At 63.8% G+C, this 57,671-nt stretch carries 27 protein-coding genes, 1 tRNA gene and 1 pseudogene (1 of these 29 cut by a window edge); 24 read left to right on the top strand and 5 right to left on the bottom strand.

Annotated elements, in window-relative coordinates; translation table 11 throughout:
* Position 1: 1 nt before the first annotated feature.
* Complete coding sequence (gene queA / locus H2O77_RS14830; RefSeq protein WP_215824629.1) at positions 2 to 1,033, bottom strand: tRNA preQ1(34) S-adenosylmethionine ribosyltransferase-isomerase QueA; 1,032 nt, start codon at positions 1,031 to 1,033, stop codon at positions 2 to 4.
* 407 nt (positions 1,034 to 1,440) lie between these two features.
* On the opposite strand from queA, the gene H2O77_RS14825 reads away from it, so the two are divergent.
* Positions 1,441 to 1,526, top strand: a tRNA-Leu gene (locus H2O77_RS14825).
* Positions 1,527 to 1,782: 256 nt separating this feature from the next.
* On the opposite strand, the gene H2O77_RS14820 is transcribed toward H2O77_RS14825, so the two are convergent.
* Positions 1,783 to 2,028 (bottom strand): hypothetical protein, encoded by a 246-nt coding sequence (locus H2O77_RS14820; RefSeq protein ID WP_215823440.1) that lies wholly within the window; start codon positions 2,026 to 2,028, stop codon positions 1,783 to 1,785.
* A 944-nt stretch (positions 2,029 to 2,972) separates the two neighbouring features.
* On the opposite strand from H2O77_RS14820, the gene H2O77_RS14815 reads away from it, so the two are divergent.
* Positions 2,973 to 3,584 (top strand): LysE family translocator, encoded by a 612-nt coding sequence (locus tag H2O77_RS14815; protein WP_054556894.1) that lies wholly within the window; start codon positions 2,973 to 2,975, stop codon positions 3,582 to 3,584.
* A 148-nt stretch (positions 3,585 to 3,732) separates the two neighbouring features.
* Here the strand turns inward: H2O77_RS14815 and H2O77_RS14810 are convergent, their stop codons facing one another.
* The gene (locus tag H2O77_RS14810; protein WP_215823439.1) at positions 3,733 to 4,224 is read right to left on the bottom strand and encodes a copper chaperone PCu(A)C; all 492 of its coding nucleotides are present in this window, start codon (positions 4,222 to 4,224) and stop codon (positions 3,733 to 3,735) included.
* Positions 4,225 to 4,595: 371 nt separating this feature from the next.
* On the opposite strand from H2O77_RS14810, the gene H2O77_RS14805 reads away from it, so the two are divergent.
* The 10 genes from H2O77_RS14805 to H2O77_RS14760 all read left to right on the top strand — a co-directional run bounded on the left by H2O77_RS14805 (position 4,596) and on the right by H2O77_RS14760 (position 40,536).
* Positions 4,596 to 5,108: an NUDIX domain-containing protein gene (locus tag H2O77_RS14805; protein ID WP_225347259.1), complete on the top strand. Its 513-nt coding sequence runs from the start codon at positions 4,596 to 4,598 to the stop codon at positions 5,106 to 5,108.
* Between the two features lie 118 nt (positions 5,109 to 5,226).
* A complete protein-coding gene (locus H2O77_RS14800; protein WP_215823438.1) occupies positions 5,227 to 6,156 on the top strand; it encodes a MoxR family ATPase in 930 nt (309 codons plus the stop codon).
* Positions 6,153 to 7,172, top strand: a complete 1,020-nt coding sequence (locus H2O77_RS14795; protein ID WP_215823437.1) for a DUF58 domain-containing protein — start codon at positions 6,153 to 6,155, stop codon at positions 7,170 to 7,172. Before H2O77_RS14800 ends, H2O77_RS14795 begins: the two co-directional genes overlap by 4 nt.
* A complete protein-coding gene (locus H2O77_RS14790) occupies positions 7,169 to 9,325 on the top strand; it encodes a DUF3488 and transglutaminase-like domain-containing protein (protein ID WP_215823436.1) in 2,157 nt (718 codons plus the stop codon). The genes H2O77_RS14795 and H2O77_RS14790 overlap by 4 nt, the downstream gene beginning before the upstream one ends.
* A 296-nt stretch (positions 9,326 to 9,621) precedes the next feature.
* On the top strand, positions 9,622 to 32,841 hold the full coding sequence (locus H2O77_RS14785; RefSeq protein WP_215823435.1) for a VCBS domain-containing protein: 23,220 nt from the start codon (positions 9,622 to 9,624) through the stop codon (positions 32,839 to 32,841).
* Between the two features lie 97 nt (positions 32,842 to 32,938).
* A complete protein-coding gene (locus H2O77_RS14780) occupies positions 32,939 to 35,113 on the top strand; it encodes a type I secretion system permease/ATPase (RefSeq protein ID WP_240548629.1) in 2,175 nt (724 codons plus the stop codon).
* The gene (locus tag H2O77_RS14775; RefSeq protein ID WP_153636505.1) at positions 35,106 to 36,488 is read left to right on the top strand and encodes an HlyD family type I secretion periplasmic adaptor subunit; all 1,383 of its coding nucleotides are present in this window, start codon (positions 35,106 to 35,108) and stop codon (positions 36,486 to 36,488) included. The genes H2O77_RS14780 and H2O77_RS14775 overlap by 8 nt, the downstream gene beginning before the upstream one ends.
* Before the next feature lie 33 nt (positions 36,489 to 36,521).
* On the top strand, positions 36,522 to 37,829 hold the full coding sequence (locus H2O77_RS14770) for a TolC family outer membrane protein (RefSeq protein WP_279836844.1): 1,308 nt from the start codon (positions 36,522 to 36,524) through the stop codon (positions 37,827 to 37,829).
* Between the two features lie 66 nt (positions 37,830 to 37,895).
* On the top strand, positions 37,896 to 39,845 hold the full coding sequence (locus H2O77_RS14765; RefSeq protein ID WP_215823434.1) for an EAL domain-containing protein: 1,950 nt from the start codon (positions 37,896 to 37,898) through the stop codon (positions 39,843 to 39,845).
* Between the two features lie 22 nt (positions 39,846 to 39,867).
* Positions 39,868 to 40,536 (top strand): transglutaminase-like cysteine peptidase, encoded by a 669-nt coding sequence (locus tag H2O77_RS14760; protein ID WP_131432691.1) that lies wholly within the window; start codon positions 39,868 to 39,870, stop codon positions 40,534 to 40,536.
* A gap of 172 nt (positions 40,537 to 40,708) precedes the next feature.
* Here the strand turns inward: H2O77_RS14760 and H2O77_RS14755 are convergent, their stop codons facing one another.
* Complete coding sequence (locus tag H2O77_RS14755; protein ID WP_166020033.1) at positions 40,709 to 41,122, bottom strand: hypothetical protein; 414 nt, start codon at positions 41,120 to 41,122, stop codon at positions 40,709 to 40,711.
* A 350-nt stretch (positions 41,123 to 41,472) separates the two neighbouring features.
* Between H2O77_RS14755 and fabV the strand changes: the two genes are divergently transcribed.
* From fabV to astB, 7 genes are all read left to right on the top strand, one after another.
* On the top strand, positions 41,473 to 42,675 hold the full coding sequence (fabV, locus tag H2O77_RS14750; protein ID WP_215823433.1) for an enoyl-ACP reductase FabV: 1,203 nt from the start codon (positions 41,473 to 41,475) through the stop codon (positions 42,673 to 42,675).
* 238 nt (positions 42,676 to 42,913) lie between these two features.
* On the top strand, positions 42,914 to 43,915 hold the full coding sequence (locus H2O77_RS14745) for a GlxA family transcriptional regulator (RefSeq protein WP_172978721.1): 1,002 nt from the start codon (positions 42,914 to 42,916) through the stop codon (positions 43,913 to 43,915).
* Positions 43,916 to 44,071: 156 nt separating this feature from the next.
* Entirely contained in the window at positions 44,072 to 45,292 is a 1,221-nt protein-coding gene (locus tag H2O77_RS14740; protein WP_043334420.1) for an aspartate aminotransferase family protein, read from the top strand.
* A gap of 23 nt (positions 45,293 to 45,315) precedes the next feature.
* A complete protein-coding gene (locus H2O77_RS14735) occupies positions 45,316 to 46,377 on the top strand; it encodes an arginine N-succinyltransferase (RefSeq protein ID WP_215824627.1) in 1,062 nt (353 codons plus the stop codon).
* The gene (gene astA / locus H2O77_RS14730) at positions 46,377 to 47,408 is read left to right on the top strand and encodes an arginine N-succinyltransferase (RefSeq protein WP_215823432.1); all 1,032 of its coding nucleotides are present in this window, start codon (positions 46,377 to 46,379) and stop codon (positions 47,406 to 47,408) included. The genes H2O77_RS14735 and astA overlap by 1 nt, the downstream gene beginning before the upstream one ends.
* Positions 47,409 to 47,558: 150 nt before the next feature.
* Positions 47,559 to 49,058 (top strand): succinylglutamate-semialdehyde dehydrogenase, encoded by a 1,500-nt coding sequence (astD, locus tag H2O77_RS14725; protein WP_215823431.1) that lies wholly within the window; start codon positions 47,559 to 47,561, stop codon positions 49,056 to 49,058.
* Positions 49,059 to 49,158: 100 nt separating this feature from the next.
* A complete protein-coding gene (gene astB, locus H2O77_RS14720) occupies positions 49,159 to 50,505 on the top strand; it encodes an N-succinylarginine dihydrolase (RefSeq protein WP_215823430.1) in 1,347 nt (448 codons plus the stop codon).
* A 132-nt stretch (positions 50,506 to 50,637) separates the two neighbouring features.
* Here the strand turns inward: astB and H2O77_RS14715 are convergent, their stop codons facing one another.
* Positions 50,638 to 51,831 carry an MFS transporter gene (locus tag H2O77_RS14715; RefSeq protein WP_215823429.1) on the bottom strand — a complete coding sequence of 398 codons (1,194 nt, stop codon included), beginning with the start codon at positions 51,829 to 51,831 and terminating at the stop codon, positions 50,638 to 50,640.
* A 229-nt stretch (positions 51,832 to 52,060) separates the two neighbouring features.
* Between H2O77_RS14715 and H2O77_RS14710 the strand changes: the two genes are divergently transcribed.
* The 5 genes and pseudogenes from H2O77_RS14710 to H2O77_RS14690 all read left to right on the top strand — a co-directional run.
* Positions 52,061 to 52,765, top strand: a complete 705-nt coding sequence (locus tag H2O77_RS14710; RefSeq protein ID WP_215823428.1) for a gamma-glutamyl-gamma-aminobutyrate hydrolase family protein — start codon at positions 52,061 to 52,063, stop codon at positions 52,763 to 52,765.
* Positions 52,766 to 53,226: 461 nt separating this feature from the next.
* Positions 53,227 to 53,694, top strand: a pseudogene (locus H2O77_RS14705) ((2Fe-2S)-binding protein); the annotation flags it as partial.
* A 133-nt stretch (positions 53,695 to 53,827) separates the two neighbouring features.
* On the top strand, positions 53,828 to 56,212 hold the full coding sequence (locus H2O77_RS14700) for a molybdopterin cofactor-binding domain-containing protein (protein WP_215823426.1): 2,385 nt from the start codon (positions 53,828 to 53,830) through the stop codon (positions 56,210 to 56,212).
* A gap of 103 nt (positions 56,213 to 56,315) precedes the next feature.
* Positions 56,316 to 57,341 carry an XdhC family protein gene (locus H2O77_RS14695; protein ID WP_215823425.1) on the top strand — a complete coding sequence of 342 codons (1,026 nt, stop codon included), beginning with the start codon at positions 56,316 to 56,318 and terminating at the stop codon, positions 57,339 to 57,341.
* Between the two features lie 32 nt (positions 57,342 to 57,373).
* Positions 57,374 to 57,671, top strand: the 5' end (the start) of a protein-coding gene (locus H2O77_RS14690; protein WP_215823424.1) for a nucleotidyltransferase family protein. 317 nt of this gene lie beyond the right edge of the window; the window shows 298 of its 615 coding nt (coding positions 1–298); it begins with the start codon at positions 57,374 to 57,376; its stop codon lies off the right edge, out of view.

Raw genomic sequence — 57,671 nt, 5'->3', positions numbered from 1 at the left:
TTCAGGCGCGTTCCAGCAGCATGGCATCGCCATAGCTGAAGAACTGGTAGCGCTCTTCCACCGCCGCCTGATAGGCCGCCATGGTGTGCTCGTAGCCGGCGAAGGCCGAGACCAGCATCAGCAGGGTCGATTCCGGCAGATGGAAGTTGGTGATCAACAGATCCACCACCTGCCACTCGTAGCCCGGGTAGATGAAGATGTCGGTGTCGCCGGAGTAGGGGGCCAGCTCACCAGCGTGGGCCTTGGCGGCGCTCTCGAGGCAGCGCACGCTGGTGGTGCCGACGGCGACCACACGGCGGCCGGCAGCGCGGGCACGGGCGATCTTGTCGCAGGCTTCCTGACCGACCTCGATCCACTCGCTGTGCATGTGGTGCTCGAGAATGCTGTCGACGCGTACCGGCTGGAAGGTGCCGGCACCCACATGCAGGGTGACGAAGGCGGTCTCGATGCCTTTCTCGGCCATGGCGGCCATGATCGGCTCATCGAAGTGCAGGCCCGCCGTCGGGGCGGCCACGGCGCCATCGCGCTTGGCATAGACCGTCTGATAGCGCTCGCGATCCGACAGCTCGTCATCCCGAGTGATATAAGGCGGCAGCGGCATGTGGCCGTGCTGGTTGAGCAGCTCGATCATCGGCGTCTCGCCGTGGAAGCGCAGCTCGAACAGCGCCTCCTGACGGCCTTCGACCACGGCCGTGATGCCACCTTCAAAGATCAGCTCGGTACCCGGCTTGGGCGACTTGCTGGAGCGGATGTGCGCCAGGCCACGATGGGCGTCCAGCGGACGCTCCAGCAGCATCTCGATCTTGCCGCCGGAGGCTTTCTGACCATGCAGGCGCGCTGGGATCACGCGGGTGTCGTTGAACACCACGACATCGCCGGGTTCCAGCTGCTCGAGCAGATCCGGGAAGTGACGGTGCACGATCTCGCCGCTCTTGCCATCCAGATGCAGCAGACGGCAATCGCTGCGCTGCTCTGACGGGTAGCGGGCAATCAGCTCATCCGGCAGGCTGAAATCGTAATCGCTGCGCTGCATCGGGCGCGCGTCGTTAGGTGTGGCAACGCCCGAGGCATCACCGGAATCGATACGTGACATGGCCAACCTGACACTCTGATAGCACGAGGCGCGTGGTGCGCTCCGTGGCATGCGTACATGCACAATGGGGAGATGCCGCCCTGAGACACTGGCGCACTCGTCGCGAGCGCATGACTCCCTTTCTGCGGGTGGGGTAGTCAGGTGCGACACTCTCGAGGCCTTGGCTGTCCGAGCAGACGAAAAAGGTCGCTCATGATACCCAATACCATCGTCCACGCGAAGACCCGTTTGCGGGCGACACGCCTCAGCCCACTGCGGCGTGGGGTGTGAGGAAGCGCTCCATGTGTCTGATCTGACGCCAAAACTCGTTGACCTTGGCGCAATGTCCCGTATAATTTCGCTCCGTTGCCGGTGTGGCGGAATTGGTAGACGCAGCGGATTCAAAATCCGCCGCTTAATAGGCGTGTCGGTTCGAGTCCGACCACCGGCACCAGAATTGAAAAAGTCGCTTTCGAGCGGCTTTTTGCGTTTCTGGCTCCCGCCGATTCATCTCCCTTGTGGTTCTTCGCTCGCTCTCTGTCTCTGCCCCGAATACCAGTCCTTGCTTATTCCTTCACGCTTCGCCTGTCATGGCGCTGGCGATGGCAGCTGCTTGTCTGTGCTCTGTACGTGACGGCAGGGGCCCAGACACAGGAAAGCCCCGAACGAATGTCGGGGCTTTCCTGTGTCTCGTGCATCCAGTCGGCGGCTCACGCCTGTTGTGGAACGCTCTTCACGCGTCGATAGATGCTGTTGCTGGCGAGGGAGGGGTCGAGGAGTGCGATGCGGGTGTTCTGGATCGCGAGTTCCTGGCGCAGGGTAAACCACATGCCGACGTATTCATGGCAATCCTGGCAGTGCACCAGGTGGTCGGCCGATGGGGTGTGGTACTGATACTCCATCTTCAGGCCGGAGCATGCCGGACAACACAGTGCGGCTTGAGCTTTCCCTTCCATGTCTCCTCTCCTTCTCAGCAATTGACTGAATCTGGTGAGGTGCAGCGTAGTGGTCTCTTTCCTTGAGTTCGCAAACCTGCCAGTCATCAAGGCCCATGAATCAATCGCTCAGACTCATGGATCTTGCTGGCCGGGGAGTGAAGCTTCCCATGCTTGCGCGTCATCCTCTGACAGGGCCTGTCCCTGGCTGCACTTCCTGTGCACTTGGCCCGTCACTACGCTGAACCTGCCGCTCTTCCTGAGCAGCGATCGGGCGTTACTGACCCGCAAGAATCTTGTACACCTTTCAGAAACTGACTGAATTCGGTGTCATTCAGCGTAGTGCTCTCTTTCCCTGAGCTCGCAGGCTTGCCAGTCATGAAGATTCGTAAACCTACCCGCTCAGGCTTACGAATCTTCCTGGCTAAGGAGCGAAGTCCCCAAGCCTGCGCGTCATCCTTTGACAGGGCCTGTCCCTGGCTGCACTTCCTGTGCACTTGGCCTATCACTACGCTGAACCTGCCGCTCTTCCTGAGCAGCGGTAGAGACGTTACTGGTTATCATAAACTTGTACAACGTCTAATTTGTTGCACAAGTTTTCAAATGTGTAAATTTCTGTACTTTATTATGTTCTCATATAAATCCATGCACGACGGCCGCCTTCGAGGGCTGACTGTCCAGCCCGTGTGACACCCGTTGTGAGGGGCATGTCCAGGTCGTCCATATGGCCTGCTGCCGCATCAGCATGGCGCTTGATACACTCGACTGCGTCTGCCTGAAGACTTGGTGGGAGTCGTATGTGCCCGATGCTCTCATCTCTTGAGCAACGCAGGATGGGGAGGGCGGGCCCCATCGCGAGCGCCGGGCTACTGTCAGGTGATACCCCCCCAGAGGTGTTTGTCCGAGGCCGGCGCTGTGTCGCTTTCACCAATTGACTGGAACATGGAATGACCTTCATGCATTGGATGCCGCTGAATCTGTGGTTGTCACTGGTTGCGCTATGCGCGATGGGGGCGATGTCGCCCGGACCGAGTCTGGCGATGGTGCTGCGCCATACCCTGGGCGGCGGCAGGAGTGCGGGGGTCGCCGCCGGTATCAGTCATGCGCTGGGAGTCGGGTTGTATGCCGCGCTGACTGCCTGGGGGCTTGGCGCCTTGATTGTTCATTACCCGGGCGTCTTCCAGGCGATCATGCTGCTGGGCGCAGTCTATCTGGCCTGGTTGGGGTTCAAGGCACTGCGGGCGGGTCGCGGTGGAGCGCTGGAGGCGCAGGCCGTCACGACGTCTCGCTCCATGGCGATACGCGATGGTTTCATGGTGGCGCTGGCCAACCCCAAGTTGATCCTGTTCTTCGTGGCGCTGCTCAGTCAGTTGATCACGCCGGAGATGAGCGAGATGGGCAAGTGGCTGGTCGTCGTGACGGCCATGGGCATCGACGGGCTCTGGTATGTGCTGGTGGCACTGGTGCTGTCGCACTCGCGGGTGCTGCCCTGGTTGCAGGCGCGCGCGATGTGGATCAACCGTCTGACGGGCGTGGTGTTGCTGGGGCTGGCGTTGCGGGTGGTCTGGGGGCTTTGAGACAGCCTGTCAGCCCGGTGAGGATCTGGCGCTTCTTGAGAAAACGGCCCTGGCACCTTGTGTCAGGGCCGTTTTGCATGCGCGTTTCGCGGGTTGAGGCGTTTGTCGATAGAGGTGTTTGTCGATAGAGGCGTATGTACCGTTGGCGTTACTCACTGAGCGACATCATCTCGGCGTAGTCCTTGATCGAGACCTCAAGGCTCGTGTCAGGTCTCGCGAGAAAATGCAGTGTCAGTGGCAGCCTGTCGCCCGCAATGAGTGGCTGCGTCAGCCCGATCAGCATCAGATGGGGGCCGCCGCCGGGAGCCATCGTCAGCGGCGCGTCAGAGGAAATCGCCAGTTGCTCGATTCTGTGCATCTGCATGCGCTCTTGCGTGACTTGCATGCTGTGCAATTCGACCGTGGCGGCCATCGGTGTGCTGGCGCCTGTCAGCACGGCATCGCCCTTTGCGATCGAGAGTGTCAGGTAGGCGGCCCCGGTCGTGGCACCCGGCGGCGTCGGCAGCGCGAAGGCTTGCTCGACATGGGGGATGGCGGATGGGGTTTCCTGCGCCGAGGCGTGAACCGTGGCAAGGGAGAGCAGGGCTAGCGTCGCCAGCCATCTGCTGACGGTGGTGGCGATGGTGCGAAGGGCGGTCATGCCAGCCGATATCCGCCCGGCGCGTCGCGGCGCGCCATGTCCCTGATGAGGTTGCCTCATGCCGTGCGCATCTCCTGTGTCGGCGTGTAAAGAGAATGACCCTGGGGTCGGTCCATGATGCCAGTGTGGTGTTTTCTGACGTCGATGGCCTCTAGCGTAGAGGCTAGTGTAGAGAGTTCTGTTTTAGGTGGTTTGCACGAATGCGAGCGTCACCTGTTGCCCGGGTGTGAAGGCAGGTGTCCGGGCCGCAGTTGAAGGCAGCTTCGTCGCATTCTGCTACCGTGGGATGCATTGGTCGATGCCATCCGGCGGTGTTGGTCGTCGCAGGTGGCTATCGAAGTGATTCAAGGACAGGCAAGGAACAGGGAACGGTGATCCAGGACGAAATCATTCAGCTGGTCGATGCGCAGAATCGCCCTTGTGGCACGGCTCCACGTCGCTTGATGCGACGCTACCGCTATTGGCACCGTGCCACCTATGCCTTCGTGCTCAATGGCCGCGGTGAGCTGTGCATCCAGAAGCGTACCCTGAGCAAGGAAGTGTTCCCCGGCTATTTCGACCTCGCCAGTGGGGGGGTTGTCGGGGCCGGTGAGGCCGTGCAGGTGGCTGCTCGTCGCGAGCTGGAGGAAGAGATTGGCGTGCGCGGTGCGCCGCTCAAGCATTGTTTCGATTTCTGCTACACCGACGCGACCAACCATGTCTTCGGCAGTGCATATCTGGTGCATTACGATGGCCCGCTGACGCTGCAGGCTGAAGAAGTGGCGGACGCCTTCTGGGTCACGCCTGCCGATGCGCTTGCGTTGCATCCTTCAACGCCTGATAGCCGTATGGCCCTTGAGCGCTTGATTCGTGAAGGCTTTCTGAGTGAGAGCCTGAGCCGATGATCTTCGCTTTTCCTTGTCGGGCCTGGGCAGCAACGCCGTTGGCCCTGAGTCATCTGGCGTGTGCTGCCCATCGTGATGGCCGCATCTCCTCCTCCCCACTTTGTTCTGGAGTCTTTGCATGAATGCCAAGGTATCGCCACAGCAGCTGGAAGAGGTGGAAGCCGCATTGTCGACCGTGCTGGCGGGCAAGCCGCGCCAGATCCGTCTGGCGCTCTGTTGTCTGCTGTGTCGTGGTCATGTCCTGATCGAGGACTTGCCGGGGCTGGGCAAGACGACGCTCGCCCAGGGGCTGGCGCGTCTGATCGGAGCCGACATGCAGCGGGTGCAGTTCACCAGCGATCTATTGCCCGCTGACATTCTCGGCGTGTCGGTATTCGACCCGCGTGAGGGCAACTTCCGCTTCCATTCCGGCCCGGTGTTCCACTCGCTGGTGCTGGCGGACGAGATCAACCGTGCCACGCCCAAGACGCAGAGCGCGTTGCTGGAGGCGATGGAAGAGCGTCAGGTGACGGTGGAGGGCGAGACCCGTCGCCTGCCAGAACCGTTCTTCGTGATCGCGACCCAGAATCCGCTCCAGCAATCCGGCACCTTCCCGCTGCCGGAGTCCCAGCTGGACCGCTTCCTGATGCGGTTGTCATTGGGCTACCCGGAACCCGCAGCCGAGCGCGAGATTCTCAAGGGCAATGCCGGACGACAGCATATCGAGGCGCTGCGACCCTTGTTGCCCGTCTCGGTGCTCAAGGAGTGGCAGGCCGCCGTGGAACGTGTGCGCCTGTCGGACCCGCTGCTGGATTATCTGCAGGCGCTGGTGGCGGCGACGCGCAGCTCGCCGGAAGTGGCCTATGGTCTCTCGACGCGCGGGGTGCTGGCGCTGGCCAGTGCTGCGCGTGGCTGGGCACTGCTGGCAGGACGTGACTATGTGCTGCCGGAGGATGTGCAAGCGGTCTGGGCGCCCGTCGTGGGGCACCGCCTCAGCGAAGGCAGTGTTGCCGAAGGTGAAGCCGTGGCGCGCCATCTGCTCGGGCAGGTGGCGGTGGTGCCTGCATGACCCAGGTGTCGAAACCCGGCGCATGGACGCGCGTGAAAGCCCGCATGCTGCGCAAGATGTCGATTGGCGGAGGCGAGGCGCTTCATCATGCGCGCTTGATGATCTTGCCGACGTCCTTTGGGCTGTTCTGGGCGGTGCTGGTGATCCTGCTGCTGCTGTTGGGGATCAATTACGAGAACTCGCTGGCGCATGGCCTGTCCTTCTGGCTGTTCGCCGTGGCAGTGGTCAGCATCTTTCGCAGCTGGCGCAATCTGGCGGGCGTGCGAGTGCAGCTGATCGCCGATGGTGAGGCGTTTGCAGGCAATACGTTGCGCGTCATGGTGCGTCTCACCGGTCGGGCTCGCTCACATGCCATCGATGTGCGACTGGGAGAGGCGCGCCAGCGACTCGAGATCCATGACGGCGAAGGCAGTGCGCCGCTGGAGCTGGCGGCCTTTCAGCGTGGCCAGTTCTCATTGCCGACGCTGACGCTGGAGTCGCGATGGCCACTGGGACTGGTGCGCCTGTGGGCCTGGGTCGCGATCGACACGCCGGTCCTCGTCTATCCACAGCCAGAGCTTCCCTCCACCCCGCAGGGCAGTCGTCGTACGCTCGAGCAGATAGAGCAGGGCGATTTCGCCGGTCTGCGCCGCTATGTACCGGGTGATGCGCCAGCGCATATCGCCTGGAAGCACTGGGGGCGCAGCGGCGAGCTGGTCACCAAGCGCTTCGAGACGCCAGCGCGTCCTTCGCTGTGGCTGGATTACGAGGCCTGTCGTGGCGACATGGAGCAGCGGCTCTCGGAGCTCACGGCACGCGTGCTGGCGGCGGAAGGCGCCCAGGCGACCTATGGTCTGCGGCTGCCGGGCCAGACATTGGCCATCGCCAGTGGCGGGGCGCATCGTCGTCGAGTGCTTGAGGCGCTGACGCTGTTCGGCGGCGAGCACAGGTTGCCATGGTCCGCCCAGCTGGCGGCTAGTGAGGCCGCCGAGCGAGCCGGCGCGAGTCGTCCCTTGAGTCAGGAGGGCGGCGCATGAGTCTGTGGACAGCCAACGCTTCCCCGGGACGCGCCTCCCTGGGCCGCTCCTCAAAGGGCGATCTCGTCAGAAGCGCGTTCTCTACCTCCTCCAGCGCCAGACGACGCTGGTGGCAGCGCAAACCGCTGACGCCTGATCAGGCATTGGGCTGGCTGGAGCTGCGCCATCTGTTCATCGGCCAGTGTCTTGTGCTGGCGTTGCATGTGCTGTGGATGCCGGTGTGGCTTGCCCTGCCGGCCTTGCTGGCGGCGTTGTGGCGCTTTCAGCAGCTCCGGGCGCGAGTTCCGCGCGCTGGCATCCTGTTGCGACTGGCGGCGGTGGCAATGGTCGCGGCGGGCCTGTTTCTCGAATACGGCCAGATGCTGCGCCTGGAGGCGATGATCGGCCTGCTGGTCGGCATCTATCTGCTCAAGCTGCTGGAGACGGACAGCCTGCGCGATGGTCGCGTGGTCTGCGGGCTGGGTTTCGTGGTGCTGGCGGCGGCCTTCCTGCATGACCAGGGGCCCTTGATGGCGGCGGCTTCGGTCATGGCCGCGGCGTGGCTGGTCGGCGGGCTGGTGTTGATCGCCGGTGCACGCGAACGTCGTGAGGCCATGCGGGAGACGGCCTGGCTGATGGGGCTGTCCCTGCCGCTGATGCTGGGCTTGTTCGTGCTCTTTCCCCGCCTGCCGCCGCTGTGGAACGTGCCGCAGCTCAACGAGGCCACCACGGGGCTTACCGACAGTGTCTCTCCCGGCGATATCGCCGCCCTGGGTCGCAGTGATGCCTTGGCGTTTCGGGCGCGTTTCGACAACGGACTGCCGGCGACCTCCCAGCGCTACTGGCGTGTGTATACCCTGAGCCTGTTTGATGGCGTGCGCTGGTCGCGTGCCACGCCGGAGCGTCTTCAGGAGGCGCTGGGTGGGCCGGCCGAGCGCTACGTTCAGCGCGGGACGCGCATGGAGGGGGAAGTCGCCCGTCATCGCTATGAGCTGCTGCTGGAGCCGGACCCGCGCCCCTGGCGGCCGAGTCTCGGCGCGCCACTGACGACCAGCCGCGAGGCCCGTTACCTGATTGACGGCACCCTTGAGGGGCTGGCGTCACTCAATACCCGCGAGCTGCTGGAGATGTCTTCCTCCGGCGCGCCACCGACAACGGCTCCGCAATGGATGCAGCGCCTTGATCAGCTGTTGCCCGATGATGGCAACCCGCGTGCCCGTGAGTTCGCTCGCGATCTGATGCGAGAGTCGGGGGGAGATCCTCAGGTCTTCCTGCAGCGCCTTTTCCAGTATTTCAATCGCCAGCCTTTCCACTACACCCTGACGCCACCGCGCCTCGAGGGGCTCAGCCGTGTCGATGATTTCCTGTTCGACAGCTTGCAGGGCTATTGCACCCATTACGCCTCTACCAGCGTTTTTCTGGCGCGCGCTGCCGGACTGCCGGCGCGTATGGTCGCGGGTTATCTGGGCGGCGAGGCACAAGGCGATGGCATCGGTGGGCCGCAGGAATTGAGCATCCGTCAGTATGACGCCCACGCCTGGGTCGAGGTGTTCTATGCCGGCCGCTGGCATCGATTTGATCCCACCGCGGCGGTGGCTCCCGAGCGAATCTCGCAGGGGGCGCTGAGCCTGCAGGGGCAGCCGGGCTTCATGGCCGATGCTGGCTTGCGCGCCTTCACGCTGAATAATTCATTGCTCAGTGATCTAAGACGGCAGTGGGAGCGTTTCGAATACCGCTGGCAACGCAGCGTGGTGGGGTTCCGTCTCGACGAGCAGCGAAATCTCTGGAAGCGACTGTTTGGTGACTTCCGCTGGGAGTGGCTTGTCTGGGGTGTGCTCGGGTTGCTGGCCAGTGTGGTGCTGGCAGGCGTGGCACTGGTGTTGTGGTCGGGTCGTGAGGTGTCAGCGCACGCAGGTGTGCGAGCCTACCGCAGATTGGTGAAGCGGCTGGAGCGTACGGGCCATGGCCCCCACGTGGGCGAGGCTCCCGGCAGCCACTTGCGCCGTATTGCCCAACAGCAGCCGCAGAATGTAAGAGTATTGTTACATTTGGCAGATTTGATTGAACAATGGCTATACAACGATGCTACGGTATTAGCGAGTTCTCATGGTGAAGCATCATCCTTGCGTAGTGTTCGGCGCCAGTGGTCTGTGCAGTCTCGCAAGATTCGCTAAATCACAATGATGACTTTTATGAGTGTTACTTATTGATTTAAAGAGGTTTTTCCGCATTAGATATCTCATCCTTGCAGCGCGATAGCGCTACTGAAAATTGCTAGGTTGCGGTAAGTGTTGTTGTGTATCAAAATGTAACTATCCGTTCTTGTCTATCATGCCATCGCTCCCCCTTCGCAGCATGATGCAGCACCTTTCCCCAGTAGGAGTATGTCCCCATGGTCCAGGTCATCCGCACAGAAGGCACAGTACTTGTTGTTTCCTCCTCCAGCGAGGCGCAGCGTGTCGTCAATGGAATGACGCTTGAACCAACAGCCACTCTGGTCGCACCGCAGGGCGCGATCGTGGTGCTGGAAGACGGCACCCAGCTTGTGGTGCCGCAGGGGGCGCCGATCGGCGTTGAGGTGTTGCTGGCCGAGTCGCGTGGGGAAGCGCCTGTTGACCCGGCAGTGGAAGCGTTGCGCGAAGCGATCGCTCGTGGCGAAGACCCGACCGCGATTCAGGAAGCTCCCGCAGCCGGTGAGAGTGGCGGTGCGCCGGGCAGCAGTCGTAGTGGTTTCCTGGATGCCTCTGGGGTGGGGCGTGAAGGGCGTGTCGAACGGACCTCCTATGAATATGAGGGCGGCTTTACCGACCCGGAATTCAATGATGAGGACGAAGATGGCCTGGGGCTGGATCTTGATCCGACACTGCCCACAGAGGTCGTGCTGTCCTTGTCGGTCGATGCACCGGCACTGACCTCCGACACCACGCCGACCATCGTCGGCACCACCGATGCCGAAGACGGCAGCACCGTCACGCTGGTCATCACCGACAGCGACGGCAACGAGCAGACCGTCACCGCCACCGTCGAGAACGGCACCTACAGCGTCGATTCCGAGACACCGCTGAGCGAAGGCGAGTACAGCGTCGAAGCCTCGGTCACCGACCCGGCCGGCAACACCGCGACCAGCAATGACGTGGGCGAGATCGACGCAAGTGCGCCGGCACTCACCGTCGATGCTCCCGCACTGACCTCCGACACCACGCCGACCATCGTCGGCACCACCGATGCCGAAGACGGCAGCACCGTCACGCTGGTCATCACCGACAGCGACGGCAACGAGCAGACCGTCACCGCCACCGTCGAGAACGGCACCTATACGGTCGACGCTGAAACGCCGCTGAGCGAAGGCGAGTACAGCGTCGAGGCCTCGGTCACCGATCCGGCCGGCAACACCGCGACCAGCAATGACGTGGGCGAGATCGACGCAAGCGCGCCGGCGCTGACCGTCGATGCCCCCGCGCTGACCTCCGACACCACGCCGACCATCGTCGGCACCACCGACGCCGACGATGGCAGCACCGTCACCCTGGTCATCACCGACAGCGACGGCAACGAGCAGACCGTCACCGCCACCGTCGAGAATGGCACCTACAGCGTCGACGCCGAGACCCCGCTGAGCGAAGGCGAGTACAGCGTCGAGGCCTCGGTCACCGATCCGGCCGGCAACACCGCGACCAGCAATGATGTGGGCGAGATCGACGCAAGCGCGCCGGCGCTCACCGTCGATGCCCCCGCGCTGACCTCCGACACCACGCCGACCATCGTCGGCACCACCGACGCCGAAGACGACAGCACCGTCACCCTGGTCATCACTGACAGCGACGGCAACGAACAGACCGTCACTGCCACCGTCGAGAACGGCACCTACACGGTTGACGCCGAGACACCGCTGAGCGAAGGCGAGTACAGCGTCGAAGCCTCGGTCATCGATCCGGCCGGCAACACCGCGACCAGCAATGACGTGGGCGAGATCGACGCCAGTGCGCCGGCGCTGACCGTCGATGCTCCGGCGCTGACCTCCGACACCACGCCGACCATCGTCGGTACCACCGATGCCGACGATGGCAGCACCGTCACCCTGGTCATCACCGACAGCGACGGCAACGAGCAGACCGTCACCGCCACCGTCGAGAACGGCACCTACACGGTTGACGCCGAGACGCCGCTGAGCGAAGGCGAATACAGCGTCGAAGCCTCGGTCACCGATCCGGCCGGCAACACCGCGACCAGCAATGATGTAGGCGAGATCGACGCAAGCGCGCCGGCGCTGACTGTCGATGCTCCGGCGCTGACCTCCGACACCACGCCGACCATCGTCGGCACTACCGATGCCGAAGACGGCAGCACCGTCACGCTGGTCATTATTGACAGCGACGGCAACGAGCAGACCGTCACCGCGACTGTGGGGAACGGCACCTACAGCGTCGATGCCGAGACGCCGCTGAGCGAAGGCGAATACAGCGTCGAAGCCTCGGTCACCGATCCGGCCGGCAACACCGCGACCAGCAATGATGTAGGCGAGATCGACGCAAGTGCGCCGGCGCTGACCGTCGATGCTCCGGCGCTGACCTCTGACACCACGCCGACCATCGTCGGTACCACCGATGCCGACGATGGCAGCACCGTCACCCTGGTCATCACCGACAGCGACGGCAACGAGCAGACCGTCACCGCGACTGTCGAGAACGGCACCTACACGGTTGACGCCGAGACGCCGCTGAGCGAAGGCGAATACAGCGTCGAAGCCTCGGTCACCGATCCGGCCGGCAACACCGCGACCAGCAATGATGTAGGCGAGATCGACGCAAGCGCGCCGGCGCTGACTGTCGATGCTCCGGCGCTGACCTCCGACACCACGCCGACCATCGTCGGCACTACCGATGCCGAAGACGGCAGCACCGTCACGCTGGTCATTATTGACAGCGACGGCAACGAGCAGACCGTCACCGCGACTGTGGGGAACGGCACCTACAGCGTCGATGCCGAGACACCGCTGAGCGAAGGCGAGTACAGCGTCGAAGCCTCGGTCACCGACCCGGCCGGCAACACCGCGACCAGCAATGACGTGGGCGAGATCGACGCAAGTGCGCCGGCACTCACCGTCGATGCTCCCGCACTGACCTCCGACACCACGCCGACCATCGTCGGTACCACCGATGCCGAAGACGGCAGCACCGTCACCCTGGTCATCACCGACAGCGGCGGCAACGAGCAGACCGTCACCGCCACCGTCGAGAACGGCACCTACACGGTCGACGCCGAAACACCGCTGAGCGAAGGCGAATACAGTGTCGAGGCCTCGGTCACCGATCCGACCGGCAACACCGCGACCAGCAATGACGTGGGCGAGATCGACGCAAGCGCGCCGGCGCTGACTGTCGATGCTCCGGCACTGACCTCCGACACCACGCCGACCATCGTCGGTACCACCGATGCCGACGATGGCAGCACCGTCACCCTGGTCATCACTGACAGCGACGGCAACGAACAGACCGTCACCGCCACCGTCGAGAACGGCACCTATACGGTCGACGCTGAAACGCCGCTGAGCGAAGGCGAGTACAGCGTCGAGGCCTCGGTCACCGATCCGGCCGGCAACACCGCGACCAGCAATGATGTAGGCGCCCTGATTGGCGGCGATTCTGGAGAGGTAACGGAGGATGGCGTTACCGAAGCATCCGGCGCGCTTGTCGATGTCGAAAGTACTAATGTTGTCGCTGGCACCCAAAGCGATGATTACGGCACTTTTAGCGTCAACGAGGCAGGGGAGTGGACCTACACCCTCAATAACGAAGCCGACGTCGTTCAGGGGTTGAATGAAGGTGACACTGTCAGCCAGTCGTTCGTGGTCGAGCTCAGCGATGGCTCGACCACCACGGTCGATATCCTGATCACTGGCGTGGACGACGGTGCCGAGATCTCCGCGGACAGCGGCGAAGTCACCGAAGACGGCACCCTGGTCACCAGCGGCACGCTGACCGCCACCGACGTGGACGGCACCGCGCCGACCTTCGAGGCGGACACCGATGACAGCAGTGTCTACGGCAGCTTCACGGTCGCCGCCGACGGCAGCTGGACCTACACCCTCGACAACGACGCTGCCGAGACCCAGGCCCTGGCTGCCGGCGAGACCGTCACCGAGACCTACACCGTCGAGCTGAGCGATGGCTCGACCACCACGGTCGACATCCTGATCACCGGCGTGGACGACGGCGCCGTGATCTCCGATGACAGCGGGGAAGTCACCGAAGACACCACCCCGGAAGCCAGCGGCACGCTGACTGCGACGGATGACGACAACGCCGACCTGGCCTTTGTCGCGGCCACCGATGGCAGCGACTACGGCACCTTCACGGTCGATGATGCGGGCAACTGGATCTACGAACTTGCCAACGAGGCTGAGGCGACCCAGGCGCTGGCCGAGGGCCAGACGGTCACCGAGCAATACACCGTCGCGCTGAGCGATGGCTCGACCACCACGGTCGACATCACCATCACCGGTGACAACGATGGCCCGCTGATCCGTGTGGACGCGGACGACAGTGCCGCGGCCAGTCTGGCAGAAGCGAATGCGCCGCTGTCGGCCACGGGCACGCTGTCCGTGTCGGACGTGGACCTCACCGACAGCGTCACGCCGAGCGTCACCAGTGTCTCCAGTGACGGGGATACCGGCACGCTGGACAATGATGACCTGCTCGGCATGCTGGGCGTGGATGCCGCGGCCATCATCGAGGGCACCGACACCGACGGCAATCTCACCTGGACCTTCGACAGCAGCACGGTCGGGGAAGACTTCGACTATCTGGCGGCGGGTGAGGTGCTGACGCTGACCTATGCAGTGACGGTCACGGACACCGCTGGCGCGACTGACACCCAGAACGTTGTCATCACCATCACCGGCAACGACGACGCGCCGGTCATCTCCACCGATGCCGGCGCCGTGGAAGAAGACACCACCCAGGAGGTCAGCGGCACGCTGACCGCGACGGATGCCGACAACGCCGACCTGGCCTTTGTCGCGGCCACCGATGGCAGCGACTACGGCACCTTCACGGTCGATGATGCGGGCAACTGGATCTACGAACTTGCCAACGAGGCTGAGGCGACCCAGGCGCTGGCCGAGGGCCAGACGGTCACCGAGCAATACACCGTCGCGCTGAGCGATGGCTCGACCACCACGGTCGACATCACCATCACCGGTGACAACGATGGCCCGCTGATCCGTGTGGACGCGGACGACAGTGCCGCGGCCAGTCTGGCAGAAGCGAATGCGCCGCTGTCGGCCACGGGCACGCTGTCCGTGTCGGACGTGGACCTCACCGACAGCGTCACGCCGAGCGTCACCAGTGTCTCCAGTGACGGGGATACCGGCACGCTGGACAATGATGACCTGCTCGGCATGCTGGGCGTGGATGCCGCGGCCATCATCGAGGGCACCGACACCGACGGCAATCTCACCTGGACCTTCGACAGCAGCACGGTCGGGGAAGACTTCGACTATCTGGCGGCGGGTGAGGTGCTGACGCTGACCTATGCAGTGACGGTCACGGACACCGCTGGCGCGACTGACACCCAGAACGTTGTCATCACCATCACCGGCAACGACGACGCGCCGGTCATCTCCACCGATGCCGGCGCCGTGGAAGAAGACACCACCCAGGAGGTCAGCGGCACGCTGACCGCGACGGATGCCGACAACGCCGACCTGGCCTTTGTCGCGGCCACCGATGGCAGCGACTACGGCACCTTCACGGTCGATGATGCGGGCAACTGGACCTACGAACTGGCCAACGAGGCTGAGGCGACCCAGGCGCTGGCCGAGGGCCAGACGGTCACCGAGCAATACACCGTCGCGCTGAGCGATGGCTCGACCACCACGGTCGACATCACCATCACCGGTGACAACGATGGCCCGCTGATCCGTGTGGACGCGGACGACAGTGCCGCGGCCAGTCTGGCAGAAGCGAATGCGCCGCTGTCGGCCACGGGCACGCTGTCCGTGTCGGACGTGGACCTCACCGACAGCGTCACGCCGAGCGTCACCAGTGTCTCCAGTGACGGGGATACCGGCACGCTGGACAATGATGACCTGCTCGGCATGCTGGGCGTGGATGCCGCGGCCATCATCGAGGGCACCGACACCGATGGCAATCTCACCTGGACCTTCGATAGCAGCACGGTCGGGGAGGACTTCGACTATCTGGCGGCGGATGAGACGCTGACGCTGACCTATGCAGTGACGGTCACGGACACCGCCGGGGCGACTGACACCCAGAACGTTGTCATCACCATCACCGGCAACGACGACGCGCCGGTCATCTCCACCGATGCCGGCGCCGTGGAAGAAGACACCACCCAGGAGGTCAGCGGCACGCTGACCGCGACGGATGCCGACAACGCCGACCTGGCCTTTGTCGCGGCCACCGATGGCAGCGACTACGGCACCTTCACGGTCGATGATGCGGGCAACTGGACCTACGAACTGGCCAACGAGGCTGAGGCGACCCAGGCGCTGGCCGAGGGCCAGACGGTCACCGAGCAATACACCGTCGCGCTGAGCGATGGCTCGACCACCACGGTCGACATCACCATCACCGGTGACAACGATGGCCCGCTGATCCGTGTGGACGCGGACGACAGTGCCGCGGCCAGTCTGGCAGAAGCGAATGCGCCGCTGTCGGCCACGGGCACGCTGTCCGTGTCGGACGTGGACCTCACCGACAGCGTCACGCCGAGCGTCACCAGTGTCTCCAGTGATGGGGATACCGGCACGCTGGACAATGATGACCTGCTCGGCATGCTGGGCGTGGATGCCACGGCCATCATCGAGGGCACCGACACCGATGGCAATCTCACCTGGACCTTCGATAGCAGCACGGTCGGGGAGGACTTCGACTATCTGGCGGCGGATGAGACGCTGACGCTGACCTATGCAGTGACGGTCACGGACACCGCTGGCGCGACTGACACCCAGAACGTTGTCATCACCATCACCGGCAGCGACGACGCGCCGGTCATCTCCACCGATGCCGGCGCCGTGGAAGAAGACACCACCCAGGAGGTCAGCGGCACGCTGACCGCGACGGATGCCGACAACGCCGACCTGGCCTTTGTCGCGGCCACCGATGGCAGCGACTACGGCACCTTCACGGTCGATGATGCGGGCAACTGGACCTACGAACTGGCCAACGAGGCTGAGGCGACCCAGGCGCTGGCCGAGGGCCAGACGGTCACCGAGCAATACACCGTCGCGCTGAGCGATGGCTCGACCACCACGGTCGACATCACCATCACCGGTGACAACGATGGCCCGCTGATCCGTGTGGACGCGGACGACAGTGCCGCGGCCAGTCTGGCAGAAGCGAATGCGCCGCTGTCGGCCACGGGCACGCTGTCCGTGTCGGACGTGGACCTCACCGACAGCGTCACGCCGAGCGTCACCAGTGTCTCCAGTGACGGGGATACCGGCACGCTGGACAATGATGACCTGCTCGGCATGCTGGGCGTGGATGCCGCGGCCATCATCGAGGGCACCGACACCGACGGCAATCTCACCTGGACCTTCGACAGCAGCACGGTCGGGGAAGACTTCGACTATCTGGCGGCGGGTGAGGTGCTGACGCTGACCTATGCAGTGACGGTCACGGACACCGCTGGCGCGACTGACACCCAGAACGTTGTCATCACCATCACCGGCAACGACGACGCGCCGGTCATCTCCACCGATGCCGGCGCCGTGGAAGAAGACACCACCCAGGAGGTCAGCGGCACGCTGACCGCGACGGATGCCGACAACGCCGACCTGGCCTTTGTCGCGGCCACCGATGGCAGCGACTACGGCACCTTCACGGTCGATGATGCGGGCAACTGGATCTACGAACTTGCCAACGAGGCTGAGGCGACCCAGGCGCTGGCCGAGGGCCAGACGGTCACCGAGCAATACACCGTCGCGCTGAGCGATGGCTCGACCACCACGGTCGACATCACCATCACCGGTGACAACGATGGCCCGCTGATCCGTGTGGACGCGGACGACAGTGCCGCGGCCAGTCTGGCAGAAGCGAATGCGCCGCTGTCGGCCACGGGCACGCTGTCCGTGTCGGACGTGGACCTCACCGACAGCGTCACGCCGAGCGTCACCAGTGTCTCCAGTGACGGGGATACCGGCACGCTGGACAATGATGACCTGCTCGGCATGCTGGGCGTGGATGCCGCGGCCATCATCGAGGGCACCGGCACTGACGGCAATCTCACCTGGACCTTCGACAGCAGCACGGTCGGGGAGGGCTTCGACTATCTGGCGGCGGGTGAGGTGCTGACGCTGACCTATGCAGTGACGGTCACGGACACCGCTGGCGCGACTGACACCCAGAACGTCCTCATCACCATCACCGGCAGCGACGACGCGCCGGTCATCTCCACCGATGCCGGCGCCGTGGAAGAAGACACCACCCAGGAGGTCAGCGGCACGCTGACCGCGACGGATGCCGACAACGCCGACCTGGCCTTTGTCGCGGCCACCGATGGCAGCGACTACGGCACCTTCACGGTCGATGATGCGGGCAACTGGACCTACGAACTGGCCAACGAGGCTGAGGCGACCCAGGCGCTGGCCGAGGGCCAGACGGTCACCGAGCAATACACCGTCGCGCTGAGCGATGGCTCGACCACCACGGTCGACATCACCATCACCGGTGACAACGATGGCCCGCTGATCCGTGTGGACGCGGACGACAGTGCCGCGGCCAGTCTGGCAGAAGCGAATGCGCCGCTGTCGGCCACGGGCACGCTGTCCGTGTCGGACGTGGACCTCACCGACAGCGTCACGCCGAGCGTCACCAGTGTCTCCAGTGACGGGGATACCGGCACGCTGGACAATGATGACCTGCTCGGCATGCTGGGCGTGGATGCCGCGGCCATCATCGAGGGCACCGGCACTGACGGCAATCTCACCTGGACCTTCGACAGCAGCACGGTCGGGGAGGGCTTCGACTATCTGGCGGCGGGTGAGGTGCTGACGCTGACCTATGCAGTGACGGTCACGGACACCGCTGGCGCGACTGACACCCAGAACGTCCTCATCACCATCACCGGCAGCGACGACGCGCCGGTCATCTCCACCGATGCCGGCGCCGTGGAAGAAGACACCACCCAGGAGGTCAGCGGCACGCTGACCGCGACGGATGCCGACAACGCCGACCTGGCCTTTGTCGCGGCCACCGATGGCAGCAGTGTCTACGGCAGCTTCAGCGTCAACGAGGCTGGCGAGTGGACCTACACGCTCGACAACGATGCGACGGAAACCCAGGCGCTGGCCGAGGGCCAGACGGTCACCGAGCAATACACCGTCGCGCTGAGCGATGGCTCGACCACCACGGTCGACATCACCATCACCGGTGACAACGATGGCCCGCTGATCCGTGTGGACGCGGACGACAGTGCCGCGGCCAGTCTGGCAGAAGCGAATGCGCCGCTGTCGGCCACGGGCACGCTGTCCGTGTCGGACGTGGACCTCACCGACAGCGTCACGCCGAGCGTCACCAGTGTCTCCAGTGACGGGGATACCGGCACGCTGGACAATGATGACCTGCTCGGCATGCTGGGCGTGGATGCCGCGGCCATCATCGAGGGCACCGACACCGACGGCAATCTCACCTGGACCTTCGACAGCAGCACGGTCGGGGAAGACTTCGACTATCTGGCGGCGGGTGAGGTGCTGACGCTGACCTATGCAGTGACGGTCACGGACACCGCCGGGGCGACTGACACCCAGAACGTTGTCATCACCATCACCGGCAACGACGACGCGCCGGTCATCTCCACCGATGCCGGCGCCGTGGAAGAAGACACCACCCAGGAGGTCAGCGGCACGCTGACCGCGACGGATGCCGACAACGCCGACCTGGCCTTTGTCGCGGCCACCGATGGCAGCGACTACGGCACCTTCACGGTCGATGATGCGGGCAACTGGACCTACGAACTGGCCAACGAGGCTGAGGCGACCCAGGCGCTGGCCGAGGGCCAGACGGTCACCGAGCAATACACCGTCGCGCTGAGCGATGGCTCGACCACCACGGTCGACATCACCATCACCGGTGACAACGATGGCCCGCTGATCCGTGTGGACGCGGACGACAGTGCCGCGGCCAGTCTGGCAGAAGCGAATGCGCCGCTGTCGGCCACGGGCACGCTGTCCGTGTCGGACGTGGACCTCACCGACAGCGTCACGCCGAGCGTCACCAGTGTCTCCAGTGATGGGGATACCGGCACGCTGGACAATGATGACCTGCTCGGCATGCTGGGCGTGGATGCCACGGCCATCATCGAGGGCACCGACACCGATGGCAATCTCACCTGGACCTTCGATAGCAGCACGGTCGGGGAGGACTTCGACTATCTGGCGGCGGATGAGACGCTGACGCTGACCTATGCAGTGACGGTCACGGACACCGCTGGCGCGACTGACACCCAGAACGTTGTCATCACCATCACCGGCAGCGACGACGCGCCGGTCATCTCCACCGATGCCGGCGCCGTGGAAGAAGACACCACCCAGGAGGTCAGCGGCACGCTGACCGCGACGGATGCCGACAACGCCGACCTGGCCTTCGTCGCCGCCACCGATGACAGCAGTGTCTACGGCAGCTTCAGCGTCAACGAGGCTGGCGAGTGGACCTACACGCTCGACAACGATGCGACGGAAACCCAGGCGCTGGCCGAGGGCCAGACGGTCACCGAGCAATACACCGTCGCGCTGAGCGATGGCTCGACCACCACGGTCGACATCACCATCACCGGTGACAACGATGGCCCGCTGATCCGTGTGGACGCGGACGACAGTGCCGCGGCCAGTCTGGCAGAAGCGAATGCGCCGCTGTCGGCCACGGGCACGCTGTCCGTGTCGGACGTGGACCTCACCGACAGCGTCACGCCGAGCGTCACCAGTGTCTCCAGTGACGGGGATACCGGCACGCTGGACAATGATGACCTGCTCGGCATGCTGGGCGTGGATGCCGCGGCCATCATCGAGGGCACCGACACCGATGGCAATCTCACCTGGACCTTCGATAGCAGCACGGTCGGGGAGGACTTCGACTATCTGGCGGCGGATGAGACGCTGACGCTGACCTATGCAGTGACGGTCACGGACACCGCTGGCGCGACTGACACCCAGAACGTTGTCATCACCATCACCGGCAGCGACGACGCGCCGGTCATCTCCACCGATGCCGGCGCCGTGGAAGAAGACACCACCCAGGAGGTCAGCGGCACGCTGACCGCGACGGATGCCGACAACGCCGACCTGGCCTTCGTCGCCGCCACCGATGACAGCAGTGTCTACGGCAGCTTCAGCGTCAACGAGGCTGGCGAGTGGACCTACACGCTCGACAACGATGCGACGGAAACCCAGGCGCTGGCCGAGGGCCAGACGGTCACCGAGCAATACACCGTCGCGCTGAGCGATGGCTCGACCACCACGGTCGACATCACCATCACCGGTGACAACGATGGCCCGCTGATCCGTGTGGACGCGGACGACAGTGCCGCGGCCAGTCTGGCAGAAGCGAATGCGCCGCTGTCGGCCACGGGCACGCTGTCCGTGTCGGACGTGGACCTCACCGACAGCGTCACGCCGAGCGTCACCAGTGTCTCCAGTGACGGGGATACCGGCACGCTGGACAATGATGACCTGCTCGGCATGCTGGGCGTGGATGCCGCGGCCATCATCGAGGGCACCGACACCGATGGCAATCTCACCTGGACCTTCGATAGCAGCACGGTCGGGGAGGACTTCGACTATCTGGCGGCGGATGAGACGCTGACGCTGACCTATGCAGTGACGGTCACGGACACCGCCGGGGCGACTGACACCCAGAACGTTGTCATCACCATCACCGGCAACGACGACGCGCCGGTCATCTCCACCGATGCCGGCGCCGTGGAAGAAGACACCACCCAGGAGGTCAGCGGCACGCTGACCGCGACGGATGCCGACAACGCCGACCTGGCCTTTGTCGCGGCCACCGATGGCAGCGACTACGGCACCTTCACGGTCGATGATGCGGGCAACTGGACCTACGAACTGGCCAACGAGGCTGAGGCGACCCAGGCGCTGGCCGAGGGCCAGACGGTCACCGAGCAATACACCGTCGCGCTGAGCGATGGCTCGACCACCACGGTCGACATCACCATCACCGGTGACAACGATGGCCCGCTGATCCGTGTGGACGCGGACGACAGTGCCGCGGCCAGTCTGGCAGAAGCGAATGCGCCGCTGTCGGCCACGGGCACGCTGTCCGTGTCGGACGTGGACCTCACCGACAGCGTCACGCCGAGCGTCACCAGTGTCTCCAGTGATGGGGATACCGGCACGCTGGACAATGATGACCTGCTCGGCATGCTGGGCGTGGATGCCACGGCCATCATCGAGGGCACCGACACCGATGGCAATCTCACCTGGACCTTCGATAGCAGCACGGTCGGGGAGGACTTCGACTATCTGGCGGCGGATGAGACGCTGACGCTGACCTATGCAGTGACGGTCACGGACACCGCTGGCGCGACTGACACCCAGAACGTTGTCATCACCATCACCGGCAGCGACGACGCGCCGGTCATCTCCACCGATGCCGGCGCCGTGGAAGAAGACACCACCCAGGAGGTCAGCGGCACGCTGACCGCGACGGATGCCGACAACGCCGACCTGGCCTTTGTCGCGGCCACCGATGGCAGCGACTACGGCACCTTCACGGTCGATGATGCGGGCAACTGGACCTACGAACTGGCCAACGAGGCTGAGGCGACCCAGGCGCTGGCCGAGGGCCAGACGGTCACCGAGCAATACACCGTCGCGCTGAGCGATGGCTCGACCACCACGGTCGACATCACCATCACCGGTGACAACGATGGCCCGCTGATCCGTGTGGACGCGGACGACAGTGCCGCGGCCAGTCTGGCAGAAGCGAATGCGCCGCTGTCGGCCACGGGCACGCTGTCCGTGTCGGACGTGGACCTCACCGACAGCGTCACGCCGAGCGTCACCAGTGTCTCCAGTGACGGGGATACCGGCACGCTGGACAATGATGACCTGCTCGGCATGCTGGGCGTGGATGCCGCGGCCATCATCGAGGGCACCGACACCGACGGCAATCTCACCTGGACCTTCGACAGCAGCACGGTCGGGGAAGACTTCGACTATCTGGCGGCGGGTGAGGTGCTGACGCTGACCTATGCAGTGACGGTCACGGACACCGCCGGGGCGACTGACACCCAGAACGTTGTCATCACCATCACCGGCAACGACGACGCGCCGGTCATCTCCACCGATGCCGGCGCCGTGGAAGAAGACACCACCCAGGAGGTCAGCGGCACGCTGACCGCGACGGATGCCGACAACGCCGACCTGGCCTTCGTCGCCGCCACCGATGACAGCAGTGTCTACGGCAGCTTCAGCGTCAACGAGGCTGGCGAGTGGACCTACACGCTCGACAACGATGCGACGGAAACCCAGGCGCTGGCCGAGGGCCAGACGGTCACCGAGCAATACACCGTCGCGCTGAGCGATGGCTCGACCACCACGGTCGACATCACCATCACCGGTGACAACGATGGCCCGCTGATCCGTGTGGACGCGGACGACAGTGCCGCGGCCAGTCTGGCAGAAGCGAATGCGCCGCTGTCGGCCACGGGCACGCTGTCCGTGTCGGACGTGGACCTCACCGACAGCGTCACGCCGAGCGTCACCAGTGTCTCCAGTGACGGGGATACCGGCACGCTGGACAATGATGACCTGCTCGGCATGCTGGGCGTGGATGCCGCGGCCATCATCGAGGGCACCGACACCGATGGCAATCTCACCTGGACCTTCGATAGCAGCACGGTCGGGGAGGACTTCGACTATCTGGCGGCGGATGAGACGCTGACGCTGACCTATGCAGTGACGGTCACGGACACCGCTGGCGCGACTGACACCCAGAACGTTGTCATCACCATCACCGGCAGCGACGACGCGCCGGTCATCTCCACCGATGCCGGCGCCGTGGAAGAAGACACCACCCAGGAGGTCAGCGGCACGCTGACCGCGACGGATGCCGACAACGCCGACCTGGCCTTCGTCGCCGCCACCGATGACAGCAGTGTCTACGGCAGCTTCAGCGTCAACGAGGCTGGCGAGTGGACCTACACGCTCGACAACGATGCGACGGAAACCCAGGCGCTGGCCGAGGGCCAGACGGTCACCGAGCAATACACCGTCGCGCTGAGCGATGGCTCGACCACCACGGTCGACATCACCATCACCGGTGACAACGATGGCCCGCTGATCCGTGTGGACGCGGACGACAGTGCCGCGGCCAGTCTGGCAGAAGCGAATGCGCCGCTGTCGGCCACGGGCACGCTGTCCGTGTCGGACGTGGACCTCACCGACAGCGTCACGCCGAGCGTCACCAGTGTCTCCAGTGACGGGGATACCGGCACGCTGGACAATGATGACCTGCTCGGCATGCTGGGCGTGGATGCCGCGGCCATCATCGAGGGCACCGACACCGATGGCAATCTCACCTGGACCTTCGATAGCAGCACGGTCGGGGAGGACTTCGACTATCTGGCGGCGGATGAGACGCTGACGCTGACCTATGCAGTGACGGTCACGGACACCGCCGGGGCGACTGACACCCAGAACGTTGTCATCACCATCACCGGCAACGACGACGCGCCGGTCATCTCCACCGATGCCGGCGCCGTGGAAGAAGACACCACCCAGGAGGTCAGCGGCACGCTGACCGCGACGGATGCCGACAACGCCGACCTGGCCTTTGTCGCGGCCACCGATGGCAGCGACTACGGCACCTTCACGGTCGATGATGCGGGCAACTGGACCTACGAACTGGCCAACGAGGCTGAGGCGACCCAGGCGCTGGCCGAGGGCCAGACGGTCACCGAGCAATACACCGTCGCGCTGAGCGATGGCTCGACCACCACGGTCGACATCACCATCACCGGTGACAACGATGGCCCGCTGATCCGTGTGGACGCGGACGACAGTGCCGCGGCCAGTCTGGCAGAAGCGAATGCGCCGCTGTCGGCCACGGGCACGCTGTCCGTGTCGGACGTGGACCTCACCGACAGCGTCACGCCGAGCGTCACCAGTGTCTCCAGTGATGGGGATACCGGCACGCTGGACAATGATGACCTGCTCGGCATGCTGGGCGTGGATGCCACGGCCATCATCGAGGGCACCGACACCGATGGCAATCTCACCTGGACCTTCGATAGCAGCACGGTCGGGGAGGACTTCGACTATCTGGCGGCGGATGAGACGCTGACGCTGACCTATGCAGTGACGGTCACGGACACCGCTGGCGCGACTGACACCCAGAACGTTGTCATCACCATCACCGGCAGCGACGACGCGCCGGTCATCTCCACCGATGCCGGCGCCGTGGAAGAAGACACCACCCAGGAGGTCAGCGGCACGCTGACCGCGACGGATGCCGACAACGCCGACCTGGCCTTTGTCGCGGCCACCGATGGCAGCGACTACGGCACCTTCACGGTCGATGATGCGGGCAACTGGACCTACGAACTGGCCAACGAGGCTGAGGCGACCCAGGCGCTGGCCGAGGGCCAGACGGTCACCGAGCAATACACCGTCGCGCTGAGCGATGGCTCGACCACCACGGTCGACATCACCATCACCGGTGACAACGATGGCCCGCTGATCCGTGTGGACGCGGACGACAGTGCCGCGGCCAGTCTGGCAGAAGCGAATGCGCCGCTGTCGGCCACGGGCACGCTGTCCGTGTCGGACGTGGACCTCACCGACAGCGTCACGCCGAGCGTCACCAGTGTCTCCAGTGACGGGGATACCGGCACGCTGGACAATGATGACCTGCTCGGCATGCTGGGCGTGGATGCCGCGGCCATCATCGAGGGCACCGACACCGACGGCAATCTCACCTGGACCTTCGACAGCAGCACGGTCGGGGAAGACTTCGACTATCTGGCGGCGGGTGAGGTGCTGACGCTGACCTATGCAGTGACGGTCACGGACACCGCTGGCGCGACTGACACCCAGAACGTTGTCATCACCATCACCGGCAACGACGACGCGCCGGTCATCTCCACCGATGCCGGCGCCGTGGAAGAAGACACCACCCAGGAGGTCAGCGGCACGCTGACCGCGACGGATGCCGACAACGCCGACCTGGCCTTTGTCGCGGCCACCGATGGCAGCGACTACGGCACCTTCACGGTCGATGATGCGGGCAACTGGACCTACGAACTGGCCAACGAGGCTGAGGCGACCCAGGCGCTGGCCGAGGGCCAGACGGTCACCGAGCAATACACCGTCGCGCTGAGCGATGGCTCGACCACCACGGTCGACATCACCATCACCGGTGACAACGATGGCCCGCTGATCCGTGTGGACGCGGACGACAGTGCCGCGGCCAGTCTGGCAGAAGCGAATGCGCCGCTGTCGGCCACGGGCACGCTGTCCGTGTCGGACGTGGACCTCACCGACAGCGTCACGCCGAGCGTCACCAGTGTCTCCAGTGACGGGGATACCGGCACGCTGGACAATGATGACCTGCTCGGCATGCTGGGCGTGGATGCCGCGGCCATCATCGAGGGCACCGGCACTGACGGCAATCTCACCTGGACCTTCGACAGCAGCACGGTCGGGGAGGGCTTCGACTATCTGGCGGCGGGTGAGGTGCTGACGCTGACCTATGCAGTGACGGTCACGGACACCGCTGGCGCGACTGACACCCAGAACGTCCTCATCACCATCACCGGCAGCGACGACGCGCCGGTCATCTCCACCGATGCCGGCGCCGTGGAAGAAGACACCACCCAGGAGGTCAGCGGCACGCTGACCGCGACGGATGCCGACAACGCCGACCTGGCCTTTGTCGCGGCCACCGATGGCAGCGACTACGGCACCTTCACGGTCGATGATGCGGGCAACTGGACCTACGAACTGGCCAACGAGGCTGAGGCGACCCAGGCGCTGGCCGAGGGCCAGACGGTCACCGAGCAATACACCGTCGCGCTGAGCGATGGCTCGACCACCACGGTCGACATCACCATCACCGGTGACAACGATGGCCCGCTGATCCGTGTGGACGCGGACGACAGTGCCGCGGCCAGTCTGGCAGAAGCGAATGCGCCGCTGTCGGCCACGGGCACGCTGTCCGTGTCGGACGTGGACCTCACCGACAGCGTCACGCCGAGCGTCACCAGTGTCTCCAGTGATGGGGATACCGGCACGCTGGACAATGATGACCTGCTCGGCATGCTGGGCGTGGATGCCGCGGCCATCATCGAGGGCACCGGCACTGACGGCAATCTCACCTGGACCTTCGACAGCAGCACGGTCGGGGAGGGCTTCGACTATCTGGCGGCGGGTGAGGTGCTGACGCTGACCTATGCAGTGACGGTCACGGACACCGCTGGCGCGACTGACACCCAGAACGTCCTCATCACCATCACCGGCAGCGACGACGCGCCGGTCATCTCCACCGATGCCGGCGCCGTGGAAGAAGACACCACCCAGGAGGTCAGCGGCACGCTGACCGCGACGGATGCCGACAACGCCGACCTGGCCTTTGTCGCGGCCACCGATGGCAGCAGTGTCTACGGCAGCTTCAGCGTCAACGAGGCTGGCGAGTGGACCTACACGCTCGACAACGATGCGACGGAAACCCAGGCGCTGGCCGAGGGCCAGACGGTCACCGAGCAATACACCGTCGCGCTGAGCGATGGCTCGACCACCACGGTCGACATCCTGATCACCGGCGTGGACGACGGTGCCGAGATCTCCGCGGACAGCGGCGAAGTCACCGAAGACACCACCCTGGTCACCAGCGGCACGCTGACCGCCACCGACGTGGACGGCACCGCGCCGACCTTCGACGCCGCCACCGATGACAGCAGTGTCTACGGCAGCTTCACGGTCGCCGCCGACGGCAGCTGGACCTACACCCTCGACAACGACGCCGCCGAGACCCAGGCGCTAGCCGCCGGCGAGACCGTCACCGAGACCTACACCGTCACGCTCAGCGATGGCTCGACCACCACGGTCGACATCCTGATCACCGGCGTGGACGACGGTGCCGAGATCTCCGATGACAGCGGCGAAGTCACCGAAGACACCACCCTGGTCACCAGCGGCACGCTGACCGCCACCGACGTGGACGGCACCGCGCCGACCTTCGACGCCGCCACCGATGACAGCAGTGTCTACGGCAGCTTCACGGTCGCCGCCGACGGCAGCTGGACCTACGCCCTCGACAATGACGCCGCCGAGACCCAGGCGCTGGCTGCCGGCGAGACCGTCACCGAGACCTACACCGTCACGCTCAGCGATGGCTCGACCACCACGGTCGACATCCTGATCACCGGCGTGGACGACGCAGTGCCGGTCATCACGCTGGCTGACAAGGAAGTGACCGAGGCCACGGGTGAGACGGTCACTGACACCTTCGAGGTGGCAGCGGATGCCGGCATCGCCAGCGTCACCATCAATGGCACGGATATCACTTCGGCGTCGGTGGATAACCCCATCGTGATTCCGGGCGCGACTGATGACGAAGGCACGCTGACCATCACGGGCTACGATTCCGGTACCGTGTCCTACACCTATGTGGAGGATGGCACGGCTGCGGATCACTCGGATGGCGACGATAGCGTGTTCGACAACTACGCCGTGGTCGTCACTGATCTGGCCGGGCAGAGCACCAGCGACAGTCTTGACGTCAAGATTCTGGATACCGCGCCGACGGCCAAGCCGGATGAGCGCGATATTGATGAAGATGCGACGGACGAGCTCACGGGCAACGTGATTGATGGTGCCAGTGACAATGAGGACATCCTGGGTGCAGATGCGCCGTTCATGGTCTGCAAACTGAACGATACCGGAATTGCTGACGGCGGCAGTGCCACGGTCACGGGTGACTACGGCACGCTGACGCTCAACAGCGACGGCAGCTATACCTACGTTCTGGATACCACCAAGACGCAGACTCTGGCAGAGGGTGAATCGGCGGAAGACGTCTTCACCTATGTGCTGGAAGACAGCGATGGCGACTATTCCAGCACCACGCTGACCATCAATATCACGGGCTCGGCCGACGCAGCGCCGGTCATCACGCTGGCTGACAAGGAAGTGACTGAGGGCACGGGTGAGACGGTCACTGACACCTTCGAGGTGGCAGCGGATGCCGGCATCGCCAGCGTCACCATCAATGGTATGGACATCACTTCGGCGTCAGTGGATAACCCCATCGTGATTCCGGGTGCGACTGATGACGAAGGCACGCTGACCATCACGGGCTACGATGCCGGCACCGTGTCCTACACCTATGTGGAGGATGGCACGGTTGCGGATCACTCGGGTGGCGACGATAGCGTGTTCGACAACTACGCCGTGGTCGTCACTGACCTGGCCGGGCAGAGCACCAGCGACAGCCTTGACGTCAAGATTCTGGATACCGCGCCTGTCGCCAATGACGACACCTATACCATTCGCGAAGATGATACGTCTCCGGATGGTGAGCCGGTGATCAACACCAATGTCATTTCCAGTGTTGTCGGCGGCGGACAGGATGAGCTAGGCGCTGATGGCGTGACCATCACGCATCTCGATGGCATTTCACTGGCAGACAATGAGGGTAGCGTTACGGTCGATGGCAGCTACGGCAGCTTGACCATCAATACCGATGGCACCTTCAGTTATGACCTTGATGATGCGCGCGCTCAGGCACTGGGTGCCGGTGACCTCGTCAAGGAAGTATTCGAGTACACCATCCTGGATGCGGATGGCGACTCGGATACCGCCGACATCACCATCAATGTCCAGGGCTTGAATGACAAGCCGGTGGCCTATGACGACGGTCCGATAGTGGTCGAGGAAGATACTCCGGTCAGCGGCAACGTCCTGAACAACGACGTCGACGCCGATGGTGATGAGTTGAGCGTCGTCAGCTTCACTGTTGACGGGGTTATGTACGACCCGGGCAAGACAGCGGATCTTGGCGAAGTCGGCACACTTCTGATCAATGCTGACGGTACCTTCACCTTCACGCCCGGTGAGAATTACAACGGTCCGGTACCCGACACCACTTATGTGATCACGGATGGCACCGAGTTCGATGAAGCCATTCTCAGCTTCGAGGACGTCGCAGCGATTGATGACCCTGTCGTCATCAGTGCCGATGATGGCGCTGTTGCCGAAGATGGTGTGACGGAAGCTTCAGGGACGCTGACCGCGACCGATGTCGATAGTGACGCGCCGACGTTCACGCCGGCCACTGACGACAGCAGTCTCTACGGTACCTTCGCCGTCGATTCCGACGGCAACTGGACCTATACGCTGGATAACGACACTGCCGCTGTGCAGGGGCTGACATCTGCCGACACGATCAATGAGCAGTACATCGTGCAGCTCAGCGATGGCTCCAGCACGACAGTGGATATCGTCATCAAGGGGGCTGATGATGCGCTGCCGGTCATCCGTTCACTGGAAGACCAGTCCGTCACCGAAGCGACCGGAAGCACGCTCACCAATACCTTTACCGTGTCAGCTGCAGCAGGTATCGCGGCAGTGACGATCGCTGGCGTGGATATCACGGATGCCAGCAACACACCGGTAGTGATCTCCAATCCAGATGGTGAAGGCACGCTGACCGTGACTGGCTACGACGCCGACAGCGGTGAGGTCACCTACACCTATGTGGAAGATGGCACAGCGGCTGATCACACAGATGGCGATGACAGCGTCGTCGATGGTTTCACCGTCGTGGTAACGGATCTGGCAGGCCAGAGCACCAGTGACAGTCTCGATGTCACGGTGCTGGATACGGCGCCGGTAGCCAACGCTGATACGCGAAGCATTGGCGAGAATCGCAATGCTGCCGTTGTCGGCAATGTCGTGGATGGCACATCGGCGACTGCCGATACTCTGGGTGCCGATGCGGTCACCGTGACTGCCGTCATCGCCGGAGCGGAGACTGCCCCGGTGAGCGATGGCGCGGCGGCCGTGATCACGGGTGAGCACGGCGAGCTGACCCTGGCGGCGGATGGATCCTACAGCTATCAGTCAGCACGCGACGACCTGCAGTACCTGGCGGCCGGTGAGTCGGTCACGGATGTCTATACCTATGTGATCACGGATGCTGACGGTGATACCGCCACTACCACGCTGACCATCACCATCAAAGGTAGCAACGATGCGCCGGAGATAAGTGTCAGCAGTGGCGACAGTGCCGCCGCCAGCCTGACGGAGACGGGTTCACCGCTGAGTGCCAGCGGGACTCTGTCGGTGGATGACGTGGATCTCAGCAATAGCGTGACGCCGAGCGTTACCGGCGTCTCCAGTGATGGCGATACCGGCACGTTGGACAACGATGACCTGCTTGCGCTGCTGGGTGTGGATACCGGGGCCATCATCGATGACGAGAGCACTGAAGGTACGCTCAACTGGTCCTTCGACAGCAGCGCTGCCGGGGAAAGCTTCGACTACCTGCCTGCAGGTGAGTCGCTGGTCCTGACCTACACCGTCATTGTCACGGATACGGCGGGAGCGACAGCTACCCAGGATGTCACCATTACCATTCAGGGGACGAATGATGCCCCGGTGGTGACTGCGACTGAAGGCCGCGTCAGCGAAGAAGGGCTCGAAGGCGGTATCGCCGATAGCGATGCGGCTGATGGCTTCACGGATACCACCGATGCCACCACTGTCACCGGTACGGTTTCCGTCACGGATGTCGACAGTGACAGCGTGTCGCTGGTATTGACGGCTCCTGCCACGGCCATCACCTCCGGTGGTAGTGCGGTGTCTTGGTCCGGCAGCGGCACCCAGTCAATGGTGGCAACCGATGCTGATGGCAATGAAGTCGCGACGGTGACCATCGATGACAGTGGCGCCTATACCTTCACTCTGAGTCAGGCGGTCGATCACTCGGGTGATGGTGAAGATGTCCTGTCTCTGGACTTCGGTGTGCTCGCAACGGATAGCGAAGGCGCCAGCTCCATCGGCACGCTGACCATCGGCATCGAGGATGATGCCCCAGAGCAGCAGGAAGCGCAGAGCTTCTCGTCGACCCTGGTGGATACCAATCTCACTATCATTCTTGATGTGTCAGGTTCCATGAATGCAACTGATGGAATCGATGGTGAAACTCGCCTGCAGAGTGCTATTGATTCCATCAAGTCTCTGATTGAGGCCTACGATGACTTTGGTGACGTACGTATCAATCTGGTGACATTCTCATCCATCGGTACGGCTCAGAATGCTTGGGTGACCGTAGGAGAGGCTGAGAGCATTCTGGATAACCTGCAGGCCGGTGGTTATACCAATTATGATTCCGCTCTTGCAGCTGCTATCGAGAATTATTCTGAAGATGGAGCATTGGAGGATGCGCAAAGCATTTCCTATTTCTTCTCTGATGGTGAGCCAAACTTTGGCGATGGTGATGATGAAGCGCTGAATGTGCTTGTGGGGAATACCATTTACAGAGCAGATGCCGGTATCTCGAACGATGAAGAGGATATCTGGACTGACTTCCTGGTCGATAATGGCATCAAGTCCTACGCTATCGGCCTGGGTAGCAACGTCACAGAGTCCAACCTTGATCCGGTTGCCTATGACGGTTCAGCGGATGAAGACCTCGATAGCACTGTCGTTACCAGCTTTGAGGATCTCGACGATACCCTCGCCGCTACTGTCCAATCACCGGTCAGTGGTCAGCTTGTCTCGGGCAGCTCCGTGGATGGCAGTCTGTTGGGGGCGGATGGCGGTTATCTGCAATCGGTCACCGTGGATGGCACGACCTACAGTTATGACCCGGCCACCAACACCGTGTCTGCAGTGGGCACGGACAATAGCAGCTACGATGCGGGCAGCCTGGAGTTGACCATCTCTACGGACCTGGGTGGCAGCATGCTGTTCAATCTGGGGAGCGGTGACTTCGCCTACACGCCGCCTAGCAATGTTACTGAGCGCTCCACAGACAGCTTCGATTACGTGACGGTCGACAATGACGGGGATACCAACGCCTCAAGTGTCAGCATCGACGTCGACAAGCTGTCGGTCCTGATCGGGACCTCTGGCAACGAGACCCTGACGGGCGATGGCGATGGCCCGTTCTATGCGGACTATCTGATTGGCCAAGGCGGCAATGACACCCTGAGCGGTGGCGAGGGCAGTGATCGTCTGGAAGGCGGCAGTGGCAACGATACGCTGAGAGGCGGCACCGGCAACGATATCCTCTCTGGTGGTGACGGCGATGATCTTCTGGTCGGAGGTGCCGGCAATGACATCCTGACCGGCGGCGATGGTGCCGACACCTTCCAGTGGCTGAGCGGTCATGACATCAACAGCGAAGGCGGCATGGCGACGGATACCATCACCGACTTCAGTGTCGCGGATGGCGATGTCATCGATCTGTCCGATCTGCTTCAGTCCAACGATGATGCCGATACGCTCTCGAGCTTCCTGCACTTCGAGTCAGACGGAGAAGGTGGCACCAATATCGAGATCAGTGTCGACGGATCCGACGGCAGCAATATCACGCAAGAGATCAATCTGCAGGATGTCGACCTGACATCAGGTGGCGACACGGATACGCAGATCATTCAATCTCTGCTCGACAGCAACAGTCTCAAGACGAACGTTGACGGCTGAATCGATGTGATAGGGGAGATGGCTTAGGCTGTCTCCCCTTGCTGTATTAGACTTTGCCGTAGAGACATCTGCGAAGTGCCCTACTAAGGAGGACAGGTTGAGCGATCAACCCACGCCATTAAGACCGGAGCCTGTTGGCGAGAGGGAGGGCGACCCCCTTCTCAATGCGCTGGTCTTCATGGCGCGATACCACGGCAATCCCAGATCTGCAGCAGTGCTGGTCGATGGCCTTCCCATGGAGGAAGGCCGTCTTCCCCTGGCGCTTGTCAGTCGTGCCGCGGCACGTGCCAATCTGAGTGCCAAACTGGTCAACCAGCAGATCACGGCCATCAGCGACATGCTGATGCCGTGCATTCTCATACTCAAGGAAGAGCGTGCTGTCGTCTTGCTGGAGGTCGACAACGACGCAGGCAAGGCCAGGATTCATCAGCCTGAGGCCGATGGTGATGAGCTGGTCGACATCGAGTCTCTGGCTGAGCGTCATGATGGGCGTGTCGTCTATCTCAAGCAGGAGCACCGCTTTGATGAACGCGCACCGGAAACGCTCAAGCAGGGTGATGGCCATTGGTTCTGGTCAACGCTGAAGCTGTCGCGGCCGATCTATCGTGACGTGATTCTGGCGTCGATATTGATCAACCTGTTTGCCGTGGCATCGCCACTGTTCGTGATGAACGCCTATGACAAGGTCGTGCCCAATCTGGCCTTCAACACGCTGTGGGTCCTGGCGACGGGTATGGCGATCATCATGGTGTTCGACTTCGTGATGCGCCAGACACGTGCCTACTTCATGGACACGGCCGGCAAGAAGTCCGAGGTGTTGCTGACCTCGAAGCTCTTCTCCAAGACCATGAACCTGCGGATGGAAGCGCGCCCCGGCTCCGTCGGTGGCTATGTGAAGCACCTGCAGGAGTTCGATTCGATTCGCGAGTTCTTTACCTCCGCGACCCTGACCACCCTGGTCGATCTGCCGTTTGCCCTGCTGTTCTTGCTGGTGATCTGGATCGTGGCTGGGCCATTGGTTCTGGTGCCATTCGCCGCGCTCGTGATCCTGCTTGTCTACAGTCTGGCGATCCAGAAACCGCTGCGCAGCAGCATCGAGCAGGGGTCGCGCCTGGCGACGGAGCGCAATGCGCGCCTCGTCGAAGCGGTCTCCGGCCTCGAGAGCCTCAAGCTGGCCAATGCTCAGGGCGAAACCCAGCGCCGGTATGAACGCGCCGTCGGGCAGATCGCGCATTGGGGGGTGAAAAGCCGCAACCTGACGACCTCTGTCAGCTCGTTGAGCATGTCGCTGACACAGGCCACTACGGTGGCGCTGGTCGTGTTCGGGGTCTATCTGATCGCGGATGCACGCCTGTCTGTCGGTGGCTTGATCGCCGCGGTCATGCTGTCCGGGCGTGCGTTGCAGCCGCTGGGGCAGTTGGCGTTGCTGATCACGCGCATCGGCCAGACGCGCAGTGCCATGAGTGCGCTTGAGCAGATCATGGCATTGCCGGAAGAGTCGGAAGATCGTCGTTACGTTCACCGCGAGCACCTGCAGATGCGCATTGAATTCGATCGCGTCGGCTTTGCCTATGCGCCGAATACGCCGCCTGCCGTGTCGGATATCTCATTGAAAATAAACCCAGGTGAGAGGATCGCGATCATCGGGCGTATCGGTGCTGGCAAGAGTACCTTGCAACGTCTTGTCTCTGGCCTGTATCGCGCCACGGCGGGCAGCGTTCGAATCGATGGACTGGATCTCAATCAGCTGCATCCCGCCGACGTACGTCGGCATATCGGTCATGCGGGCCAGGACAGTTCACTGTTCTTCGGCTCCATTCGCGACAACATCACCCTCGGCCAACCACACGCCAGTGACGTACAGATCGACCTCGCGGCTGATGCCTCCGGTGTGACCGAATTCACTCGTCATCACCCTGAAGGACTGGACCGTCAGGTGGGTGAGGGTGGGCGCATGCTCTCCAGCGGTCAGCGTCAGACGGTCTTGCTGGCACGCGCACTCTTGATGCGTCCTCCGCTCTTGCTGCTCGATGAGCCCGGGTCGCACATGGATAACCGCGCCGAGCTGCGCCTGCGCAGAATGCTCAAGTCCCTGCCACGCAGCCAGACGCTGCTGCTGGTCACCCACAAGAGCAGCATGCTCGACGTGGTAGACCGCGTCATCGTCATGGAAGGAGGGCGCATCGTCGCCGATGGTCCCAAGCAGCAGGTGCTGAGCGCCCTGAATGAAGGCCGTGTCGCCGGGCGCAAGCAGGAGGTGAATCGTGGCTAAGGCACCGATTGAGCAGCGTGACCTTCACCATCTCGACGATGTCAGCTCGGCCGTGTTGCTGGCGACTCCCTGGAAGTCGCGCATCCTGATCTGGATGGTGCTCGCATTCGTGGTCATCTTCATCATCTGGGCCAGCCAGGCGAGTCTGGAGGTCGTCACGCGCGGGTCCGGCAAGGTCGTGCCCTCGACGCACCTGCAGGTCGTCCAGAACCTGGAAGGCGGTATCGTGCGCGAGATCTATATCAAGGAAGGTCAGGTCGTCTCGGCGGGGGAGCCACTGCTGCGCATCGACGACACCAGTGCAGGTTCCGATCTGCGCGAGCGTGTCTCGACCCTCGATGGCCTGCAGGCCACCATCATGCAGTACGACACCGAGCTTGATTCCATCGAGGTCAACGCCTCCGCGGATGCCTGGAAGGATCAGGTGAGCGTGAAGAATATCGAGTTGCCCTTCGACGAAGAATTCAAGGCACGCAGTCCCGCTCTGGTGTCGCGTGCGATGACGGCATATCGCACGCATCTGAATCAGCTCAACAGTGGCCTCAATGGCGCGCGTGAACAGATTCTGCAGAAGGAGCAGGAGTTGCGTGAGTTGAGATCGCGCATCAACAGTCTCGAGCGCAGCTATCAACTGTCACGTCGCGAGCTCGGCATGACGGCCCCGCTGGTGCGTGAAGGCGTGGTCTCTCAGGTGGACCTTCTCAAGATCCAGCGTGAGGTCAACGACCTGCGGGGTGATCTTGAGTCGGCGCGTCTGGCCGTGCCGGGCAAGCAATCGGAGCTGGATGAGGCCATCTCGAATCGGGTCGGCGTCGCGCAGGAATTCCGCTCACGTGCCGCGGAAGAGCTCGCCAAGACCCAGGCGGATCTGGGTCGCTTGCGTGAGGGGCGCACCAGTCTTCAGGACCGACTCGATCGTACTTTGGTGACCTCTCCGGTTCAGGGCGCCATCAAGACGCTGAATATCAATACCATAGGCGGCGTCATCGAGCCCGGGGAAGACCTGATGGAGATTGTTCCCATCGAGGATCAGCTGCTGGTTCAGGCGCGAGTCGCTCCCAAGGACATCGGCTTCCTGAGAATCGGACAGCCGGCCGTCGTCAAGTTATCTGCCTACGATTTCACCATCTACGGTGGATTGGAAGGCAAGGTCGATCAGATCAGTGCGGATACTGTGCAGGATGAAGAAGGCAACAGTTTCTACGAGATCAAGGTGCTGACGGAGCAGAACCACCTTGGCAGTGACTCGGATCCGCTCACGATCATCCCGGGCATGCAGGCCAGTGTCGATGTGATCACTGGCAATCAGACCGTACTGCAATATCTGATGAAGCCGATTCTGCGCGCCAGGCAAGGTGCCTTGCGTGAACGTTGATCAAGGATTTGATGGATTCGAGGGTAACTCATAATGAAAAAGACACTCTTGGCGTTGAGCATCGCCGCAGGGATGGGGTTTGGCGTTCAGGCTTCGGCTGCGACTCTTGAAGAGGCCGTATCCCGAGCGGTAATGGAAAACCCGCGCACGCGCGTTCAGGTTTCACGTCACATCCAGCGACTCGAAGAAGCGGAAACCCAGCGCGGGGCGTATCGCCCGACGGTGGATCTGACCGGTCGTCTGGGCTATGGCAAGTTCGACTCGGAAGATGACGGCGTCAATGACGATGACGACTGGCACGATTACACGCGCCTTGATCTGACCATCCGTCAGCTGCTCTGGGACGGCAACACGACAATCGAGCGCATTCGCCAGGCCGAGACAGAGGCTGACTACCAGCGCCTGCAGGTTGCGGCCGAGGCCAATGACATCGCGCTGGATACGGCCGGTGCCTATCTGCAGGTCATGCGTGATGAGCTGATTCTCAAGTATGCACAAGCCAATCTCGAGGCTCACCGTCGTATCTCGAATGATATCGGGCGGCGTGCGGAATCCGGCCTTGGTGCGCGCAGTGACGTGCGTCAGGTGGATGGACGTCTGGCCAATGCCGAAGCCAGCGTGCTGTCATCGATCAACAATCTCGAGGATTCCCGCTCTGCCTATCTGCGTCTGGTGGGCGAGATGCCGTCGGACCTCAGCATGCCGGGCATCGACACCAGCCTGCTCAGCGAGGATGTCGAGAGCGCCTACGTGCAGGCCAATCAGCGCAACCCGCTGTTGGCGGCAGCGCGGGTCTCCATTGATGCTGCACGCCATGAAGTGAATGCCGAGAAGGGCGATAACTACCCCGAGTTCAGTCTCGAGGGCAATCGCACGCTGGACAATGATTATGATCAGGACAAGAGCAAGTCAGACGACTGGAGCGTCGAACTGGTCATGCGCTACAACCTGTATCGTGGCGGCCGTGATCAATCCGAGATCCGCGGTCGTCAGGCAGCACTCGAAGCGGTCGAGCACGACAATGATCGCGTGATGCGCGATGTGCGTGACGAGATTCGTCTGGCATGGAATGCCCGCGAAAACCTCAAGCGCCAGATCGATTACCTGGAAAGTTATGTGCGTGCCGCGACCGATACCCGCGAGAGTTATCGCAAGCAATTCGATATCGGGCGCCGCACATTGCTGGACCTTCTGGATAGCGAGAGTGAGCTGTTCACCTCTCAACAGAACCTGATTCGCGCCCGTTTTGATCTGGAAACCGCCAACTATCGCCTGCTGTCGGCGACCGGCGCTCTGCTGGATTCCATGAGTGTTGCCGTCCCCGTCCAACAACAGGGCTAAGCCACCCACGGCGCTCCCGCACCCTGGATGCGCCGTTGCCATGCTGATGGTTGATGAGGAAATCAGATGAGTCTTTCGCGCCGCCTGTTTACCTTGATGTTGCTGGTATTGTTGGGGTTCTCCCTCGGTATCTTTTTCATCCAGGTCAACAACACCCGTGATGCATTGGCCGAACGACAACGCGTCGAACTCTCGAATCTCGCCCAGAGCCTGAGTCTCGCGCTGGTGCCACATGTAGAACTTGGCGATGCCGCCAGTGCCGAAGCCCTGATACGTGCCACGGTGGATGGTGGTCATGTGCGCGATGCCAGGCTGGAGAGCGTGGCCATCGCGACACCCATCGCTTTCAATGTCGTGCGCGAGAGTCTGGCCCCGCAGTGGTTTCGCGACCTGATCCCCATGCCGGTGGAATCGGCAAGCCGCGAGCTGCCGGGTGGTTGGGCGTCTCTGGGCACGATCAGCCTGACCGGCGAATCTGCCCAGGGCTATGACCAGCTCTGGCAGCTGGCCAAGCGTCTGGCGCTGTGGCTGTTGCTCGGCGGCCTGATCACGCTGCTGATTGCCTCATTGGTCATGCGTCGTCTGCTGCGCCCGCTGGAGCGTCTCTCGTCTCGCCTCAATGAGATGGAGACGCAGCGCTTCGATGCGCCGCTGGAAGAGACCAGCGTGGCGGAGCTCAAGGGCATCACCTCGGCGGTCAATCGTCTGGGACAGCGCCTGCAGACCCAGTTCGAGGCTCAGGCCGCGCAGTTGGCGCGTCTGCAGCGCCAGGCGGAAGAAGACTCGGTATCGGGGCTTGGCAACCGCGGCTATTTGAATCGAGCGGTCGATGAGTGGCTGAGTGAGCCAATGGGGGGCAGCTTTGCGCTGCTGCGCGTGTCGCATATCGAGGTGGTGTATCGCGAGCAGGGCTACAAGGGGCGTGACGCCCTGGTGAAAGCCATCGCGCGCAAGCTGGAAGATCGCGAACTGGCGGGTGAGGCGATCATTGCCGCGCGTCTGGCCAATAGTGATTTCGGCCTGTTGCTGCCTGAAACCGACGAGACTCGGCTTCAGGAGTTTCTCACGCTATTGGCGGAGGACATCGACAATCTGCTGGATGCCAATCCGCTGGTGGATACTCCGCCGGAGAACTGTGCTCTTGGCGCCGTTCGGCGTGAGCCGGGCATGCAGCGCACCCAGATGTATGCCGTTGCAGATGCCACGCTTCGTCAGGCCATCGAGCAAGGGTCGGGCGTGGAACTGGCCCCTGCGGGTGGGCGTGCGCGTCCGCGAGGCGAGTGGCGCGAGATCATCGAAAAGGCCCTGGATTCCCCCAAGGGACTCGACTTCGTTGCCCAGCCGGTGTTGCTCAACGATGGTGGTGAGCTCCATCGCGAGCTGTTTGCCCGTCTGCGCGATGGTGATGAACTGCATCGTGCGGGTGATTTCCTGCCCGTGATTCGCCATTTCCGCATGGGGGCGCAGTTCGATCTGCGCGCTCTGGAGTGGCTGGCGTCCTATATCGACCGGATTGAAGTGCCCAGGCTGGCGCTCAACCTGACCGAAGAAACCTTCGACGATGAAGCCCGTTATATTGGTCTGCTCAATTGGTTGGCGGCGCATCCGCGCCTGTGCAAGCGTCTGGATATCGAGGTGTCCGAAAGCATCGCCCTCAGGCATCAGGAGCGTATCAAGATGCTGTTCCGACATGCTCGTCGTCTGGGGGCGCGGGGCGGCATCGACCGCTTCGCCCGAGAGCTGAAGGAGCTCAGCTATCTGTCGGCACTGCGGCCTGATTACGTCAAGATCGACCAGGCGTTCTTCAAGCGCGAAGATGTCGACACCGAGCTGTTGCAGAGTCTGTGCATGACCGCGCATCAGGTCGAGTCGCAGGTCATCGTGACCCGCGTCGAGTCCGAGGCGGATCAGGAGCGGGCCATGTCGCTGGGCGCAGATGGCTATCAGGGCTTCGTGTCACCGGCAGTCGATGTCATGGCAAGGCTCGCCAATCCAGCAGAAGATATGCCTCGCTAAGTGACATTCAGGGTGCCTCGACATGAATCATCGCCGCTGGTGGGAGGGTCTTGCGGTCGGGGTGCTGCTGGCGTTGTCGCTCGGTGCGGGTCTGGCACAGGCGGTGGATTCCCGCCAGTTCATCCAGATCTACGGGACCGGTGGCTGGAATCGTGTGCAGCAATGGCAGCAACTGTTGCAGCGCCTGGAGGACGCGCCGGTCAGGCGCCAGTTGAGCGAAGTGAACGATTTCTTCAATCGTCTCAACTTCACCGATGACCTCAGCGTCTGGGGAGCGACCGATTACTGGGCGACGCCGCAGGAGTTTCTGGGGGCAGGGGCCGGTGATTGCGATGACTTCGCCATGGCCAAGTACCTGACTCTGCGCGAGCTTGGCGTACCGGAAGACCGCCTGCGTCTGCACTACGTCAAGGCGCTCAGCCTCAACCAGTTCCACATGGTCGTGACCTATCAGGGCGCCAATACGCGCAATCCTGATGTACTGGACAACCTGAACAGTTCCATCCTGCCGGCCAGTGAGCGCACGGACCTGCTGCCTATCTACAGTTTCAATGGCAGTGCGCTGTGGATGAGCAAACGTCTGGAAGGGGGCAAGCGCATCAGCGACAGCCGAGGCCTTTCAAGTCTGTCTGATTGGCAGAAGCGCCGCGCACAAGGGGTGCTGAGAGTGCCGCGTCACAAACGGCCATGAGCCTGGCGGCGCCAGCCCCTCGAGGAATGGCGGTTGAGCTCTGCCAAGCACTGCTAAGCACTACAGCACGACAAGACACCCCGTGACCTTCCGGTCGCGGGGTGTCTTGCCATTCAGGCGTTGCAGGCCAGAGCCCTCGCCAGGCTTCCCCATGCAGGTTGCAGGCGGGGCGCTAGCGGGGCGTATTGCCGCGCAGGTGCAGGATCTCGAGCAGATTGCCGTAGCGATGACGACTCGGCATCGTGGCCAGCCCCGAAAACAGCAGCCAGAACATGCGCCGGCCACGTGTCAGACGATGCGTATGCTGCAGCAGGCGTGACAGCAGCTGGCTGTCATCGAAGCCCTTGAAGTTGGGCGTCATGCTGACCTGTTCTCGCACCAGTACCGGCGCCATCTCCAGCCGATAGAGCTTTTCCAGTTCCTGGAAGCTAAGCCCCTGGGCTTCGACGACTTCTGCCATGTGCTGATACTCGGCTTCACGTGGGTCGCGCTCCAGCCACAGTGGAGACAGCGCCAGCCAGATGTCCTGTCGGCGCTCGAGCAGTGCGGCCACATCGGGGGCGAGGTGAGCGTTCTGATCGTTCATGAAAACATCCTGGGCAGAGCCTGTCGGACAGTGCGGCTGGCAACCAGCGGCGAATGCAGGACGGCAGTGGAATGGCAGTACGTGAAAAGGCCTACATGATACGGCAGTCGCCGCGGCCGGCTCCAGTGATATGCAGGCAGATGGCGGATCATGACGGCAGGGCGGACAGCGTCGCCGACAGCCGCTAGAATAGCGCCCATGAGCTGGCACTGAGCCTGCTTTACGGGATTCGAACGCCCTATTTCACGATACGCTTCACCACCCAAGGTCGGCCATTGCCTGCTGTCAGGGTGAAGCGAGTATCGCATCGGCGGGTACACGCCGGGCCAACAGCAAACGAGGTTCTTTACGTGATCATCAAACCCAAGGTTCGTGGCTTCATCTGCACCACCACACATCCCAAGGGCTGCGAGCAGAATGTCGCCGAGCAGATCGCCATCACCCGCAAGACAGTCGGTGACAAGCGTGACGGTGGTCCGAAGAAGGTGCTGGTGATCGGTTCTTCCAGTGGCTATGGCCTCGCGGCACGCATCACGGCAGCCTTCGGTTATGGTGCCGATACCCTGGGCGTGTTCTTCGAGAAGCCGGGCACCGAGAAGAAGGCCGGCACCGCAGGCTGGTACAACTCTGCCGCCTTCGACAAGTTCGCCAAGCAGGAAGGTCTCTACAGCCAGGCCATCAACGGCGATGCCTTCTCGCATGAGACACGCGCCAAGGCCATCGAGCTTATCAAGGCCAACATGGGCGAAGTCGACCTCGTCGTCTACTCGCTGGCCTCTCCGGTGCGCAAGCTGCCGGACAGCGGTGAAGTGAAGCGCTCCGTGCTCAAGCCGATCGGCGAGACCTACCGCGCGACTGCCATCGACACCAACAAGGACGCCATCATCGAAGCGGAGGTCGAGCCGGCCACCGAGCAGGAAATCGAAGATACCGTCACCGTGATGGGTGGTCAGGATTGGGAGCTGTGGATGCAGGCGCTGGACGACGCCGGCGTGCTGGCTGAGGGCGCCCGCTCCGTCGCCTTCAGCTACATCGGCACCGAGATCACCTGGCCGATCTACTGGCACGGTGCGCTGGGTCGCGCCAAGGAAGATCTGGACCGCGCCGCCGGCAGCATCCACGACAAGCTGTCCGCCAAGGGCGGTCGTGCCCACGTGGCTGTGCTCAAGTCCGTGGTCACCCAGGCCAGCGCCGCGATCCCGGTCATGCCGCTCTACATCTCCATGGTCTACAAGATCATGAAGGAGAAGGGCCTGCACGAAGGCACCATCGAGCAGCTCAACCGCTTCTACGCCGAGCGCTTCTACGGCGAAGGCGAGATCGCCACCGACGAGTCCGGCCGTCTGCGTCTCGACGACTGGGAGCTGAAGGACGACGTCCAGCAGGCCTGTCAGGAACTGTGGCCGCAGGTCACCAGCGACAACCTGTTCGACATCACTGATTACGCCAGCTACAAGCAGGAATTCTTGAAGCTGTTCGGCTTCACCCGTGACGACGTCGACTACGATGCCGATGTCGCCACCGATGTCGAATTCGATGTCGTTCAGATGTAAGAGCGCCTCAATATAAGCGCGCCTCGGCATAAGCGCAGAGGTCTTGGCAGCTCGCTGCCCACTGAGACCTGCCCGCTGTGCACTGCACGTTGAGCACTGATGACGCCATCCTTCGGGGTGGCGTCGTCGTGTGTGGTGGCCTCATCTCGAGCGTCGTGCCAGTGAGGGCCAGGCACAAGTGCCAGAGGCATGGCACAATATGGCGCCACCCTCACGCGACGGACCTCGACTCACACTCATGCCCGTGGATTCACTGGTTTCCCCCCAGGCCCAGCAACGCCAGATAGGCTTCGTGCTGCTGCCCGGCTTCTCGTTGTTGTCCCAGGCCTGTGCGCTGGAGCCACTGCAGGTGGCCAACCAGCTCGCGGGGCAGACACTCTATCGGGCCGTCACCTTCGCGCTTGACGGGCGTGGCGTGGCGTCCGCGGCGGGCTTGAGTCTCTCGCCGGACAGTCTGGTCGCCAGTGATTCGCGCCATCTGGACGCCCTGTTCGTGTGCGGTGCTCAGCCGGCGGGCGAGGCGAGCCTGCAGGAGGTGGCCTCGAATCCCGCGCTGCTGGCCTGGCTCAAGCGTCTGGCCGAGCGTGGTGTGATGCTGGGCGGCATCTCCACCGGCACCCGTGAGCTGGCCCGCGCCGGGTTGCTCGATGGCTATCGTGCGACGATTCACTGGCAGCGCGCCGAATCTTTCCGCCGCGACTTCCCGCAGGTCAACGTCTCCCATCAGCTTTATGAGCTGGATCGTGATCGTGTCACCTGCGGCGGTGGCACCGCGGCGATGGACATGATGATGACGCTGATCGCCCAGCAGCATGGTCGCGCGCTGGCCGAGAAGGTCTCCGAGCACTTCGTCTGCGAGCGCATCCGGCTGGCGGACGAGCCGCAGCACGTGCCGCTCAAGAACCGTTTCGCCCATGCGCCCCAGCCGCTGGTGGAGGCCGTGACGCTGATGGAGGCCAATATCGAGGAGCCGCTCTCTACCCACGAGATCGGCGAGCACCTCGGCATCTCGCGGCGTCAGCTGGAGCGGCTGTTCAAGAAGCATCTGCAGGCGGTGCCCAGCCGCTACTATCTTGACCTGCGTCTGGCGCGCTCGCGCCAGCTACTGCGCGAGAGCGATCAGCCGATCGGCGAGATCGCGCTGGCCACCGGCTTTTCCAGCGCCGCTCACTTCTCCACGGCGTTTCGCAACCATTTCGGGCGCAGCCCCCGCGACGAACGTCTCATGTTGCAGGCCTGACACCTGCCCTGGATGACAAAAGTCGCCTCCTGACATAAGTCGTCGTCCTTTCGCTGAAAGTCTTTGTCATCTCGCCTCCCTATACTCGAGTGTCATGACCCGTGGCTTGCCGATCATCGGCCGGCCACGCCAAGACCCCGCGATGAGGAAGAGACGATGACCCAGCTGACCCGTGCCGATTTCGACCATGCCATGGTGCCCAACTACGCACCCCAGGCTGCCATTCCGGTACGCGGCGAGGGTAGCCGTCTGTGGGATCAGGAAGGTCGCGAGTACATCGACTTCGCCGGTGGCATCGCCGTTACCTCGCTGGGCCACTGCCACCCGGCGCTGGTCAAGGCGCTCAAGGATCAGGCCGACAAGGTCTGGCACCTGTCCAATGTCTACACCAACGAGCCGGCACTGGCGCTGGCCAAGGCGCTGACCGAGCGCACCTTCGCCGACAAGGTCTACTTCTGCTCCTCCGGTGGTGAGGCCAACGAGGCCGCGCTCAAGCTGGCGCGTCGTTTCGCCCACGACACCCATGGCGAGAAGAAGGACAAGATCATCTCCTTCCGTCAGTCCTTCCATGGCCGCACCTTCTTCACCGTCAGCGTCGGCGGCCAGCCCAAGTATTCCCAGGGCTTCGGGCCGATTCCGGGCGGTATCCAGCACGCCGAATTCAACAATCTCGACTCCGTGCGCGAGCTGATGGGCGATGACACCTGCGCGATCATCGTCGAGCCGCTGCAGGGCGAGGGCGGTATCATCCCCGGCGAGCAGGCATTCCTCGAAGGACTGCGTGAGCTGTGTGACCAGCACGATGCGCTGCTGATCTTCGATGAAGTCCAGAGCGGTGCCGGGCGTACCGGCCACCTGTACGCCTACCAGCACTTCGGTGTGGTGCCGGACATCCTGACCACCGCCAAGGGCATCGGTGGCGGCTTCCCGCTGGGCGCCATGCTGACCACCGATCGCATCGCACCGGCCATGGCCATCGGCACTCACGGTTCCACCTACGGCGGCAACCCGCTGGCGTGTGCCGTGGGTCTGGCGGCGCTCGAGACCATCGACACCCCGGAAACCCTCGACGGTGTCGCGCACCGCCACCAGCTGCTGCGCAACGGCCTGGAAGGCATCGCCAAGCGTCACGGTGTCTTCAAGGAAGTGCGTGGCATGGGCCTGTTGATCGGTGCCCAGATGGCGCCGGACTACGCGGGGCGTGCCAAGGACATTCTCAACCTGGCGATGGAAGAAGGCCTGATGGTGCTGATCGCCGGTCCTGACGTGCTGCGTCTGGCGCCGTCGCTGGTGATCAGCGAAGAGGAGATCCAGAGCGGTCTCGACAAGCTCGACCGCGCCGTGGCGAACTTCGTCGCCGCCTCTGCATCTGCATGAGCAGCGCCATGAGCAGTGCCCCGATGCTGGTGGTGCGGCCTGCCGAAAGCCGCGATCTGCTCGCCCTCGAGCGGCTCGCGGCCACGGCCACGCCTCGCCTGACCAATCTGCCGGCACATCGCGACCGCCTCGAGGAGCGCATTCTGCGCTCCCAGCGCAGTCTGCGAACCGAGATCGACTTCCCGGGCGATGAGATCTACTGCTTCGTGCTGGAAGATCTCGACACCGGCGAAGTGGTCGGTACCGCCTCGCTGCGCGCCGAGGCTGGTGCGCGGGAGGCCTACTACACCTATCGTCAGGAGACGCTGATCCACGCCTCGCAGCAGCTCAACGTGCGCCACGAAGTGCAGACGCTGTCGCTGTCGCATGAGGTGTCGGATGCCACGCTGCTGTGCGCGCTGTCGCTGGATGCCCGCTACCGCGAGACGGATGCGGACAGCCTGCTGCGCCGCGCACGCCTGATGTTCATCGCCCAGTACCCGGAACGCTTCGCCACCGAACTGGCGGTGGCCTTCCCGGGGTATCTGGAAACGCGCGATGAGCGTCAGGTCAGTCCGTTCTGGGACAGTGTCGGTCAGCACTTCTTTGATCGTGATTTCAATGAAATCAATCAGATGGCGGGGGTGCGTTCCAAGAGCTTCATCGCCGAGGTCATGCCGCCGTTCCCGCTCTATCTGCCGCTGCTCACCCCCCAGGCGCGTGCCGCCATCGGGCGTGAGAATCCGCGCCATGAGTACGCCATGCAGGAAATGCTCGCCGAGGGCTTCTCGCGCTCGCGTCATGTCGACATCTTCGATGCCGGCCCCTTGCTGCTGGCGGAGTGCGAGCGTCTGCATACCTTCAAGCAGTGCGGTTGGCATCCGGTGCGTATCCGCCCGCAGGAAAGCCTGCCGGATGCGGTGCCGGCGATGGTGGCCAACCAGCGTCTCGGCGATTTCCGCTGCGTGCTGGCGCGCTATGCCCTGACGCCGACCGGCCAGCTGATGCTGACGCCGCAGCAGGCCGAAGTGCTGGGTGTGGAAGAGGGGCGTGCGGTGCTTGCCGTGCCGATGCCATTGCCGACGATGGATGAGGGAGAGTTGTAATGCGCATTCGTCCTATCGCTCGACACGATATCGAAGGCCTCAAGGTACTGGCGCGGGAAACCGGTGTCGGCTTCACCTCGCTGCCGGACAATCATGAGTTTCTCAGCGCCAAGATAGAGCGCACCCTGGCCGCCTTCGAGGGCCGCGAACCCAGCGATGATCGCCTGTACTTCTTCGTGCTCGAGGATGATCGCGATGGCAGCATCGCGGGCTGCTGTGCCATCGAGGCCTGCGTGGGCACCGATGCGCCGTTCTATCACTATCGTCTCGGTTCGCTGGCGCATTCCTCGGTGCAGCTCGATCTGCATCGCACCCTGGATACGCTGACGCTGTGCTCCGACCACACCGGCGATGCCGAGGTCTGCTCGCTGTTCCTGCGTGAGGGCTGGCGCAAGAACCGCAACGGCGCGCTGCTCTCCAAGGTGCGCTGGCTGTTCATGGCCCAGTTCCGCGCGGCCTTCCCCGACAAGGTGCTGGCCGAGATGCGCGGTGTCTTCACGCCCGAAGGGCGCAGCCCGTTCTGGGAGTGTCTGGGCAGCCACTTCTTCCCGATGGATTTCAATGAGGCCGACCGCCTCACCGGCATGGGCCAGAAGAGCTTCATCGGCGAGCTGATGCCCAAGTTCCCGATCTATACGCCGTTTCTCTCCGAGCCCGCGCGGGCCGCCATCGGGCAGGTGCATGAGCACACCCGACCGGCGGTGGCGATGCTCAAGAAGGAAGGGCTGCGCTGGGAAGGCTACGTCGACATCTTCGATGGCGGCCCGACGGTCGAGGCCTATATCGATGATGTGCGTGCCGTGCGTGACAGCCAGCTGGCGAGTGTCGAGGTCATCGCGTCTGATGCCCTGGCCTGCGAGCGTCCCGCTGTGATGGCTGCCACCACCGGCATGGCCGACTTCCGTGCCAGCTGGATCAGCCACGACGTCACCCGGGACGACTCCGGCGCCTGCCATGTGCGTCTGCACCGTGATGAGGCCGAACGCCTCGGCGTCACCGGCGGCGACACGCTGCGCGTGCTGGCCGGCTGAAGCGTCCGCCACGGGCATCCGCTTCTTCGCGCCATCTCGAGGCGCATACCGCCTTGCGTCCTTTTGCCATCAGCGGGGCAGATCGCCAACTGCCCCGTTACTCCTTGTTCAGCGTCGCTCGCGCGGCGCGCCCTTTCGATGAGGCATGCCATGACCACTCCGAATTCGACTCCCGCCACACTCAACGTGCGTCAACAGCTCTTCATCGACGGCGCGTGGCAAGCGGGCGAGGCCGCATCCTTCACCAAGACCGACCCCGTCTCCCACGCACGTCTGTGGCAAGGCGCCGCTGCCACTGCCGAGCAGGTCGAGCAGGCCGTCGCGGCAGCGCGTCAGGCCTTCCCGGCCTGGGCGCGCCTGGGCTTCGAGGCGCGTCTGGCGGTGGTGGAGCGCTTCCGCGATCAGCTGGAGCAGCACCGCGAAGCGCTGGCGATCAGCATCGCCAGCGAAACCGGCAAGCCGCTGTGGGAAGCGCGCACCGAGGTCGGCGCGATGATCGGCAAGATCGCGATCTCGGTGAAGGCCTATCACGAGCGTACCGGCGAGCGCGCCAAGGATGTCGCGGGCACCCAGGCAGTCCTGCGCCACCGCCCGCACGGCGTGATGGCGGTCTTCGGCCCCTACAATTTCCCGGGCCATCTGCCCAACGGCCACATGGTGCCGGCGCTGCTGGCGGGCAATGCCTGCGTGTTCAAGCCCTCCGAGCTGACCCCGGCCACCGCCGATCTCACCCTGCAGTGCTGGGAGGCCGCGGGCCTGCCGGCCGGCGTGATCAATCTGGTGCATGGCGCGGCGGAAGTCGGCCAGGCCCTGTCCCAGTCCGAGGGCATCGATGGGCTGCTGTTCACCGGCAGTGCCAAGGTCGGCAAGCTGCTGCACCGCCAGTTCGCCGGTCAGGTCGGCAAGCTGCTGGCGCTGGAACTGGGCGGCAACAACCCGCTGGTGGTGCGCGATGTGCAGGATGAAACCGCCGCGGTGCTGGCGATCATCCAGTCGGCCTTCGCCTCGGGCGGTCAGCGCTGTACCTGTGCGCGGCGCCTGATCGTGCCGCAGGGTGAGGTCGGTGATCGTCTGATCGAGACACTGGCCACGGCACTGCGCGAGCTGCGGGTGGCGGGGCAGTTCGCGCAGGACGCCCCCTTCTATGGCGGCCTGGCAAGTGTCGCCGCGGCCGAGGGGCTGCTCAAGGCGCAGGACGATCTCGAAGCGCTGGGCGGCAACGTCATCGTGCGCATGCAGCAGGTGGAAGAGGGCACCAGTCTGCTCAGCCCGGCGCTGATCGATGTCACCGGCCTTGCGCTCGAGGACGAGGAATTCTTCGGCCCGCTGCTCAAGATCCACCGCTACACCGATTGGGACGACGCCATCGCGCTGGCCAATGACACCCGCTACGGCCTCTCGGCCGGGCTGATCGGGGGCGATCGCGCTGACTGGGACGACTTCCTGCTGCGCATTCGCGCAGGCATCGTCAACTGGAACCGCCAGACCACCGGCGCCTCCGGCGACGCGCCCTTCGGTGGCATCGGTGACAGCGGCAACCATCGCCCCAGCGCCTATTACGCCGCCGACTATGTCAGCTATCCGGTCGCCTCGATGGAAGCCGAGGAGCTGGCGCTGCCCGCGAACCTGCCGGCCGGTATCCGTCTGTAAGGCCGTCCGTTCGGGCACCGTTGCCGCTTACCCATTGTTGACCACGACGCCCGCCGTGCCTGTTTGCTGAGCTGGCAAGGCGTCGTGGCAGGAGACCTTCATGTCCGACACCCTGTATCAAGAGATCAATTTCGATGGCCTGGTCGGCCCGACCCACAACTACGCCGGTCTGGCGCATGGCAACGTGGCCTCGATGCGCCACGGCGGCCTGGCCTCCAACCCGCGCGAAGCCGCGCTGCAGGGCCTCGACAAGATGAAGTCGCTGGCGGATCTGGGTTATGCACAGGGGATTCTGCTACCGCAGCAGCGCCCGGACCTTGGCGCGCTGCGCGATCTCGGCTTCACCGGCAGCAACGCCCAGGTGTTGAAGGCGGCCAGCGAGCAGGCACCGCAGCTTCTGCGCGCGGTGTGTTCCGCCTCCAGCATGTGGACGGCCAACGCCGCTACCGTCACGCCGTCGCGCGACAGCGGTGATGGCCGCGTGCATTTCACGCCGGCCAACCTGCAATCCAGCTTCCATCGTTACCTGGAGCCCGCGACCACCGGGCGCATCCTGGGCGCCATCTTCGCCGACGATGGCCACTTCGCGCATCACCCCGCGCTGCCCGCGACGCCGGCCTTCTCCGATGAGGGCGCCGCCAACCATACGCGGCTGTGCGATGGCCACGGCGGGCCGGGCGTGCATCTCTACGTCTATGGCCGTCAGGCCTTCGGCGGTGATGGTGTCGAACCGCGTCGCTATCCGGCGCGCCAGACGCTGGAAGCCAGTCAGGCCGTCGCGCGTCAGCATGGCCTGAGCGAAGAGCAGGTGGTGTTCGCCCAGCAGCACCCGGACGCCATCGATGCCGGCGTCTTCCACAACGACGTGATCGCGGTGGGCAATGGCCCGGTGCTGTTCTATCACGAGCTGGCCTTCCGCGATGAAGAGGCGGTGCTTGACGAGATTCGCGCCAAGCTGTCCACGCCGCTGATCCCGATCCGCGTGCCGCTGGAAGCCGTCAGCCTCGAGGATGCCGTCTCCTCCTATCTGTTCAACTCGCAGCTGCTCTCCAGCGACGATGGCAGCATGACGCTGGTGGTGCCGGGCGAGTGTCAGGAGAACGAGGCGGTATGGAACGCACTGCAGAATGCGATTCTGGCCGGCCCCAACCCGATCGGCGAAGTGCTGGTCAAGGACGTGAAGCAGAGCATGCGCAATGGCGGCGGCCCGGCTTGTCTGCGTCTGCGCGTGGTGCTCAGCGACGCCGAGCGCGCCGCGCTGTCCGGGCGCGTGATGATGAGCGATACGCTGCACGCGGAGCTGGGTGACTGGGTCAAGCGTCACTACCGTGACAGCCTGACACCGGCAGACCTTGCCGATCCGCAGCTGGCCGAGGAAACCCTGGCAGCACTGGATGAGCTGACGCGGCTGCTGAAGGTCGGCAATGTCTACGCCTTCCAGCGCTGATCGCCCTCGCTGAAGCCATGAACGACACAGCCCCCATCGGTCTCGCCGGTGGGGGCTGTGTCGTTGTGGATTGGTGATTCGAGATGTGTGATCTGAGATGTGAGGTCTGAGAGGCGGATGCCGTGGCGTCACTCAGGCCAGTTGTGGCTGGATCACGCGCGTGGGCTCGCGGCGCACCGGCCAATGCACGATGGCGGCCAGCAGACCGAAGATGCCGCTGGAGATCCACAGCAGGTCGTAGCTGCCGGTCAGTTGATAGACCACACCACCGCCCCAGGCCCCCAGGAAGGCACCGACCTGATGGGCGGCCAGCACCATGCCGAACACGAAGGCCTGACGCTTCTGGCCGAAGTAGAGCGCGACGGCCTGACTGGTCAGTGGCACCGTCGACAGCCACAGAATGCCCATGATCGCGCCGAAGGCGTAGAGCAGCATGCTGCTGGGCGGGATGACCACCATCGCCATCACCAGCGCGGCGCGGCACAGATAGATCAGCATCAACAGCTGCGGCGGGTGACGGCGGCCGCCCCAGGCACCGAACAGGATGGTGCCGGCGATATTGAGCGCGCCGATGATCGCCAGCGTGTTGCCGGCCACGTTCAGGGGCAGGCCGCAGGCGACCACGAAATTGGGCAGGTGGGTGGCGATGAAGGCGACGTGCACGCCGCAGACGAAGAAGCCGCCGGCGAGCGCCAGAAAGCGCCGGTCCTGCAGCAGCGGGCCCTGGCTCGGGATATCCTCCTCCGCTGGTGCCTCACTGCCGGCCGGCGGGCGACGCAGCAAGGGCAGAGCCATGGGAATCAGCAGCAGACAGCTGGCGCCGAGAGCCAGCATGGCGATCTTCCAGTCGATCAGTACCAGCATCGGGGTCGCGACCGAGTAGATCAGCTGCCCGAAGGAGCCGCCGGCCGAGGCGATGCCCAGCCCGATGCCACGATGCTGGAGGGGAACCACGCGCGTGACGGCAGCCAGCACCAGCGGGAAGGTGGTCGCGCCGATGCCGATGCCAGCCAGCACGCCGGCGCCCAGCATCCACACCGTCGGGGTCGGCCAGAGGGCGGTGACGCCCATGCCGACCGCATAGCACAGGCTACCGACGAGGAAGACGCTGAGCGTGCCGAAGCGGTCCGACAGCTTGCTGGCGATGGGCGCGGCCAGTCCGAAGACCAGATTCTGGATGGCGAGCGCGAATGACAGACTCCCCATGCCCCAGGTGAGTTCGCTGGCCATCGGTGGCAGCATGAAGCCCATGGCCTGCCGCGCGCCGGTATTGATGGCGAGAATCAGCGCTGCCAACGCGATCGCTGCCTTCCAGTTCAGTTGCATGTCTGGCCCACCCCTGTCGTTACCATTGTGCTGCGGACTCCACTGCCTGTGGGCGGAAGATCACCTTGAGACCTTGGTCTCTATATTCCACTTTATTCTCATGGATGGGCGCATCCCGAATACGTCAACGACGGTAGCAGAAGCGACAGTGCAGTCGTTGCTTGTCACGTACGGTCGTGCCGCGGTCGTGGCGCGGACGTCGTCGATCCCCCCATCTCAGGAGGTAGTGATGCATATCGGTCTGCTGCAATGCGATGACGTCAATCCGGCCCTCATCGAGCGGCACGGCAACTATCCCGCCATGTTCCAGGCCCTGCTCACTAGCAGCGACCCGGATATCCGGCTCAGCGTCTGGCGCTGCCTGGATGGCGAGTTTCCCGAGCAGCTGGATGCCTGCGATGGCTGGCTGATCAGCGGGTCAAGGCATGGCGTCAATGATGGGCTCGCCTGGATCACGACACTGTGTGAGTTCGTCCGGCGCGTGCATGCGGCAAAGCTGCCGCTGGTCGGTGTCTGCTTCGGCCATCAGGTGATCGCCAGGGCCTTGGGGGGCGAGGTGGAGAAACATGCACGCGGCTGGGGTGTCGGCCTGTCGTTCAATCGTGTCTGTGCGCAACGCCCCTGGATGCAACCGCCGCAAATGGGGCTGGATCTCATCGTCAGCCATCAGGATCAGGTCAGTGTCCTGCCTGCCGATGCCCGGGTGCTGGCGGACAGCGCCTTCTGCGCCTTCTATCTGATCGAGGTGGGCAGCTGCCTCGGCGTGCAGGGGCATCCCGAGTTCAGCCCCGCCTATTCACGTGACCTGATGAGGTTGCGTCGCGAACAGATCGGCGAACATCGCGTGCGCGAGGGCGAAGCCTCCCTGAGTGTCGCGCCAGACAGCGCCGTGGTGACGCAATGGATGCTGGCCTTCATTCGCCACTGGCGTTGAGGCCTGGCCAGCGCAGGGCGCTTTTTTCACGACCCGTCAGGACCCGGCAGCAGCCATCAGGCGTCGGCAGGGACTGTCAGCTAACAAGCGCCGGCAGGCATCGGTGACGACTCGTGCCCGGCTTGCGTGGAATCCACTGCCGATCGCACCCCGCGAAACGCTATACTGTCATGCATGTCACATGCGCTGTTTACCATGGCGGGTGCCATATCCCGGTCTGGTGACATGCCCCGGTCTTGCGACACTACACTGTTTCCCGTTTGGCACCATGGTGTTGAGTCGTGACCTGTAGAATTTCGCCATTCGGGGTATGCCAATCGCGCAGCCTGCCCGACATGCAACGTGCCGTTCGCCCCCTGACACCGGACACACGCAGCGTCAGTCTACTGACGCCATGTCGAGTCGTGCCGTCGCGCCGCTCTGTACCCCAGCTCTGTATCCCAATCCTGTCCCCCTGCTTCATGCTCCTGAGGAGAAGCCCCTTGGCCAACTTCACTCTGAACGGCAAGGCCGTCAGTCTCGAGGTCGATCCGCAAACCCCGCTGTTATGGGTGTTGCGTGAGCACCTGGGTCTGACCGGCACCAAGTTCGGTTGCGGCATCGCCCAGTGCGGCGCCTGTACCGTGCACCTGAACGGCACAGCGGCGCGTACCTGTGTCCTGCCGGTTCTGGCCGCCGAAGGTGGTGACATCGTCACCATCGAGGGGCTGGCCGAGAATGATGACCACCCGCTGCAGCAGGCCTGGGTCGAGGAGCAGGTGCCGCAGTGCGGTTACTGCCAGTCCGGCCAGATCATGCAGGCCGCCGACTTCCTCAAGAACACGCCCAATCCCACCGATGAGCAGGTCACCGCCGCCATGGCCGGCAACCTGTGTCGCTGCATGGCCTACGTGCGCATCCATCGCGCAGTGAAGCGTGCCGCCACCATCGCCAATGAGCGTGCCACCAGCCAGGTGAGCGGTCAGCAGACCGACGCCACGGCCGCGACTGCCGGCGTCGGTACCTTCGATCCGCGTGCCACGGCAGGCACCGTATCCCATTCTGCTGTCGAGGAGACGTCTCATGGCAAGGTTTGATGACAAGCTGGCCGCGCATCAGCGCGAGCTTGCTGCCGCGCACAAGACTTCCTCGAGCCGCGGCGGTATCACGCGGCGTGGCTTCCTGATCGGCAGTGTGGCGGGTTCCACCATGCTGGCCTTCGGCGTGTCCGGCGCGGCGCTGGCCGCCGGGTCAGACGGCAAGGGCTCGGCCAGCGAGACGCTGTCCGCCGGGGCCTTCGAGCCGACCATGTGGTACGCCATCGCCACTGATGGCACCGTCACCGTGCATATCACCAAGTCCGAGATGGGCCAGCACGTCGCCACCAGCCTCGCGCGTCTGGTGGTCGAGGAGCTTGAGGCTGACTGGGACAGCGTCAAGGTCGATTACGTCGACAGCGCCCCCAAGTGGGGCTACATGATCACCGGCGGCAGCTGGTCGGTTCACCAGAGCTACCAGCCGCTGTCACAGGCCGGCGCGGCGGGGCGTATCGCGCTGATCGAGGCGGGCGCTCAGCAGATGGGCGTGGCGGTTGAGAGCTGCAAGGCGCGCAAGGGTCGCGTCATCAGTGGCGATCAGTCGCTGAGCTATGGCGAGATCGTCGCGGCGGGGATGGAGCGCAGCTTCTCCGAGGAGGAGCTTGCGGCCATCGAGCTCAAGCCGGCCTCCGAGCGTCGCGTGCTGGGCACCAGGGGCAACGCGCTGGACGTGCCGCCCAAGACCAACGGTCAGGCCGTCTACGGCATCGACTACACCCTGCCGGCAGAGATCGAGGCTCGTGTCGGCAAGACATTGCATGCGCGTCCGGTGATGCCGCCGAGCCGCTTCGGCTGCAAGGTCACCGCCGTCGATGACAGCGAGGCCCGCAAGGTCATCGGTTATCGCCAGACCATCGAACTCAAGGACCCGTCCGGCATCTGCCAGGGCTGGCTTGCGGTCATCGCCGACAACTTCTCGGCGGCCATGCGCGCCACCGACCTGCTCAAGGTCGAGTGGAGCAAGGGCGACAGCTATCAGGTCGACGAGACGGCGATCCAGGCCGAGGGCCAGCGTCTGGTCAGCTCGCCGAGCCGCGACAATGGCTCGATGCTGGTGGATCAGGGCGACCCTGCACCGCTGCTCGAGACTGCCGCCACCACGGTGGAATCCACCTTCACCACCTCAAGCGTGCTGCACTTCACGCTGGAGCCGGCCAATGCGCTGGCCTATGAAGAGGATGGCCACTGGCACATCCACTGCGGCAACCAGCAGCAGTCCCTGCTGACCTCACTGGTCACCAAGGCGCTGGAGCTCGAGGAAGGCAAGGTCACCCATCACCAGCTGTATCTGGGCGGTGGTTTCGGGCGTCGTCTGCACGGTGACTACGCCGTGCCGGCAGCGCTGGCCTCCAAGGCCGTGGGGCGTCCGGTGAAGATGATCTTCACGCGCCCCGATGACAGCCGCTTCGATTGCGTGCGCTCGCCCTCGGTGCAGCGCCTGCGCTCCGGTCTCGATGCCGAGGGGCGTGTCGTGGCCTCCGAGCACGCCGCCGCCGCCGGCTGGCCGACGGCAGCCCTGATGCCGGCTTTCATGGCGGAAGCCATCGAAGGTGGCGGCAAGCTGGATTCCTTCTCCATCAGCGGCGCGGACCACTGGTACAACGTCGGCACCCAGCGTGTCTGGGCGCAGCAGAACAAGGTCGCCCACGAGGCCTTCGTGCCCGGCTACCTGCGCTCCGTCGCACCGGGCTGGACGCTGTGGGCGGTCGAACAGCATATCGATGAGCTGGCACTGGCGGCCGAGCAGGACCCGGCCAAATTCCGTCTCGCGCTGCTGGACGCCGAAGGCCGCAACGCCGGCAAGGCGCCGGTCAGCACCGGCGGCGCCGAGCGTCTGCGCAACGTGCTCAAGCGCGTGATGGAGAAGTCCGGCTGGAGCGAGCGCGACAGCCTGCCGGCAGACACCGGCATGGGCGTGGCGCTGAGCTTCGGCCAGGAACGCAGCATGCCGACCTGGGTGGCCTGCGTGGCACGGGTCAAGGTCGATCGCGCCACCGGCGAGGTCAAGCTCGAGAAGCTGACCAGTGTGGTGGATGCCGGTACCCTGGCGCATCCGGATGGCGCCATGGCGCAGCTGGAAGGCTCGCTCCTGTGGGGCGTCTCGATGGCGATGCACGAAGGCACCGAATACCGCGAGGGCGGCCCGGTGGCGCAGAATCTTGGCGCCTACCAGCCGCTGCGCATGCATCAGGTGCCGCAGATGGATCTCGAATTCGTCGACAGCATCGAGATGCCGGTCGGTCTCGGCGAGCCGGGCACCACGGTGGTCGCACCGGCGATCGCCAACGCCATTCAGCATGCGGTCGGCGTGCGCCTGCGTGGCCTGCCGATGCGTCCGGCGGCGCTCAAGGCCGCGCTCAGCGAGGCCTGATCCTCACCGGTGATTGACCCTGATACCCGCCACTCCGGCATGCCCGGGTGGCGGGTTTCGTGTCTTCAGACCGCGCGCAGGCTTCTGATATGAGAGATTATTGATGCAACACCTTGATCTTGAAGTGATCCATCAGGCGATCGACTGGCTGGCACCCGCAGATGGCGAGCCATCCGCGCGCCCGATCTGGCTGTGCACGGTGCTGGCCACCTTCGGCTCCTCACCGCGTGAGCCGGGTACCTGGCTGGTGGCGCGTGTCGATGGGCAGCATCGTGGTTCGCTGTCCGGCGGCTGTGTCGAGGAAGACTTTCTGGCGCGCCTGGCTGACGGGGAGTTCACCGCGCCCGCCCAGGTGATCCGCTATGGCGAGGGCGGCCATCAGGGCGCGGGAATCGCCTTGCCGTGTGGCGGCATTCTGGATGTACTGGTCGAGCGCTTCACGGCCTGTGACGCGGACATCGCGCATCTCGAGGCGCTGCGCGCGGCACTCGAGGGCCAGACGCCGCGTCTGCGGCACGTGATGCTGGAGGGAGATGGCGCGCGTACGCTTCAGCACGACAGCGGGCTGGGGGAGCGGGTCGAGCCGCTCGATGGCCACGCGGGCCAGGCGTGCGGCTATCAGCTGCGGGTCGGGCCGGTGGCGCGTCTGCTGCTGGCGGGGCTCTCGCCGGTGGCGGAAGCCTGCGCGGCCTTCGCCGTCAGCCTCGGCTTCGAGGTGATCATCTGCGAGCCGCGCGAGGAAGTGCTGGCCGACTGGGATTCCCGCAAGGCGCCGCTCGAGGGCGTCAGCCTGCGCCGCGAGCTGCCGTCACGCTTCATCGCCGCCGGCGGCTGTCATGCCGCCACCGCCGTGGTCGCGCTGACCCACGACCCGCGTATCGATGATCTGGCGATGATCGAGGCGGTACGCCAGCCCGCGTTCTATATCGGCGTGATGGGCTCGCATCGTACCTCAACGGCGCGCGCCGAGCGGCTGGCACGCAGCGGTGGTCTCAGCGAGGAGGAGATTGCGCGCATCGTGATGCCGATCGGGCTGAAGCTGGGCAGCAAGACACCGGCCGAGATCGCGCTGGCGGTGATGGCCGATATCGTGCGCATCCGGCGTGGCCGCGCTCGCGAGAGCCTGTGAAGCCACTCAGGAGACAGTCAGTGAGGCCGCCCATGAATGAGTCGATCATCTTGGTCATGGCCGCAGGGCAGAGTCGCCGCTTCGGCAGTGACAAGCGTCAGGCGCGTCTGGGAAATGGCCAGACACTGCTGTTGGCGACGCTGTCGCGGGTCATGTCCTGTGAGGTGGACTGGCGTCTGCTGCTGCGTGAGGACGATGACCCCGCCGCATTGCTGGGAGAGGCGTTCGCACGTGAGCATGCTGGGCGAATCTGGCGTGCGCCGCAGGCGGGCAATGGGCTCGGTGCCAGTCTCGGCGATGCCTTCCGTCAGCTGGAAGATGATGCTGGAT

It is taken from the genome of Cobetia sp. 4B (genome assembly GCF_018831605.1).
In the GTDB taxonomy this organism is placed as follows: Bacteria; Pseudomonadota; Gammaproteobacteria; order Pseudomonadales; family Halomonadaceae; genus Cobetia; species Cobetia amphilecti.
Note: the sequence above shows the minus strand (reverse complement) of the source record. Positions and strands in the feature narration are given on the sequence as shown.

What these genes read in the sequence shown, in the direction of transcription:
- queA (WP_215824629.1), bottom strand. Translation starts at nt 1,033, where the DNA reads ATGCAGCGCAGCGATTACGATTTCAGCCTGCCGGATGAGCTGATTGCC.
- H2O77_RS14820 (WP_215823440.1), bottom strand. Translation starts at nt 2,028, where the DNA reads ATGGAAGGGAAAGCTCAAGCCGCACTGTGTTGTCCGGCATGCTCCGGC.
- H2O77_RS14815 (WP_054556894.1), top strand. Translation starts at nt 2,973, where the DNA reads ATGCCGCTGAATCTGTGGTTGTCACTGGTTGCGCTATGCGCGATGGGG.
- H2O77_RS14810 (WP_215823439.1), bottom strand. Translation starts at nt 4,224, where the DNA reads ATGACCGCCCTTCGCACCATCGCCACCACCGTCAGCAGATGGCTGGCG.
- H2O77_RS14800 (WP_215823438.1), top strand. Translation starts at nt 5,227, where the DNA reads ATGAATGCCAAGGTATCGCCACAGCAGCTGGAAGAGGTGGAAGCCGCA.
- H2O77_RS14795 (WP_215823437.1), top strand. Translation starts at nt 6,153, where the DNA reads ATGACCCAGGTGTCGAAACCCGGCGCATGGACGCGCGTGAAAGCCCGC.
- H2O77_RS14790 (WP_215823436.1), top strand. Translation starts at nt 7,169, where the DNA reads ATGAGTCTGTGGACAGCCAACGCTTCCCCGGGACGCGCCTCCCTGGGC.
- H2O77_RS14785 (WP_215823435.1), top strand. Translation starts at nt 9,622, where the DNA reads ATGACGCTTGAACCAACAGCCACTCTGGTCGCACCGCAGGGCGCGATC.
- H2O77_RS14770 (WP_279836844.1), top strand. Translation starts at nt 36,522, where the DNA reads ATGAAAAAGACACTCTTGGCGTTGAGCATCGCCGCAGGGATGGGGTTT.
- H2O77_RS14765 (WP_215823434.1), top strand. Translation starts at nt 37,896, where the DNA reads ATGAGTCTTTCGCGCCGCCTGTTTACCTTGATGTTGCTGGTATTGTTG.
- H2O77_RS14760 (WP_131432691.1), top strand. Translation starts at nt 39,868, where the DNA reads ATGAATCATCGCCGCTGGTGGGAGGGTCTTGCGGTCGGGGTGCTGCTG.
- H2O77_RS14755 (WP_166020033.1), bottom strand. Translation starts at nt 41,122, where the DNA reads ATGAACGATCAGAACGCTCACCTCGCCCCCGATGTGGCCGCACTGCTC.
- H2O77_RS14745 (WP_172978721.1), top strand. Translation starts at nt 42,914, where the DNA reads ATGCCCGTGGATTCACTGGTTTCCCCCCAGGCCCAGCAACGCCAGATA.
- H2O77_RS14740 (WP_043334420.1), top strand. Translation starts at nt 44,072, where the DNA reads ATGACCCAGCTGACCCGTGCCGATTTCGACCATGCCATGGTGCCCAAC.
- H2O77_RS14735 (WP_215824627.1), top strand. Translation starts at nt 45,316, where the DNA reads ATGCTGGTGGTGCGGCCTGCCGAAAGCCGCGATCTGCTCGCCCTCGAG.
- astA (WP_215823432.1), top strand. Translation starts at nt 46,377, where the DNA reads ATGCGCATTCGTCCTATCGCTCGACACGATATCGAAGGCCTCAAGGTA.
- astD (WP_215823431.1), top strand. Translation starts at nt 47,559, where the DNA reads ATGACCACTCCGAATTCGACTCCCGCCACACTCAACGTGCGTCAACAG.
- astB (WP_215823430.1), top strand. Translation starts at nt 49,159, where the DNA reads ATGTCCGACACCCTGTATCAAGAGATCAATTTCGATGGCCTGGTCGGC.
- H2O77_RS14715 (WP_215823429.1), bottom strand. Translation starts at nt 51,831, where the DNA reads ATGCAACTGAACTGGAAGGCAGCGATCGCGTTGGCAGCGCTGATTCTC.
- H2O77_RS14710 (WP_215823428.1), top strand. Translation starts at nt 52,061, where the DNA reads ATGCATATCGGTCTGCTGCAATGCGATGACGTCAATCCGGCCCTCATC.
- H2O77_RS14700 (WP_215823426.1), top strand. Translation starts at nt 53,828, where the DNA reads ATGGCAAGGTTTGATGACAAGCTGGCCGCGCATCAGCGCGAGCTTGCT.
- H2O77_RS14695 (WP_215823425.1), top strand. Translation starts at nt 56,316, where the DNA reads ATGCAACACCTTGATCTTGAAGTGATCCATCAGGCGATCGACTGGCTG.